The sequence below is a fragment of the Bacillus smithii genome (genome assembly GCF_001050115.1).
Classification (GTDB): Bacteria; Bacillota; Bacilli; order Bacillales; family DSM-4216; genus Bacillus_O; species Bacillus_O smithii.
In genome coordinates this window covers 1825316-1882986 of sequence record NZ_CP012024.1, presented here as the reverse complement: position 1 = coordinate 1882986, position 57671 = coordinate 1825316, and the positions used below count along the sequence as shown (strand labels likewise).

The window sequence follows — 57671 nt, the reverse complement described above, 5'->3', positions numbered from 1 at the left end:
GGGTGCCGCTTCCCCTTATTGGTACAATAATGGCTTTAACTTGCGGGCGTTATCCGCTTTTATGATCGGTTCTACTTTCGCTGCAATTGCCGCGCTAGTTCCAATGCTTTCTTTTTTTGCTCCCTTTTCATGGTTTATTGGTGCTGTGCTATCTGCCGTTGCTTACGGTGTTTTCATGCAGCACAATCAACCAATATCAGAGAACAAAGCTCAATCTTTGTCTTAATCGTGTAAAAAAAGGGGGGGATAGGCGTGAAAGAAAATGGTTACGATCTTATTATACGCAACGGGCAGATGGTTACCGAAGATGGAATATTTCAAGGGGACATCGCCGTGTACGAGCAAAAAATCGTTCAAATAGGATCGATACCGTCAGAGAGAAAAGCGAAGCTCGAGATTAATGCTTTCGGTCTGCATATTTTGCCTGGTTTGATTGATACTCATGTCCACCTTAATGAACCTGGCCGGACGGAATGGGAAGGTTTCTACACTGGATCTCGGAGTTTGGCTGCAGGGGGAGTAACGACTTTTTTTGATATGCCTCTTAACAGCAGTCCACCGACTACATCGACATACGGATTTGAAGTGAAAAAAGAAGCCGCCATGCAAAAATCGATTCTTGATTTTGGTCTTTGGGGAGGACTGGTTCCGGGAAATCTTGATTCCTTGGAACCTCTCAAAGATTTGGGTGTTATCGGATTCAAAGGTTTTATGTCAGATAGTGGCATTGATGAGTTTCTACCCGTAGATGATAGTACTTTATTGAAAGGAATGAAAAAAATAGCTGAGCTGGGTTCCATACTGGCTCTTCATGCCGAAAACGACGTCACGACGAAGCAACTTGCCAATTGGCATCAATCACAAGGGAACTTGACCGCGCGAGATTATGTGTCTTCCCGTCCCGTTATATCGGAAATCGAAGCAGTAAACCGGGCAGCAGCTTATGCACAATTGACGGGATGCAAATTGCATATCGTACACGTAAGCAGCGGGAAAGTGATCAAGTATGTTAGTGAAGCGAAAGAAAAAGGGATTGATATCACGGTTGAAACTTGCCCCCATTATCTGACTCTTACCATTGAAGATCTCGAACGACTCGGCGGCATCGCGAAATGTGCCCCACCTCTAAGAGAACGGGAGGATGTGGAATCGCTGTGGGAGGCTTTGAAGTCTGGTAAGATTGATATGATTGGTTCAGATCATTCTCCTTCTCCCCTTAAGATGAAAATCGCTTCGCCTAACAGTGATTTTTTTCGTTTATGGGGAGGTATATCGGGGGCGCAGACAACCTTAAATGTTTTGCTTGAGGAGGGGTATTGGCGGCGAGGAATCCCCTTGGAAGTCATTGTACGAGTTACGGCGACCAATCCTGCAAAACGGTTTGGTCTGTATCCTCGGAAAGGGACAATTGCCGTTGGAAGTGATGCTGACCTGACATTGGTCGATTTGCGATCTTCTTTTGTCCTAAAAAAATCCGATCTTTTGTATCGGCACCCGCAGAGTCCATATATTGGGAAAAAATTCAGAGGTAAGGTAACATATACCATTCTGAGAGGAAGAGTTGTTTTTCGGAGAGGCGATATAATGGATAACAATATCTCTGGACAAATGGTATAAATAAAGCTTTTGCTCTTCTATTAGGAGCTTTTCACGTTTTGGAAAAATTCCTCAACATAACTCGTGAATGGAAAATTCTTGATCCTTTTCTTTCATCGCTTAATGAATACGAAAAATGGTCTCTTTAGTATGGCCAAGCATGTATATAATCACTTTCGTTTTTCATTAAGATGATTCTACTTTAGTATCGAAATAAAAGGTTGTTTTTATAAACAGTTCGCGAATTCAATAGTGATGGATTTGAAGGTATAGGACTTTATTGTCCTATACCTTATTTTTGCTGAATGGTTCCATTTATTGGCCAAATGGACGATCATCCAATCCACTGGATTGGATCTAAAGCCATATTTTACCCAGTAGATGGCATGTATAGATACATTTTGTCTATACGAGCGTGATATGAGATATTACAACGGTTCCGTATAAAGGCGAGATTGAGCGGACCACTCTGATCCTCCTGATAATTCAATCATTCCGGTTTGTTCAAATGGAAGTGCGATATTAGGTGCGTTCACCATATTTGTTTGTGGTTCCGGGCAAAAAAATCCACTTTTTGCATCTTGATTAAACAGCATCCAAAAGCGAAATTCTGAACTTGTCTCATATATAAGAGAGATTTTTTCGCGTTGATCCGTTAACACCATTCGATTTTTTCCATCTTGGGCCACATAATGATGATCGAGTGGTTGATAGTACGGAGAAAAACCTTCTGTTGCGATTTTTTTCTCTTCTTTATTCAAAGGCAATAGATTTCCGGTTGGTAATGACCGTTCATTCAATTCTACTCGATCTTGTATGGTCAATTGCAACGTATAATCTTCTGCCGTGCTGTTTTTTGAAAAAGGCGCCTTAATGGATGTGTGGAAACCAATCATTAAAGGCATGGATTCTGAACCTTTATTAATGATTTTTACTTGTTGATTTAGTCCTTCTTTCGACAGAGTATATCGCAGATGCACTTTAAAGCGATGCGGGAAATAACGAAAAACTTCGGATTGCTCGTCTATACTTTGTACTAATTCTATAAAACATTCTCGATCTGTAGATCCATGTTTAAATACTTCCCAGACAGCACTGTGAAAAAAACCGTGTAAATGATTATTCTTTGACTTTTCATTAATAGGAAAATGATACACTTTACCCGAAAAGGTAAAAGTACCGTCTTCTAAACGATTAGGTGGAAACAATACTGGAATGCCATATAAAAAAGGCTTTTGTTGAAAATCTTCCATTTCATGAATGGACGGTTCGCGAATAAAGTCATAATCCTTTTCTACATTTCGAAACGCAATCAGGTTTGCTCCAAACTTCGGAAGAATAACCGCTTGATATGGATAACAATTTAATTCATAAGCGTACATTCCATTAAAACTGGTTTGTTTGACATCGTTTTTAGATACACTGTTCATATCCCGATTCTCCCCTATTCATTCATTGGTATGAAAAGTCTCTGAATCCATAAGAAATTGATGAATCATAAAAGAGGCTGCTCCCAAAGCGGTAGCATTTCGATTTAACTGGGAAATATAAATCTGATGACTTTGATGAACATATCTAGAAATTCTGGAGGAAATCGTACTTTGTATAGAATTTAACACAATAGGATTCGCTTCGATTAAATTGCTTCTTAAAACAACCGCTTCCGGATTAAAGGCATTGATAATATTGGTTAAACCGATTCCTAGATAATGTCCGAATGTTTCCAGCGCTTTTAACGCTTCCCCGTCATTTTCTTGAATCATTTTGCTCGCCTGTTCTAAAGTTACTTTTTCCATATTCTTTAATTGGGAAAGATTGTCGTAAAACGCTTTTTCTGATGCATACAGTTCCCAACATCCATAGTTTCCGCAGCCGCATTTTTTTCCATTGAAATCAATCGTCATATGCCCCATTTCACCGGAAAATCCGTCCGTTCCCCGATAAAGTTCATTGTTGACAATGATGCCGAGGCCAATTCCGGTTCCGATACTCACATAGATGCTGTTTGTGCAATGCTTGATGGAACCAAACAATTTCTCGCCGTAAGCCCCGGCGTTTGCTTCGTTATCAATCAGGACTGGACAATGAAAATGGTTTTCCAATACAGTTTTCAAATCAACATCTTTCCACTTAGAGTTCGGAGTAAATAACACCAATTGATCTTTATTCACGAATCCATGAACGCCAACCCCAATCCCGATTATGCCATACGGCGATTTTGGGGCTTTGCTGGCCACCAATTGGATTCTTTCTAATAGAATGGGTTTGACTGCTTCGATCGAATTGTCAGAGATCTCATAGTAATCGCAATAAATGACGTTTCCTTCCAAATCCGTTAATAAAGTTAAAATATAAGTGACTCCTAAATCGACTCCGATGGCATAACCTGCCTCTTTATTAAAAACAAGCAATACAGGTTTTCTCCCTCCGCTTGATGAGCCTGTACCTATCTCAGATACAAGATTTTTTTCAATTAACAATGCGGTTTGAGAAGAAATGGTCGCTTTGTTCAGATTGGTTATTTTGGATAATTTCGCTCTTGAAACTGGATAATGGTTGATGATGTTTTTTAATATAATTTTTTGATTGTGGACCTTTACAAAAGTTTGATCCGCTGTTTTCATGAACATCCTCTTTCTTAGTTTGTATAGTCAATAAACGAACTAAATTTTCATTTTTATCTTTTTCTAGACATTTTTATTGTATCGTATTTTTTATTCAAAAAAAATATTGAATTTTAAAAATGATGGTGCTAGTATGAAGGTGTACTTAGTTTATTGGTTAAACAAAGTACGCATCAATATATTTTTTTGATGTAATATGAATTCGCTTTCATTAACTAAAACATTCAATCGAGGAGGTAATTTAAATGACTTACTTTCCTAATGTCGGCAAAATCAGTTATTCCGGAAATTCATTAAAAAGTGATCTCTCATTTCGTTATTACAATCCCGACGAAGTCATTGCGGGGAAAACGATGAAAGATCATTTACGTTTCTCGGTTGCTTATTGGCACACTTTTACCCAAGATGGATCTGATCCATTTGGTTCGGGAACGATGATTCGTCCTTGGAATCATTTAAAAGGCATGGATTTAGCAAAAGCAAGAGTAGAAGCAGCTTTTGAATTTTTTGAAAAATTAGGCAACCCATATTTCTGCTTCCATGATCGCGACATCGCTCCTGAAGGGGATACGTTAAGAGAAACGAATAAAAATCTTGATGTGATCGTTTCCATGATAAAAGATTACATGAAAACTAGTAATGTAAAACTTCTATGGAACACTGCGAATATGTTTACAAATCCTAGATTTGTACATGGGGCTGCCTCTTCTTGTAACGCCGATGTTTTTGCTTATGCCGCTGCACAAGTGAAAAAAGCGCTTGAAATCGCCAAAGAATTAGGAGCGGAAAACTATGTGTTCTGGGGCGGTCGAGAAGGCTATGAATCATTGCTGAATACCGACATGAAATTTGAACAAGAGAATATGGCCAGATTCTTCCATATGGCGATTGATTATGCGAAAGAAATTGGTTTTGAAGGTCAATTTTTAATTGAACCTAAACCAAAAGAACCTACGAAACACCAATATGATTTTGATGCGGCCACTACGATCGCGTTCTTGAAAACGTATGATTTAGACAAAGACTTTAAATTGAATCTGGAAGCGAACCACGCCACATTAGCGGGACATACATTTGAACATGAAATTCGCGTAGCCAGAATCCACGGACTTCTTGGTTCATTGGATGCCAACCAAGGGGACCCGCTTCTTGGATGGGATACAGACGAATTTCCAACGGACTTGTATGCAACGACTCTTACGATGTATGAAGTTCTTAAAAATGGCGGTCTCGGAAAAGGCGGATTAAACTTCGATGCCAAGCCGCGTAGATCTTCCTTTATGCCTGATGATTTATTCTACTCTCATATCGCCGGAATGGACAGCTATGCTCTAGGTTTAAAAGTAGCGAATCGACTCATTGAAGATCGTGTTTTTGATGATTTCATCGAAGAACGCTACAGCAGTTATAAAGAAGGCATCGGCGCCGAAATTGTTTCCGGTAAAGCTGATTTTAAATCACTAGAAAACTATATTATTGATAAAAAAGAAATTGTCAATGAGTCTGGTAGAATAGAAAAATTAAAAACTACCTTGAATCAGTACATTGTTCAAGAAGCATATGCCGAAAATTTCGCTTAATGACTTTTGATGCTTCATCAATATGAATAAACAAAACAGGTATGAAGAGCGGCTGTCCCTTTTTCGAACAAGGTCATACCCTCTTGTGGACGCTTTTAAGAGACAGCCGTTCGTTTCACCTTTCTAATGAACAGCGAGGAGATTAAAGATGAAATATGTCATTGGTATTGATCTTGGAACAAGTTCTGTAAAAGTGCTGCTGGTCGACCAAAATGGGAAAGTGAAGCATTCGGTGTCAAAAGATTATCCGCTTATTCAACGACAACCTGGTTATAGTGAACAAGATCCTGAAGAATGGGTTCAAAAAACGATATTGGCGTTGAAACAACTGGTTGAGGAATCGAACGTGCATCCGGATGATATTGAAGGAATCAGTTATTCTGGACAAATGCACGGTCTCGTGCTGCTTGATGAACATGGCAATGTGATTCGAAATGCGATTTTATGGAACGATACAAGAACGACGTCGCAATGTAAGAAGATTGATCAGCAATTAGGCGGCAAATTGCTTGAAATCACCAAAAACCCTGCATTAGAAGGATTCACTTTGCCAAAATTGCTTTGGGTAAAAGAACAAGAACCTGAAAATTTAAGCAAAGCGAGCGTCTTTTTACTGCCAAAAGATTATCTGCGTTTTCGTATGACCGGACAATTAAACATGGATTATTCGGATGCTGCCGGCACTCTTATTTTGGATATTCTCAATAAGTCTTGGAGTACGGATATACTCCGCACGTTAGAAATTCCAATCAGCATTTGTCCGCCTTTAGTTGAAACAGAAGATTATGTAGGGAACCTGCTGTCTGAAGTGGCTGAAAAAACAGGCTTATCCCCCTCTACCAAAGTTTTTGCCGGTGGAGCTGACAACGCTTGTGGAGCCATCGGCGCTGGTATTTTGTCAGAGGGAAAAGCACTGTGCAGTATCGGAACATCCGGTGTTTTTCTATCCTATGAGAACGACAAAAATCGAAATTTTGGAGGAAAAGTACATTTTTTTAATCATGGGAAAAAAGATGCCTACTATACGATGGGCGTAACGCTTGCTGCAGGCTACAGTCTAAATTGGTTTAAGGAGACCTTTGCCGCAAATGAATCTTTTTCTCATTTATTGGAAGAAGCGTCTTTATCACCAATCGGTGCGAATGGTTTGATATTCACTCCTTATTTAGTGGGGGAACGGACCCCGTATGCAGATGCCAAAATAAGAGGAACATTTACAGGAATTGATGGTTCTCATCAAAAACGGGATTTTGTCCGAGCTGTTATAGAAGGGATCGTTTTCTCTATCAACGAAAGCGTTGAAATATTCCGTAATTATGGCAAGACGATCGATACGGTTGTCTCGATTGGCGGCGGCGCTAAAAGCGATTTGTGGCTGCAAATCCAAGCCGATGTATTTAATGCAAAAGTGGTGAAATTGCAAAACGAGCAAGGACCAGGCATGGGGGCTGCCATGATTGCCGCAGTCGGATTAGGTTGGTTTTCATCGCTTGAGGAATGTGCGGAGGCGTTTATTTCAACAGCTGAAATATATGAACCCAATCCTGAAAATGTTAAACGATATAAAGCGTTTTATCAAGTTTATAAAGATGTGTATCCACAAACCGTTGCGATCAATCATCAATTATTTGATCTTAGAGCCATGAAAAAGCGTCCATTTCCTTTGCTTTGACTATGTGAATGAACGAAATGAAAAAACAAACTGATCAGTGATGGGAGGGTCAATCGATGAAATTGAAAGTAAGCAATGGACTTATTTATTTCTTTGGTGCATTGGGCGGTCTATTATTTGGTTATGATACCGGGGTTATTTCAGGAGCTATTTTGTTTATCAAAAAAGATTTGAATCTTACCTCGTGGACTGAGGGGATCGTCGTCAGCTCCATTTTATTAGGCTGTATGATCGGAGCGGCTATCAGTGGAGGCTTGTCCGATCGATTAGGCCGTCGTAAAGTGGTGCTCATGGCTGCAACGATTTTTTGTATAGGAGCGTTAGGTACGGCTTTAGCGCCCAATACATCGGTATTGATCTTTTTCAGAATAGTGCTTGGTTTAGCTGTCGGAAGTGCTTCGACCCTTGTACCTATGTATCTTTCCGAAATGGCGCCTACCTCCATTCGCGGAGCCTTGTCTAGTTTGAACCAATTGATGATTATGACAGGTATTTTGCTCGCCTATATCGTAAACTATCTTTTCAGTTCCATAGAAGGATGGAGATGGATGCTCGGAGTCGCCTTCATCCCGGGGTTGCTGCTCTTAATCGGAATGTTCTTTTTACCGGAAAGTCCAAGATGGCTATTAAAACAAGGTCGTGAAAATGAAGCCCGCTCCATTTTAAATCACATGCGCAAAGGAAGAGGAGTCGAAGAAGAAATAGATGAAATTAAATTGGCCAACCAACTTGAACAGGAACAAGGCGGTTGGAAAGAAGTGAAAGAAAGATGGGTAAGACCTGCATTAATCGTCGGAATTGGTCTGGCTGTCTTCCAACAAATTATAGGATGTAATACGGTGCTATACTATGCTCCCACTACATTTACAAATGTTGGGCTTGGAGCGTCTGCCGCGATTCTAGGAACTGTCGGTATCGGGATTGTCAATGTCATCATTACGGCAATTGCTGTTATGATCATTGATAAAGTTGGGAGAAAACCGTTGCTCTTAATTGGAAATGCCGGTATGTCGATTTCTTTGTTTGTACTCGGTATTGTAAACGCTTTATCAGGGCCGACAGCTGCAGCAAGTTGGACCACTGTCATCTGTTTAGCAGTATACATCGCATTCTTCTCTCTTAGTTGGGGACCTGTTGTATGGGTAATGCTTTCAGAAATTTTTCCTTTGAGCATTCGAGGAATTGGTATGGGAATTGGAAGTGTTGCTAACTGGCTATCCAACTTGATTGTTTCTTTAACATTCCCTAAACTCATTGAACAATTTGGCATCAGCACAATGTTTATAGTCTACGGTATTATGGGCGTTCTTGCTTTCCTATTTGTAAGCACAAAAGTTTCAGAAACGAAAGGAAAAAGTCTTGAACAAATTGAGCTGGAACTTAGACAAAAAACTAATAAGGAAAAACATGCAGATTGGTCACAAACCGTAAATAAATAACAGACTTTGATCGAGTTCGCACTAGAATTCAATCAAAACACTATTAAATAAGAATTTATGATGAAGGAACTTTAGATGAAAGACGTGTTCATTTTTGCAAGACTGACAATTCATCGAAAAATCAAGATACAAAAAAGCTGGAATTTTGATCTTGTTTTTTGACTAGTGCATTGACAATTTCGGTTGTAAACGATTCACAGGGAAGGCCTCTTTTTGGGTGTGGCAGCTTCATTCTACAAGAAAAGGTCTTCCTTTTTTATGGATCTATTTACACAAAATATACTCGTTCATCCATGCAAGATTTTTTGTTTATGCTGTCATATCGTTGTTAAGCGTCCTTTTGCTGCCGATATCTTACATTGCTTCGGGATATTTAGCCAAATTTATAGGGATCTGAAAAGTGATTGTATTAGTCGGTTTAATTGAACTTTTGGATGGCGTCTACGCCTTGCTGTTCAGTGATTTAGCGAAAAGGAAAAATACTGCCGATCATAAAATGAATATGTCGATTGGATGATATTATTCATTTTTGCATTACATTCATTTAGAAAAAATTTTTAAACAGTGACCGACTGGCTATTTAAGATAGGATGCATGGTGATTATTTAATGACAAATCAACTATGGCAAGAAAAAATAAACTATGGGGGAAATCCTATTTTTTTAAGTTACATTACATATAAAAGGCAACGATTGGAGAAAATGATGAATAAGTACGAAGGGAGGATATGATTTTGGAGCAGGGAAAACAGGGCAGGCTAACTTCCGGAGAAATATCGCATCTATGGAGTCAATATTTGAACGATAGTGCAAGTATTTGCATGCTAACTTATTTTTTAGAAAAGGTCGAGGACGCGGATATAAAACCAATTATCGAGCATGCGTTGCAATTATCCAAAGATCATATTCAAAAGATTGCTACTATTTTTATAAATGAAAAGAATGTGATTCCTCATGGCTTTAAACTAGAAGAGGATGTTGATTTAAATGCTCCTAGATTGTATTCAGATATCTTTATATTACAATTTATACATCAGATGGCTAAGATAGGACTTATTTCTTATTCCATCAGTTTGTCTGTAGCTGTAAGGCCTGACGTTACAAACTTCTATAGCGATTGCCTCACTGAGTCGCAGAATTTATATAAAACGGCAAAGGATGTACTGCTTTCAAAAGGGCTATACATAAAGGCTCCTTATCTGCCTGAATTGGATCATGTTGAATTTGTGAAAAAGCAAGGCTTTATTTTAGATTTCTTTGGTGAAAAAAGGCCATTAACTGCATTGGAAATAGCAAATCTATATGCAAACTTTCAAAGAAATGCATTGGGAAAAGCGACGCTTGATGGATTCAGTCAAGTGGCCAAGTCTAAAGTTGCCACACAATTTTTTCAAAGAGGTGTAGAAATTTCAAAAAAGCATATTCAATTATTTAGGGAAAAATTAGAAGAAAGCGATCTTTCCGTACCGATCACTTGGGATTCAGAAATTACAGAAAGTACAGCTCACACTTTTTCGGAAAAACTCATGATGTTTTATACAACTTCTTTGATTTCTTTGAGTGTTGGGTACTATGGTTTTAGTGTTGCTTCTAGTCCTAGAATCGATATTGGAATTCTTTATAACAGAGTCATATTGGAAATACAGAAATATGCTGAAGACGGGGCCAATATCATGATAAAAAATAGATGGATGGAACAGCCTCCTATGGCGCCTGACCGAAAAGAACTGGCCAAGAAAAATGCCCAATCATAGGGGAGCGGAAAGCTCCTCTTTTTTGATTTTATCAGAGGGTAAGACAGGAGCGGTTTTTTATTTGAATGACCTGCCAATGTACACCTTTATTGATGTTTCAGGAGGTCTTCGAATTTTTAAGACCATTCTGACTGTTTTTAGAATATGCCCATCAAAGTTATCGTCAAATTCAGAAACTATTTCAAATCCTTTCGCTTTATAGAAGTTTGTTCCGATTTGGTTGTCTTTTTCTACGTCAACGAAAACCGCTTTTGCTCCCGCTAAATTTTTGATTCCCTCTTTTAACAATGCAGTTCCAATTCCTTTACCTTGATATTCCGGAAGTAGATAAATTGCTAGCAGTTCAGTCGTTCCATTTTCTTTTACCGGGGAAAAGTTTGCGAAACCTACAACTTTGCCGTTAGCTTCTGAAACGAATATAAAAGACTGCTCTAAACGTCTAAGCATCATTTCGTCATGATAGGCGGAACGTAAGAAACTTTCCTGAATTTTATGGGGGATGATACCTTCATAGGTATCATCCCAGCTTCTTTTGGCAACTTGTTGTATGTCTTCTTTTTCCATTTTGCGAATGATCCATTTCATTTCTATCACCTTTCATTTATTATTTCATTACAATATTTTTAAAAGAGATGGAACAACTAGATTGAAATCATTTTATGAAGCTTTCCGATCGTTCCTCTTATCATATCTCGATCAACCGCTGTTTCTGGTTGTAAACACCGTATTTCATCCGTGAATACGCAGAAAAAAGCCACCCCTCAATCACCCTTTTCAAACTACTTTCCAATCGGTTTGCTTCTGTTCACCAAAAAACACCGTGAAGTGTGTATTTCTTTTTTCGGTCTACCAGAAAGATTGGATAGAATCCTTTCCGATCGTTCTTCCTTCTGTTTAGCCCTGTTAGAAAAACAACTTTTCGCTATTAAACCTATTAAATACTCCATTCGCTAACGTTTGTTTTTAAGATACCATATACCTGCACGAAGAGGAGCACTTTTCTTGAAATTTCTTACAAAGTGATAGGCAGGTTAAAAGCCGTCAAGGAGAGAACTTGACGGCTTTATTTTTCAAATACTGTTTAGTCATTTGAAGACGGCCATTTTACTTTATTCGGTTAATGTTTTTTGGGGAAAGTGTTGATCACAACAATGAGCTGAATGGATACAATTCCTTAACAATCTCTTAATAAACGGGTCAAGTGTATTAGACAAATCTTTTTATAAATCATAATTTATAGAAAGCGTAATGGCTGATGAATTCCCATGGATGACTTAAAACGCCCAACTTCAGAAAGACAAAATCGAAGATGTCTTGACAAACTTTACACAAGATGGACGATATAGCAATCCCATGAAGATTCATTTTGATTTTATAGGAGGGATATAGTGGAGAAGACTTTCATTGAACCATGGGAAGTGAATGAAACCACTCATGAGTTTTTTGTACCTGACTATATTAACAAGTTGGCAGATAAAGTTTTAAAGCATTATGATTTTTCGGTAAAAAGCATGCAGGTCGTGACAACGAAACCTGATAAAGGGGGATGTATTTGGAAGATTGAAACGAGCAAGGGACCGAAAAGCTTAAAGCTGTTGCACAGAAGACCAACCAGGAGTTTATTTAGCTTGGGAGCTCAAGAATATTTAGTTGATGTTCGGCATGCCAGAGTACCGCCCATTGTCAAGACGAAAGATGGAGCCAATTATGTCGAGGCGGGAGGAAAGCTATGGTTCGTCGCAGAGTGGATTGAGTCGTTAACACCTGTTACAAAAGATTTAGAGGGAGCCAAATTGCTTTGTTCCGCACTAGGTGAATTTCATCGATTAAGTAAAGGCTATGTCCCCCCGCGCCAAGCAGAAACATCTTCAAGATTGCACAAATGGCGAAGCAATTATGAAAACGTCATTATGAAAATGGATTGGTTTCGAAACATTGCTAAAGCTTATAAAGAGCTTCCCGCAAGTTCGTATTTATTAGACGTGGTAGATGAATTTGAAAAGCAAGCTCGAAGAAGTCTGGAAAGACTGGATCAATCTAAGTATTATGAATTAATCAAACATGGCAATTCCCATTGGGGCTTAGTTCATCAGGATTATGGCTGGTCTAATGGCCAAATGGGCAAGAACGGGATGTGGATTATCGACCTTGATGGTGTTGCCTATGATCTCCCGATTCGTGATTTAAGAAAGCTGATTTCGGGAACCATGGCGGACTTATATAAATGGGATGCAAAGTGGATAAGAGAGATGATTAAAGCTTATCATGAATCAAATCCCATCTCTCCTGAATTATATGAGATTCTTATGATTGATTTATCACTTCCGAATGAATTCTATAAAAATATAAAAGAAGTTGTGTATGAACCTGAATTGTTTCTAAATGAACAAACTGTACAATTAATGAAAACCATTATCGAAACGGATAAGACTAAATGGCCGGTCTTGGAGGAAATTCAAAATGATTGGAAGAGAGTGAAATGACATGAAAATTTTGATGATCTGTACGGAAAAGCTCCCTGTGCCTCCCGTACGAGGAGGAGCGATTCAAACTTATATTTCCGGTGTTCTTCCACATTTAAGCAAGCATCATGATATTACCGTTTTAGGGACTGATGATCCTTCTCTTCCTGATCAAGAAACTGTAGACGGCATTCATTATGTACGTGTACCGGGAAAAATCTTCGAAATATATCGAGAAGGTGTGATTCGATATATTGAATCAAACTCATTCGACCTTATCCACATTTTTAACCGTCCACGCCTTGTCATTCCTGTCCGTAAGGCCGCTCCTCATTCTAAGATAACCTTAAGCATGCACAATGATATGTTCAATGCGGAAAAAATCGATTCAGAAGAAGCAACCGCAGCTTTGGAAGAAGTTTCTGGTATTGTAACGGTCAGTGATTATGTTGGGAATGTCATACGTCAACTTTATCCACAAGCATCGTCAAAGATTCGCACGATTTATTCCGGAGTAGATATCGAGAGATTTTTACCCGGAAGTCATCCAAAGATGCAAAAAAAACGCAAGGAAATTCGAAAAGCGAATGGTTTAGAGGGCAAAACGGTGCTTTTATTCGCCGGAAGGCTTTCGCGCAATAAAGGGGTCGATAAATTAGTTAGAGCCTTGCCTGAACTTTCAAGAAAATTCAAAGATTTAGCTCTCGTTATTGTAGGCAGCAATTGGTTTAGCCAAAATAACATAACCGATTATGTGGCTTACGTACGAGCATTAGCCAAAAAGCTGCCAGTGCCGGTTATAACAACAGGCTTTGTGGCACCGGATGAAATACAGAATTGGTTTGCTGCAGCTGATTTATTTGTATGTACTTCGCAATGGCAAGAACCGCTAGCTCGGGTGCATTATGAAGCAATGGCAGCAGGACTTCCGATCGTCACAACCGCACGGGGCGGCAACCCGGAAGTCATTCATTCAGGAGAAAATGGTCTTGTTGTAGAAAACCCGGAAGATCCCAAAGATTTCGTAGCAAAAATCTCCCAAATTTTATCTGACAAATCTTTAATGAAAAAAATGGGAGAAAGAGGAAGAGAACTGGCTGTTTCCCAGTATCAATGGGATCGGGTGGCATCCGAGATACTGGAGGTTTGGAGTCAAGCAAATCATGCGATTCCAACTTCAGACACTGAACAAGAAAATACAGAAAAAACGAGTGCAAATGAAGTGAAACATAAAAAGGATAAAGAATCGGAATATGAAGCGAAACATAAAAAGGATAAAAAATCGGAACCTGAAGATAAGATTAAATACACCATATTGGATGTGGATGGAGAAACCGTCAGAAAAAGCATATGGTATTCCAAGCACTATAAACGCAGCCATGATAATAGGCATACACGCAGACGCCATAAAAGAAGTTCCCACAGCTATAGTAATAGGCGTACACACAGGCGCAAAAAAAGACGCGGACGAGGAGACAGTACGAGCCGAAGACGCAGAGACAGTTAAAACGGCATATGGTTTCCCAAAACTTATGATGGCTGGAAAGAAGCATTATTCGTTTCTATCACTGTTTGTGGATAGTTGACTTACCAAAAGGCAATAAGCAGCTATAAATAATTGAGATACTGAGCAAATCTTTAAATACGTTTTGATATTTAAAATATATAAATCAATAAGTTAGGACTATCAAAAATAAAGATTTGTTTTAGAGAAGAGGTCAGGTTGATGATTCGGAAAGCGATAATACCAGCAGCAGGGCTGGGGACAAGGTTTCTTCCTGCAACAAAGGCATTGCCAAAAGAAATGCTTCCTATTGTGGATAAACCAACCATTCAATATATTGTCGAAGAGGCAATAGCTTCTGGAATAGAGGATATTATTGTCATAAGCGGACGCAGCAAACGTTCGATTGAAGATCACTTTGATAAATCGTATGAGCTAGAAGAAACTCTTTTTAAGAAAAACAAACAAATGTTGCTGAAAGAAGTACAAAAGATTTCAAACATGGCTAATATTCATTATATTCGCCAAAAGGAACCAAAAGGACTTGGCCATGCCATATACTGTGCGAAAAGTTTTGTTGGAAATGAGCCATTTGCTGTATTGCTAGGCGATGACATCGTCGACTCTTCGAAGCCTTGTTTAAAACAATTGATGGAAGTTTATGATCGTTATCATTCCTCCATCGTAGGCGTTCAGCCAGTAGACGAAGATGATGTTTCAAAATACGGAATTATAAAACCAAAAGGAAATGAGATCGAAGAAAATATCTTCAATATTGAAACGCTAGTAGAAAAACCAAAAAAAGATGAAGCTCCTTCCCGATTTGCTATTATGGGTCGGTATATTTTAAGACCGGAGATTTTTGATATTTTGAAAGAGTTGCCGCCGGATTCCAATGGTGAAATTCAATTAACAGATGCCATTAAAATCATGAATCAATCGCAGACAGTATTAGCCTATCAATTTCAAGGTAAGCGCTATGATATCGGGAGCAAGGCCGGGTTTATACGTGCGACGATTGATTTTGCTTTACAGCGACCAGACTTGCAAGAAGACATATTAAAGTATCTGAAAGAAGTGATTGCCCCCAAAAATTTAAACAGTTAGAACAAAGGTCGGTATGAAGGACATGGGGCGATCTTAAAAAGTTTGAACACTTCGATTGACAAGCAGCTAATGAGTATAGTGGAACAGTTTTCACTTAGTCAGAGTGGATACTTTGATCATTAATTTGGAAATGGGTATCATCTCTATCATTAGACATAAAACTGCCGAGTGCAAGATCTTTCGCTAAAAATGGGAGTCAGCCGTATAAAATAAATGATCGAGTTCGTTGCTTTGTGTAAGAGTACGCTTATCTTTTGTCATAACGATTCACTTACATTCCATTCTGTCCAGTTTGATTTCGTGGGTACATGGATATATACCCATTAGCTATATAACCACAGATTGCCCCATTTTGAAGAAAAATAAAAGAATCGAGGTGAATCTTATGAATATAGCCGTTATTGGGGCAGGATATGTCGGAACTACAACCAGTGTAGCGTTTGCCAATTATGGACACAAGGTATATGTCATAGAGAATGACCAAGAAAAATTAAAAAAGTTAAAAAAGTCCATTCTCCCTTTTTATGAAGAGGGAATGGAGGAACTGTTAAAAAAACTTATTGCCGGCGGAAATCTTTTGTTTTTCCAAAATATAGAGGAAGTTATCGATCAAGTCGAAATTTTATTTATTACCGTCGGCACACCTTCCTTACCGAACGGAGAAGCGGATTTATCTTATGTAGAGGAAGCGGCACGACAGATTGGAAAGTTGATGAATGAATATAAAGCAATTGTCATTAAGAGTACCGTTCCAATCGGGACCGGTGATAAAATTCATAAAATCATAAAAGCTGAACTGAAAAAAAGAAACAAAGAAATTTCTTTTGATCTCATTTCGAACCCGGAATTTTTACGAGAAGGAAAAGCATTGCAAGATGCTCTGTATCCTGAGCGAATTGTGATTGGCTGTGAAACGGAGAAAGCCGAAAAGGTCATGAAAGATTTGTATAAAGAGATCAACTCACCCGTTGTGTTTACAACGATCAAAGATGCTGAAATGATCAAGTATGCCTCAAACGCGTTTTTAGCGACTAAAATTTCGTTCATCAATGAGTTGGCGCGACTTTGCGATAAAATTGGGGCCAATGTGATTCAAGTGGCAAAAGGAATGGGGTTAGACAGCAGGATTGGTCCTCATTTTCTCCAGGCAGGAATCGGGTATGGCGGATCTTGTTTTCCGAAAGACATAAAAGCATTGCTAGCATTGGCTTCTGCAAAGAAAACTCCTTTACAAATACTTCAGGCCGTATCAGATGTGAACCAAACCCAAGCACTATGGTTTATGGAAAAAGTAGAAAAAGCGCTGGGCTCGCTGTCAGGAAAGCGCATTGCGGTTTTAGGCCTTACGTTTAAACCTCAAACGGACGATATAAGAGAAGCATCCTCACTAAAAATTATACAATACCTCATCGAAAATCATTCCTACATTTCGGCATTTGATCCACAAGGAACAGAACATGTAAAAAAGATATATCCTAACGTTCATTATACTCAAACCCCATTTGAAGCTTTAAAAGGAGCAGACGCGGTATTAATTGTAACGGAGTGGAAAGAAATCGTAGAAATAGACTGGAAAAAAGCAAAAAACGTTTTATCCCAACCATACGTATTCGACGGAAGAAATTGCCTGAACTCATCTGCATTGAAGAAATTAGGCTACCATTATGAAGGAGTAGGTACGCCTAGTTTTGATGTTTGAAAATGGCTCCGTTGAAAGATGAAAAATCTGGGCTTTATGGCGAAAAGCGCTTAGCTATATACCTTTCATCATATCCGCATCGGGGAAGGAGGTCCAAGAGGTGCAGAAGAATTCGAAATCTATTCTGGTTACTGGCTGTGCGGGCTTCATCGGGTTCCACTTGACGAAACGTTTGTTAGATGAAGGTTTTTATGTAATCGGGATAGACAATATGAATGATTATTACGATACAAGCTTAAAATATGACAGATTAAAAATGATCATGAAGCATCCTCGTTTTCAATTCGTCAAAGGCTCAATTGAGAACACGGAATTACTGGAAAATCTTTTCTATCAGCACGATTTTGATACTGTGGTCAATTTAGCCGCACAACCTGGTGTACGATACAGCTTGAAAAATCCACATAAGTATATCCAATCGAATATTGTTGGTTTTGCCAATATATTAGAATGCTGCAAAAAACATAAAATCCCTCATCTCATATATGCATCATCGAGTTCCGTCTATGGAAATAACAAGAAGATACCGTTCTCTGTAACCGATCGTGTCGACAACCCGATTAGTTTATATGCAGCAACTAAAAAAGCGAATGAGTTAATGGCTTATACGTATAGCCATTTGTATCATCTCCCTACAACAGGGTTGCGCTTTTTTACTGTCTACGGCCCTTGGGGGAGACCCGACATGGCTTTATTTAAATTTGCAAATGCCATTGTAAAACAGCAGCAAATCGAAATTTATAACTACGGAAATATGAAAAGAGACTTTACCTATATTGAAGATATTACGGAATCCATTTTACGTTTAATCAATAAAGGGCCTTCTCCGGAATCTCCTTATAAAATTTATAACATAGGAAATAACCAACCCGTACAACTAAATGATTTTATTCAAGTACTGGAAAAACATTTAGGAAAGAAGGCAATCAAAAAGCTTTTGCCTATACAGCCCGGCGATGTTCCAGAAACATTTGCGGATATTGATGAATTAGTAAAGGATATCGACTATAAACCCCAAGTATCTATTGAGGAAGGAATCGAAAAGTTTGTCGAGTGGTTTAAAGATTATTATAAAATTAGCGAGTAGGTTAATAAAAGTAGAATTTAAGAGCTAAAAACTGCAGAAAAGAATCATTCTGCAGTTTTTCTTTGACCATCTTATTTCAATTGTCCAGAAAGGTTGAATAGCAAACAGCGGAAAAAACGGTTTACTATTTTTTAAACTTTTCGGTTAATTCGTTATTTAAATAACTCAGATCTTCCGCCATTTGAGCGATCTGATGGGACGCTTTTGCAATCTCCCCGAAAGTTTGTTGAAAGTCTTCGATAAATGAAGCTAATCGATCGATTTTTTCCCCGCTGGATTTTACACTTGCAGCTTCGTCTTCAAACACTTGGATGATGCTTTCGTTCGCTTGACGGAATGCACTCGTTTCCTCGACGATACGCTGAAAAGCCGCTTCAAATTTTTGAATCGTTTGTTGAACGATATCGATATGATTCTGAATATAATCGAGAGACTGTTCCGTTTGCATGGCTAGCTTGCGCACTTCATTGGCGACGACTGAAAACCCTTTTCCATGTTCGCCGGCGCGTGCGGCTTCAATATTTGCATTTAGGGATAAAATATTCGTCTGGTTGGAGATGTCTCTAATCGTGGTAACAATTCCATCGATTTTTTTTGAGCTGTCGGCTAGTTCAGTGGTGAGAGCTTTTGTTCCTTCAATTAATTGTGCAATGTTATCAAGTTTCGTTAATGTTTGGGCTACGTCTAATTTTCCGCTTTCTATTTTTGCGATCATTTCGCTTGACTGCGTTTGAATGGCGTTTATTTCATCGAACATTTCTTTGACGTATTTTTCCCGATCCGCGATAGAAGCAGTGGTTTCTTCAGCGTTGGAGGCAAGCATTGTAGACGACTCCGTTAGGCGATATTGGACTTTTTCGATTTCACTAAACTTCATCATGGAAGACGTGTACGCTTCAATATATGTCATTATGGCTATTTGTATATCGAACCAACACAGTTTCATGAAAGAGAGGTATACGTCTGTTGCTTTATGCGGCGGCAGTTCTTGCATCAGCATTCGCAGCACTTCGTTTTGAATGAAGGCATAAGCCCCGAGATACCATTCAGGGAATAGGTTGATACGATTATGAACTTGTCCGATCACTTTCCGTCGCAATACGTATTGTTCGCCAACTTCCCCCGACACCATGTCCAATAAATAGGCACGAAACGTTTGCTTTAAACGGTCAATCGTCGAATAGCTTTGGATAATTTGTACTAAGTTAGGCATGCTGCCGATGCGGTCGTAAAAAGCATCGACAATTTTGGATATGTGTTTCTCTAAAAGAGGACGGATATTAACTAAACGCTGCAAATCTTCAACGGTGAGTCCGACGAAAGACACTAGATTTTTATAATTTCCTTCAATAAGCTGTCGATAGTGCTCTTCGATGGAAGGGGATGACGGTGAAATGGACGAAGAAACGGATGAAACGCTCGGGATATGTTTCTCTTTTTTCCAAAATAGCTGAAAAGTCCCTGTTTCATTTTGTATAAGCCGACATAAGAGATATTTTGACATATAGTTTCCTCCAAAATCATCATTTTCCAAACAAATTATACATTGCCGGATGCGTGTACAGAATAAATGGATAGATGATTCACAAAAATTTAGAAAATTTAAGAAGGTATAGTAAAAAAGTATTATATAATGAGGATGATTAAGGAGGATTTTGTATAAAATGGAGGATTTATGGAATGGAAAGAATACAAGTAACAAGCAAGGAACGATTGCAACAATTGCGCTATACAGGGGTGACGGAAGAAAGGTTGCAATACGTCTATGAATATAGAAATATATTACTCACACTTGTTGATCCAATCGTCGACGAATTATATGAAGAAATATCAAGGATCGATTCCTTGCGAGAGTTCATTCAACGCCATTCAACGTTAGAAAGACTAAAAACCACACAAAAACGGTATTTGCAGCAATGTTTCGAAGCGACCATTGACGATCGTTATATTCAAGCGCGATATAACATAGGACGGGCTCACTCTGAAATTGGACTTCATTTGGAGTGGTATTTAGCCACGTACACAAAATATATAGATATTATTTACTTCCTATTAAATACTTACATACTGTAACGGGGTGAAACATAGGTGATATTCAAAAGAACACAGCAAGAAAACTCTTATTTTCATTTTGAAAATGGGAAAGGGGATATCAGTATCGCAAAAGGCAGTGAAATTGAAAAGCAATTAATCATGATCGACCTGACAGAAAAAGATTTATATATTATTCATGCAATACAGCCATTCGTAATCGAAAAAATAGACTTTATTGTTGACAGATTTTACAAAAACTTGGAAAATGAACCTTCGCTATTGAAAATTATTAATGATTACAGTTCAATAGAGAGATTAAAAAAGACACTAAGACAACATATTATTGAAATGTTTAATGGAAGAATAGATGAGTCTTTTATCGACAAAAGGATTAAAATTGCGCATATGCATGTAAAAATAGGTCTTCAAACGAAATGGTATATGTGTGCTTTTCAAGATCTATTGTTAGCCCTAATAGATATTATCCAACAAAACATTATAGATAAGGAAGAGTGTTTTCTAGCTATAAGAGCCGTCTCAAAAATTTTAAATCTAGAACAACAGTTAGTATTAGAGGCATACGATGCTGAATCAGAAAGATTAAAGGAAGCGGCTGAGGAACAAAAAAGGTCAGCACGTCATAACGTTGCAAGTGCTTCGCAAAATCTAGCCGCCATCTCAGAGCAAACAAATGCTTCTTTCCAACAATTAATCTCGCAATCAAATGAAATCGTTTCACTTGCAAAAAACGGAACTCAGCTGTCTTTGATCGCAAAAGAACGCGCCGAAAAAGGAAAAGAACATATGCAAAAACAGGCATTCATCATGTCTAACATTTATAGTGAGGTTGATGATATATCCAATGATGTCCAAGTATTATTAGAAATATCGAAACAAATGCAAGAAATAGTTGGTATTGTGACTGGCATTGCTGACCAAACCAACTTATTATCGCTAAATGCGACGATAGAGGCCGCAAGAGCAGGAGAATCGGGTCGCGGTTTTGCTGTTGTGGCTGGCGAAGTTCGAAAATTGTCCGAGCAAACAAAGAACTCTGTTTCAAAAGTATCGTCTCTAATTCAAAATACTCAAAAACAAGTGGAGGAACTTAACAATTCGCTTGAAAAAATAAAAACAGAAGTGAATAATGGCAATCAAAACATGAATGAAACAGAGGAACACTTTGAACAAATTTTAGATACGATGGTTGAAACAATGCGACAAAACAATAATATAGAGACGGAATTGGTTTCCTTTGTAAACGTGATAGATGAATTAGGGAAAGCGTTTGAAGAAGTGTCTCTCTCCGCAGATAGATTAAATATGATTACACAAGAAATGAGTTAATATTTGAAAGAAAGAGATCAAAATTTTACGAAATAGTCTATGAAGATTTTTGAATTTAGGAGAAATTGTAATTATAACTGTATTTCTTTATAATCAAGTTTTTTCCTTTACAAAGAGATTGTACTTGTTGTAAATCGACATGGAATAGGGAGCGAAAAGCTGCCTATATGCAAGAATCGAGCGATGTGCCGTTGGTACGTTGTCTCGGTTCTTATTTGTTTGAAGGTAAGGCAGATGCACATCGTATAGTAAAAAAACTGTCAAAAAGGCTGATTATACAGTTAGTGAAGCGATTCAGAAGGTAGGAATCATTCACCTGTGTCTGTTCTGATGGATACTCAGTGATTTAAAAATCTCGAATCAACACTAGATGGTTGAATTCATTGAATAGCAACATATATTTTGTCGTCGACCCCTAATAGCGCACAAAACCCAGAGGATCGACGACAGTTTCTTTTACTCTTTCCTTCTTACAGCCATCAGCTATTCTCTCTATTGACGGAATTTTCGAAATGGAGTATCCTGAACTTGCCCTGCTTTGAAAATTGTTAATGTATCAATGCATTTTGGGGTTTTTATTTTAACTATGAGGAATTGAAACTCACAGCAATGATCGAGAATCCGATAAGCGGTTTAACCGTTTTTATTTTAACTATGAGGAATTGAAACAAGCTGAAATCAACCCAAGCAGGAATCCAGAAGAAGTGTTTTTATTTTAACTATGAGGAATTGAAACTATCCTTCACAATACGGCAGGATTTCTGCCTCCTCGTTTTTATTTTAACTATGAGGAATTGAAACCGCCGACAACGCCTTTCGCTGCATTTTCGATTCCTTGTTTTTATTTTAACTATGAGGAATTGAAACTCCTTTGCCACGCTAGATTTCAATATACCTTCCACAGTTTTTATTTTAACTATGAGGAATTGAAACGGGGGTGCAAAATTTGAAATTCGAGCTCCGTTTTCGTTTTTATTTTAACTATGAGGAATTGAAACTATTGTAAAATGTTTAAATAATGGTGAATGCCCTGTTGTTTTTATTTTAACTATGAGGAATTGAAACAACTACTGTCGTTCTTGCGGAATGAAACATACGAAGTTTTTATTTTAACTGTAAGCGTCAAATCTTGGACACCTTCTTGATGTGCTAATTTCATGAGATAATCTCCTCAAGATGAAATTGAAGGAGGTTTTTTTATGCCTAAGAATCCTGAATTACGAAAGGTTTGGGAACAACGAATCGCTGACTATCGTAAAAGCGGTCAAACTCAAGTAAACTGGTGCAAGGAAAATCAATGGAGTATTCACCAGTTTAAATACTGGTTAAGAAAAATTGAAAATCCAATAAAAAATCAAGGAAAGTCTACAAAATGGGCATCCGTTACCCTAGAAGATCATTCACAAACAGTTGAAAATTCATTACGGATTGAAATTAGTGGGATTTCAATTGAAGTAAAACCTGGTTTCGATCCGGCCTTTCTTTCAGAAGTGGTTAGGACGTTGAAATCAACATGTTAGTTGGTACAAGAGCTGAACGAGTTTACTTGGCAAAAGGAAGTACTGATTTGAGAAAATCCATTGATGGATTAGCTGCTTTGGTGAAAGAGGGATTTGATTTAGATCCCTTTTCATCAAGCTATTTTGTGTTCTGTAATCGAAAGCGAGATAAATTAAAAATTCTTCACTGGGACTATAATGGTTTTTGGCTTTATTATCGTCGATTGGAAAAAGGAAAATTTCAATGGCCAAATGAAAATGACACTGGAACGATACAAATTAGTTATCGGCAATTACGCTGGTTATTGGATGGCCTTGCAATGGAGCAAAAGAAAGCACACCCAGAAGTAAAGGCTAGAACAGTTATATGAATTTTTTACTTTTAACAAAAACCTTGGAGGAAAATAGCTAAAACCGTCGAATTATTACTACATGATGAAAAATTTAAAGAATCCTACCCAAAACCCATTTGAATTAATTGAAAAACTTCAACAGCAAATCGTTGAATTGACGGCGAAATTACGATGGTATGAAGAACAGTATCGTCTTAGTCAAAAACGAAAATTTGGCTCTTCAAGCGAAAAAACAAATCCTAATCAATTAGAACTACCTTTATTCAATGAAGCAGAGGTAGAGTCTAATGTAAAAGCCGAAGAGCCAACTGTTGAAACAATTACATATCGTCGTAAAAAGAAACGTGGTCAACGTCAAGCTACGTTTGAAAACCTGCCTATGGAAACGATTGAATATCGTTTACCCGAAGAAGAGCAGGTCTGTTCGTGTTGCGGTGAAAAAACACACGAAATGAGCACAGAAGTACGACAAGAATTAGTGATTATTCCGGCTCAAGTCAAAGTTTTAAAACACGTTCGATATGTCTATGGATGCCGTCATTGTGAGCGTAATGAAATAGAGACACCAATCGTTACAGCACCTGCCCCAAAATCTGTGTATCCAAAAAGTTTAGCTTCACCGTCAAGCATGGCATATATTATGAATCAAAAATATGTAGAGGGGCTACCTCTATATCGCCAAGAACAACAGTTCAAACGATTAGGTGTGATCTTATCCAGGCAAACCATGGCCAATTGGATGCTTTATGGTGCCGAAAAATGGCTTGCGCCAATTTATCAACGAATGAAAGAGCATCTCCTCTCTAAAGACATTCTACATGCGGATGAAACAACTGTTCAGGTTTTACATGAACCTGGAAGGTCAAGTACATCGAAATCTTACATGTGGCTTTATCGGACTGGAAGAGAGGATCCACCACTTGTCCTTTATGACTATCAGGAAACTAGAGCAGGAGAACATGCCAAAGAATTCCTAAAAGGGTTTAAAGGATACCTGCATGTCGATGGATATGCAGGATACCATAAGGTATCCGGCGTAACATTAGTTGGATGTTGGGCTCATGCCCGCAGAAAGTTCGATGAGGCTTTAAACGTACTTCCTGAATCCAAACGTCATTCAGCAGTCACAGTTCGGGAAGGACTCAATTTCTGTAATCAGCTATTTGCCATCGAGCGTGATTTGAAAGAATGTACACCAGAAGAACGATATAAAAAACGACTTAAACACAGCCAACCATTGTTGGAGGCTTTTTCAGCATGGCTAAAAACAGAGAAAAGCAATGTTTTACCAAAGAGTCTATTAGGTCAAGCCATTACATACTGCCTCAACCAATGGGAAAAACTCGTGGCATTTTTAGAGGATGGACGTTTAGAAATCGATAATAATCGAAGTGAACGATCCATTAAACCATTTGTGATCGGTAGGAAGAACTGGATTTTTAGCAATACTCCGAAAGGAGCTAAGGCCAGCTCAATCATTTACAGTATTGTGGAGACAGCAAAAGAGAATAAATTAAATCCATTTTATTATCTTCGCTACTTATTTGAAAGGCTTCCCAATATGGATATAAGCAATATGGATGAGCTTGATCAACTACTTCCTTGGTCCAAAACAATTCCTTTGAATTGTCGGGTTTTTAATAACTTATCACAATAATAGTATTTAATCCCTATCATTAAAAGGTGGGGATTATTTTACGCTTACTTTTAACTATGAGGAATTGAAACTCATGACGATCATAAAAGCCATTTTGAAACTCTTTAGTTTTTATTTTAACTATGAGGAATTGAAACATTTCACCAGTATCCGTTGTTTCTACTCGAACATCTGTTTTTATTTTAACTATGAGGAATTGAAACCTCCTTATTAACTCATATGATCGCGCATGTTACTGGCGTTTTTATTTTAACTATGAGGAATTGAAATCAAAGTATCATTAAGCCCCTAATGAACTCGGGCACTCTATAAAGTTGTTTTTTGTATTTTTATAATCGAAGTGACTAAACGAAGAATGGAACCTTTTAAGATAAAAATAGGCAGTGAATGTTATTAGAAGCTGTTGGTATAAGAGACCTGTAGGAGAGAAATGTACAAATAAAGGAGTAGAAGAAAGTAAGGTTGTTGAGAAGATACAAGAAATGGTTAGGGAGTACAGGGATGAGTTAGTTACAGCTATAAACAAAGGAGAGGGAGGAGATATTGCTAAGGAAAGAGGCAATATTAAAAGAGATTGCACCTACAGAAAGAGCTACAAAAGGAAAAAACAGATTATCGAGAGCTATGGATGCTTATGATAATGAAGATTATACAAGATGAATATTTGGAAAGGAAAGAGAAATATAAGAATCAGCAAAAAAATATTGAAAGTGAGATAGATCTTTTAAATAAGAACTGAAAAAGTTGGATGCTGTTAATGATATGGATAAGCTTAGGTATCTTGACTATGTGTTGAATTACTTTGACAGGGTTACAAAAGAAGAGGATAGAAACAATATACTTAAAGGCAATAATAAGTCATGTAGACCTTACAAGAGAATCTGATAAAGATGAGGGAGAAATGACTGTAAATTTTCATTAAGCCTTGTTGGATTAGATTGAGACCTTAAAACACAGATAAAGATATATAAAGGAGGTGATTGCCACCATGACTAAGGATAAAAAAGCCAATAGACTTATACAGGAAAAATCACCTTACCTATTGCAGCATGCCTACAATCCTGTAGATTGGTATCCATGGGGAAATGAAGCATTTGAAAAGGCTAAATCTGAAAATAAGCCAGTATTCGTTAGTATCGGCTATTCAACATGTCATTGGTGCCATGTAATGGAGAGGGAGTCGTTTGAGGATCCTGAAGTGGCGGAGTTGTTAAATCAATATTTTGTGGCAATTAAGGTGGATCGGGAGGAGCGGCCGGATATTGATTCGGTTTATATGACCGTGTGCCAGCTGATGACCGGTCAGGGCGGATGGCCGTTGACGGTGTTTTTGACTCCGGACAAAAAGCCGTTTTATGCCGGCACCTATTTTCCAAAAAACAGTCAGTATGGCCGGCCGGGACTGATGGACATTTTGCCGCAATTGCATCAAGCGTATCATCAAGATCCGGAGAGAATCGCTGATATAGGTAGCCGATTAGTGGAAGCATTGAAAGAAGAGGCGGGCCGAAAGAGCGAGGGAGAGGTCACGGAAGAAGCTGTTCATAAAGGGTTTCAGCAGCTTGCCGGAAAATTCGACAGCCTCTACGGCGGATTTGGAGAAGCGCCGAAATTCCCGAGCCCCCATCAACTCCTGTTTTTGTTCCGATATTACCATATGACCGGCAAGGAGTCCGCGCTCAAGATGGCGGAAAAAACGCTTGATACGATGGCTGCGGGCGGTATTTACGACCATATCGGCGGTGGGTTTTCACGCTATTCTACGGATGGAATGTGGCTGGTTCCCCACTTTGAAAAGATGCTGTATGACAACGCACTGCTGATGTACGCTTATACGGAAGCTTATCAAATCACGAAGAACGAACGGTATCGACGGATCGTGTTAGAAATTGCTGATTTCGTCGCCAGAGAGATGACTCATCCGGAAGGCGGATTTTATTCAGCGATTGACGCCGATAGCGAAGGAGAAGAAGGAAAATTTTATGTGTGGAGCAAAGAAGAAATCATGGATGTGTTAGGCGAGGAAACGGGAACGATTTTTTCCGAGCTGTATCATGTCACCGATCAAGGCAACTTTGAAGGAAAAAATATTCTTCATTTGCTTCAAACCGATCTTGAAACAATCGCGGCCAACCACGGGCTAAGTGTAGAAGAATTAGAAAATCTTATGTCAAAGGCGAAACAGCTTCTTTTTCAGGCAAGGGAAAAGAGAGTGAAACCACATGTCGATGATAAGGTTTTAACCTCTTGGAACGGTCTGATGATCGCCGCCTTGGCAAAGGCCGGTTCTGTTTTCGATGATCCCGGCTTGTTATCTCAAGCCCGCAAAGCAATGGCTTTTCATGAAAAATATGTGTGGAAAGAAAAGAGATTAATGGCCCGTTTTAGAGAGGGTGAAGCGAAATACCGCGGTTATTTGGATGATTATGCTTTTTTGCTGTGGGGTTCTTTGGAATTGTTTTTGGCAGAAGATGATCTTCGTATGCTTTCATTTGCGATTGAGTTGAAAAATGCCCTGTTTGAACGGTTTTGGGATGAAAACGGCGGCTTTTTCTTTACAGACCGTGACGGTGAAGAACTGTTGGTACGAGAGAAGCCAGGTTATGATGGAGCTTATCCTTCCGGGAATAGCGTTGCTGCTTATCAGCTTTGGAGATTGGCGAAATTAGCAGGGGATATGGAATTAATGAAGCGTGTAGAAATGTGTGTGCGCTCGTTTTCAAAAGAACTGAACGCTTTTCCTGTATCCATGCTGTATATGTTGGAGGCGGCGATGGCGTTGATTGCCCAAGGCCGAGAAGTGATCGTAATCGGTTCTAACGGTTTAGAAAAGGAAGCTGTATTGCGACGTTGCCGAGAACAATTTCTTCCGTTTGATGTATGGTCTGGGCATCGACCGGAATGGCTGGAAGGAGCTGCAAGGCAAAAAGAGACAGATTTACTTGTTTTTATTTGTGAAAACCAGGCTTGCAAAATGCCAATGGAAGACCTTTCTACCGCTTTAAAAGCAATATCAAGGTCTTAATGTTCTAGTAAACGGTTTTACAGGAAAAATCTAATGGAATCATCATGTACTTAGAAGAGCAACGGCTTACGAAATGCGTTGTTCTTTTTTTTGTACCCATCTCGGGTGCAGATTATCGTTTTGATCCTATTTCGGATTCTGCAGGCAATTTTTACAAGAGTACATTTCTCATATCTTTTTTTAAAAAATGAATTGGTTCTCGACATTTGTATATTTGAGGGCAAAGAATGGCGGGAAAAATCATGATTTCAAAGATAAAAGAAATGGAATAAATAGTGACAATGGAAATATGATTATAGTTAATAGGGCGTCTCCATCAATGGAAGACGAAGACCAATTTTAAAAAACGAAATTCGGAATAATCATAAAAAAGAATATAGCAGAAAAGAGGTTCAACAATTATGAAAATGCTTTCGTTTTAGGACGATGAGGTGGAGCTCATAATAGAGTCGATTCATACAATCGAACACGTTCATGTAATAAAATACCTAAAAGAATAATCGAAATGTCGAAAGAATTAGGGTTATTTGGATAGAGCATTCCGGAAGAATATGGAGGACTTGGTATAAACATGGTTGGCAAGCGTGTTCTTTATGAAAAAATAGGCGGCAACACATTGCGGTTATACGACACTCATTGGAGCCCACACAGGAATTGGAACAGTCGGGATTGTAGAAATAGGAACGGAAGAACAAAAAAGAAAATATTTACCTGATATGGCTAGCGGTGAACGAATCGGAGCTTTTGCACTTACAGAGCCTGAAGCAGGGGTGAATGCAGCGAACTTAAAAACAACGGCGGTAAAAAAAGGCGATAAATATATTTTAAACGGGATAAAACATTATATTACGAATGCAACAGAGGCAGATATTTTTACAGTGATGGCCGTCACCGATCCATCAAAAGGAGCGAAAGGAATCACAAGTTTTATTGTCGAAAAAGACTTCCCAGGGTTTCACGTAGGGGCGGTTGAAAACAAAATGGGATTGCGCGGCTCTCATTCTGCGGAAATTATTTTAGAAGATTGTGAGGTACCTGTACAAAATGTTCTTGGAGAAGAAGGTCAAGGATATGTGAACGCCTTAAAGATTTTAGTGAATGGCGGGCAGGCTTAGCGGCCAGAAATTTTGGATCCTGTCAAAAACGGCTGGATATGTCTATATATCATGCGCCTGAACGAATTCAATTTGGCGTGCCGATTATAGAAAGCGATTGCTCATATGTTAGCAGAAATGGCGATGGAAATCGAAGTGTTAAGATCTTTTACGTATAGAGTCGCTTGGATGGTTGACCAAAAAATGAAAGTCATTAAAGAAGCGGCAATGTTGAAACTATACGGCTCTGAAGTTTCTAACCGTGTTGCTGATAAAGCTGTACAGATTCACGGCGGACTAGGATATATGGCCGACTATCCGATCGAGAGGTTTTATCGAGATGCTCGCATTACACGAATTTATGAAGGAACAAGCGAAATTCAAAAAAATATTATTGCTGGCCAATTAAAAAAAGAATATCAAATAAAGAAAGGAACAACAGCCAATGTTTAAGGAGTCAGTCATTGTCAGTGCAGTACGTACACCGATTGGAAAATATGGTGGATCGTTAAAGTCTATTAACTCGGGTTTCCTAGCATACTATGCCATAAAAGAAGCACTGAATCGTATTTCATTACCTCCTGAATTAGTAGATGAAGTGATTTTGGGAGAAGTAAGGCAAACGACAGAATCATCGAACGTTGCACGTGTTGCCGCTTTACGAGCCGGTATTCCAGTTGAATCCCCTGCTTTTACTATAAATCGTTTATGCGCTTCTGGAATGCAGGCCATTGCTTCAGCTGTACAACAAATTGCGTTCGGCCAAGCAGAAATAATTGTGGCGGGCGGGACAGAAAATATGAGTCGTTCCCCCATTTATTTGCGAAATGCAAGATTTGGAGATGGTACACCACATTTAGTAGATTCAAACTTAGAAGCCGGCCAGCAGCCTGCTGAAATTTATGGAGACCAATTAGGGATGGGGATTACAGCAGAAAATGTTGCGGAACAATTCAAAATTTCAAGAGAAGACCAAGATGCCTTTGCATTAGAAAGTCAACAGAAAGCACAGAAAGCGATTCAAAACGGTACATTCAGAGAAGAAATTGTTCCTGTATTAGTCAAAGAAAAGAAAAAAGAATTTTTATTTGATCAAGATGAACATCCTCGGCCAGATACAACGATAGAGAAACTCGCGTCATTACAGCCAGTTTTTCGTGAAAACGGTACTGTCACAGCTGGCAATGCATGTGGGAGAAATGATGGGGCATGCGCATTAGTGATTATGTCAATAGATAAGGCCAATGAGTTAGGATTCAAACCACTTGCGAAAATAAAAGGTTGGGCTGCTGCAGGAGTGGACCCGCGAGTGATGGGGATAGGGCCTGTCCCGGCTGTTCAAAAGCTTCTAAAAAATGTACAAGTCCCTTTAAAAGAAATCGGTTTAATTGAACTCAACGAAGCCTTTGCGTCACAAGCAATCGCTGTTATACGCGAGCTTCATTTAGACATGAAGAAAGTCAATGTCAACGGAGGGGCTATTGCACTTGGGCACCCGCTGGGAGCGACAGGAGCACGAATTACAACGACATTGCTATATGAAATGAGGCGTCGAAATGAACAATTTGGACTTGCTGCTCTTTGTGTAGGCGGCGGTCAAGGTATGGCCATTTTATTAGAAAACGTGGAGTAATGAAAGAAAGCAGGTTTTTTTCCATTCATTCGTGAGGATAAAGATAAAGGGCAGTGAGCTGTTTTTTGAAGATATAGATAAGAAGCGAGGGAGACAAATGTCTCCTTTTTTTATTTTAAGGCTATTGGCGATGCAGAAGCTTGTACAGAAAGAAAATCGGTTTTTGCCAAACTTACGTAAGAAGCCATTGGTATTCATTGGATTCTTTTTTGGTACGCGGTTCGCAGCGGAGATAATACAAAATTGAATGAAAATTAAATTTTTACAAAATTTTATTGTAAAACAAGAGTGAAAAATGTATAATGTCTATTATACAAAAACAAATGTACACCATAAAAATACACGGGGTGAAAAATAGATGAAAGAGAGTATCTCAATCGGTCTCCTAGGTCTGGGAACAGTTGGATCGGGTGTAGTGAAACTCGTTCAAAACCATCAAGAACAGCTCGTTCATCAACTTGGTTGTTCCTTGACCATCCATAAAGTGCTTGTGCGGGATATAGAAAAAGAAAGAGAAGTTGACATTCGTAGAGAAATTCTGACCACCGATTATAAAGAAGTCGTGCTCAATCCTGAGATTGACATCATTGTAGAAGTGATGGGCGGGATTGAAGACACGAAGAAATATATTTTAGAAGCTTTTCAAGCGAAAAAACATGTAGTAACCGCCAATAAAGACTTAATCGCCCTTTATGGTTCCGAATTGCAAGATGCCGCGACGGCAAATGGTTGTGACTTATATTATGAGGCGAGTGTCGCCGGAGGGATTCCCATTATCCGCGGTTTGGCAGACGGTTTAGCTTCTGACAAAATCGAAAAATTGATGGGGATTGTGAATGGAACGACCAATTATATTTTGACCAAAATGGATAAAGAAGGTCTATCTTATGAAACGGCTTTGCAAAATGCACAGAAACTTGGATATGCCGAAGCAGATCCGACCGCTGACGTAGAAGGACTTGATGCGGCCAGAAAAATGGCCATTTTATCGAGATTGGCGTTTTCCATGAATATCGACCTTGAAGACGTAGAAGTGACCGGCATTTCGAAGGTGACAAAAGAAGACTTAAAATATGGCGATATGCTCGGCTATACGATGAAATTAATCGGATATGCCCATCAAGTAGACGGAAAAGCGGAAGTCAGTGTCCAGCCGACGTTCTTGTCCAAAAACCATCCGCTTTCCTCCGTGAACGATGAATACAATGCGGTTTATGTTTATGGGGAGGCGGTGGGAGAAACGATGTTTTACGGACCGGGTGCCGGAAGTTTGCCAACCGCAACATCGGTCGTCAGCGATATCGTGGCAGTTGTGAAAAATATGCGCCTGGGAGTAAACGGGAAAAACACGTTGTTGCCGCAGTATGAAAAAAACTTAAAGAAAGCGGATGAACGTCTTGCCAAGTATTTTATCCGCCTTCATGTCCGTGATGAAGTGGGAGCTTTTTCTGAACTGACAAAATTATTTTCTGCTTATTCGATCAGTTTTGAAAAAATTCTCCAACTCCCGCTGGAGGAAAAAGGGCTGGCGGAAATTGTGATCGTCACGCATAAAGCAACGATGGAAAATTACCAAAGTGTATTGCAGCATATTCGAGATTTATCGGTCGTGAAAGGAATTCAAAGTTTTTATCGAGTGGAAGGAGACGGTTTAAAATGAAATGGGAAGGATTGTTAAAAAAGTATAAAGAATTTTTGCCGGTTACAGATCAAACCCCTGAATTAACCTTAATGGAAGGCAATACACCGCTTATTCCTTTAAAACGTTTGTCCCACCAATTAGATTGCCAGCTCTTTGTGAAAGTGGAAGGGGCGAATCCAACGGGATCTTTTAAAGATCGGGGAATGGTGGTGGCGGTAGCCAAAGCGAAAGAAGAGGGGAGCCAAACGATTATTTGCGCTTCGACCGGAAATACTTCCGCTTCGGCTGCGGCTTATGCGGCAAGGGCGGGATTAAAAGCGGTGATTGTGATCCCAAATGGAAAAATCGCTCTAGGAAAACTAGCTCAAGCGATGATGTACGGAGCCGAGATTGTGGCCATCGAAGGAAACTTTGATGAAGCGTTGAAAATGGTGCGTTCTATGAGTGAAAACTCTCCTATTACCTTAGTGAATTCGGTGAATCCATACCGGATTGAAGGACAAAAAACCGCAGCGTTTGAAATATGTGAACAATTAGGCAAGGCTCCGGATATATTGGCGATTCCGGTCGGTAATGCCGGAAACATTTCGGCCTATTGGAAAGGCTTTAAAGAATTTCATGAGAAACGGAAAACGGGATTGCCGAAAATGCATGGATTTGAAGCGGAAGGAGCAGCAGCGATTGTGCAAAATAGAGTGATTGAACATCCGGAGACAGTCGCGACCGCTATCCGAATCGGGAATCCTGCGAGCTGGGAAAAAGCAGTGAGGGCTCGCGATGAATCCAACGGGAAAATCGATTTTGTAACGGATCAAGAAATTTTAGAAGCATTTCAACTGTTGGCGAAAGAGGAAGGCCTTTTTGCCGAACCAGCTTCAGCAGCATCGATTGCCGGCATCATAAAACAGCGAAAAACGGGTGAAATTCCGGCCGGAAGCACTATCGTTGCCGTTTTGACAGGCAATGGACTGAAAGATCCTGAAACCGCTATTCAACGCATTCAAAAGAAACCGGTCGTCCTGCCGAATGAGGAAAAGGCCGTATTTGAATACATTGAAGGGGTTGTACATGCATGAGTTCTTCGCTGACGATCACTGTGCCTGCCAGCACGGCGAACTTGGGGCCGGGGTTCGATTCTATCGGCCTCGCTCTTTCTAAATATTTGAAAATTCAAGCGAGTAGAGGAGATCATTGGCATTTTGAGCATTTAAGCCCGGAGTTGAAAGAGCTGCCGAATGATGAATCTCATTTCGTTTGCCAAATGGCTCAAAAAACCGCAGCTATATTTAAAGCTCCTCTTCCCCCTTTAACGATCAAAATGCAAAGTGATATTCCGTTAGCAAGGGGATTAGGCAGCAGTGCGGCGGCGGTTGCAGCCGGCATTGAACTGGCCAATCAATTTTGCGGCTTATCTCTCTCAACCGAAGAAAAAATGCAAATCGGTACTCGAATAGAAGGGCATCCGGATAATATCGGCGCCTCGATTTACGGTGGCCTAGTCATCGGCGTCTATGATGGCGAGAAAACAAAATCGGTTCATATCTCCTCATTAGACGTGGATATTGTCGCTTTGATCCCTTCCTATGAATTGAAGACAGAAGAAGCTAGAAAGGTCTTGCCGAATGTATTGGAAAGAAAAAAAGCGGTTCAAGCGAGCGCGCTTTCCAATGTTTTTTTAGCGGCGTTGTTAACCGGGGATTACGAGTTGGCTGGAAATGTGATGGAAAAAGATCTCTTTCATGAACCATACCGAATCCATTTGATTGACTGCTTTGAAGAAATGAGGAAATGCGCCCGCAATAACGGGGCTTTTGGAACGGTCATAAGCGGGGCGGGGCCGGCGGTTCTTTCTTTTGCGGAAAAAGGAAAAGGCGAGAAATTGGCGCAGTCTCTTCAAGCCCGATTTTGGGACTGTGAAATCGAACTGTTATCCGTTGATCAAAACGGAATTCAAGTATCAGAATCAAGCTTTCATTCTGATCGTTTAAGTTCGTAAAAATGGGGCTCACTCGTTGCAAAAATGAGTGAGCCCCATTTTGGTGCGCATGATTATGGGTTATATTGCCACTGCGGAATCTAGGACAAAAGGAAAAAAGCGGCATAAAAACGGCCTTTGATTTTGTTCGTTGATTTGTCATCGGCTGGTTAAGCGATCCGAAGCTTCGTCCTTTTAGTAGGAAGTCCATCAATAGAATAAATAGGATCCGAAAGGAACGGGAATAAAAAGAAACCAGCCTTTTAAAGGGAAAACTTTCATCGAGGAGGCATTTGTTGTTTTAAATGAATAGCCTTTTGGACAGTCATGATGAAATCACTTTTTTATTTTCTTTTTATTCTTTATAATCTAAATTATTGTAAAATGATGTAGTCCATACTTTTTATTATGGTGAAACAAAATTTGTTTGAAAGAGGGAACAAAGTGAATCAAAATCAATCGTTTCGACTGCTTTGGATTAGCCAATCTATCGCTAACTTAGGGGATTCATTCTATATATTAGCTATTGTGACTTTCATTTATAATCGAACAGGTTCAGCTGCTTTCGCAGGGCTTTTTCCCATATTGCGGGTATGTGCGCAGGCGATAAGCGGCCTGGCAGCACCTTTGCTTATGGATCGCTTGCGGCTTGGCACTCTTTTATGGATGGCTGAAATGGGTCAAACCATTTGTTTCGGATCGATGTGTATTCTCTATTTTTTCTTGCCTTCCCAATGGTTGATTCCAGCGGTTCTGTTTTTAGTATTTGCCATTTCGATGCTGCATGGCTGGGCCATTCCGGTTAGAAATGCACTTGTCCCTCGCCTGGTTCCTTCTCATTTATTAGTGAAGGCCAACAGTTTACTGGCTACCTCGGATCAAATTGTATTGCTGGTTGGCTGGTCATTAAGCGGGATTTTGGTTGCCGAATGGGGAGTCATACGAGTGTTGGAAATAACTGCCATCATGATGTTTTTCTCTACTTTGGCTCTCCTTTTTGTGAAAGATCCTTCCGCGAACGTTTCTGCCCAGCCAGAAAGTCAAAAACGATGGGATCGTATGAAAGAAGGATGGATCACGATCTGGGGGAATCCAATCCTCCGTACTTTATCTTATATGGAAATCATCAGTGGACTTGGAGAAAGTATATGGGCCGGATCCATTATTTTAGTGTTTGTGAAAGAAGTATTACACAAAGGAGAGGATTGGTGGGGTTTTATCAATGCCAGTAATTTTGCCGGAACCATCCTAGGAGGACTGCTCATTTGGAAACTGTCCAAAAAGATTGAAAATCGAATGTTGTTCACTATGTTGATCAGCTCTTTCAGTATCGGCGTTTTGACAATAGCCTTTACCTACTCATCCAATCCATGGTTTGCCTTAGGAGTAGCTTTGATTATGGGGCCGCCCTATCAGGCGCGAAGCATTGCACAAAGAACTCTTTTGCAATTTCATACACCTGAAGTATTATTACCGAAAGTGTTCGCTGCATTTGGAACCATCCTCTTTGTCACATTTGGATTTTCGGTTCTGTTAATGGGCTGGATGGCAGACCAATGGGGGATTCGTTTTGTTTACATGTCGACAGCCGGATTATATGTTTTATCAGCTTTTTTGACTCTGATGATGATGAAAAAAGCATCCAGGTCGATTCAAACGCAGAAAGAAGAAAGATATATGAATAAGATTGAATGATCGGACGGTTCAGTGGAGGTGAATAACATGATTGATTGAAAAAATATAGACAAAAAAGGGTGAAATGGATGATGACAATATGAATTGCCTCTTGACGTTAGGCAAGCCTTGAGATACTCAAGATAAAAGTTTCCCTTGACTAAAATTCTTTCTGTAGTACAATAAACACGAGAAACTTTTTCTGTGTGTTTGCATATATTGGGTTCTAAATGTGGAGTAATTTTTTTTACCTCAAAAGTTTCCTTTGTGCAAAATGTTTAGTACAAACCAAAAACGAGGTGATGATGATGGGTAATGAAGCGAAAAAACTGTCGCTGGCAGTGGATGAAGGCTGGAGAAAGAAAAGGACACAACCGACGTTGCCTGAAGTCTATCGAAGTTTGCGTATTCCAAAAACCGGTTCTTGGATAAAAAAGTTTCTTGCGTTTGCCGGACCAGGATACTTAGTAGCGGTGGGTTATATGGACCCAGGTAACTGGGCGACTGATATTGCGGGTGGTTCCCAGTTTGGATACACGTTGCTTTCTGTGATTTTGCTTTCCAATTTAATGGCTATATTGCTTCAAACATTAGCTGGAAAACTGGGGATTGTAACGGGTAGGGATTTGGCACAAGCGTGTCGAGATCATTATAGTAAGCCTGTGGCCATGATCTTGTGGATTTTATGCGAGTTGGCGATCGCGGCTTGTGATTTAGCGGAAGTGATCGGTTCAGCCATCGCTTTGAATTTATTGTTTGGAATTCCGTTGCTGTATGGTGTCATGATTACGGCCTTGGACGTACTCGTCGTATTGTTATTGCAGAATAAAGGTTTTCGTTATATTGAAACATTGGTGATTATTCTCATTCTAACCATTGGTGCTTGCTTTGCGACTGAATTTTTTCTTTCAAAACCAGATGTGGGGGGCGTATTAAAGGGGTTTGTTCCAAGCAAAGAGATCATAAGCAATCCATCCATGCTCTATATCGCAATCGGTATTTTAGGCGCAACCGTCATGCCTCATAATCTTTATTTGCATTCTTCTATTGTGCAAACAAGACAATACGAACAAACCAAATCGGGGAAACGGCAAGCAATTAAATATGCTACTTGGGATTCAACCATTGCTCTTTTCTTCGCTTTATTTATCAATGCTTCTATCCTGATTGTTTCGGCTGCTACATTTCATAAAGCAGGGATGACGAACGTGGCGGAGATTGGAGATGCTTACCACTTGCTTTCTCCACTGCTTGGAACAACGCTTGGAAGCATTCTGTTTGGGGTTGCCTTATTGGCTTCCGGCCAGAACTCGACGTTGACAGGTACTTTAGCTGGTCAGATTGTAATGGAAGGTTTTCTTAATATCCGACTTCCCGGCTGGTTAAGAAGGCTGATCACTCGATTGATTGCCATTATTCCGGCGGTCATTGTAACGGCCATTTACGGTGAAAGCGGTACGGCTCAATTGCTTATTCTAAGCCAGGTGATTCTTTCTTTGCAGCTCTCTTTTGCAGTCGTTCCTCTTGTTCAATTCACGAGCGACAAAAAGAAAATGGGGGAATTTGCTAACCCATTATGGTTAAAAGTTCTCGCCTGGATCGTTGCGATTGTGATTATCAGCTTAAACGCCTATTTATTGTTTCAAACATTCTTTCATTAAAGACCGGCTTCTAAATTTTCTTTTAAAAGCAAACTGATATACTCTCTTAATATTAAAATCTTTTTTACTAGATAACTCTAGCCATTCTCCTAAACATTTGAATCATCTCGAATTTTGGGGCACAAAAAAATCCGCTTGATGGCAAGCGGCAAAAAGAGAAAAGGATGAGGAAACCTACTACTTACTATAATCATAATCAACATATAGTATGAATGTTATATTCTATACTATATGTTGTGTTGATTGAATTGTAACAAATGAATGACAATATTTCAATCTTTTTTCAGAAAAATATTGAAAAATTTTTCAATTTTTCAATCTAATCATTTTTTCATATTCAAGTGAGCGGAGAATTAGCTTAATAGATTTGAATGGGTCCTGATTATGCGGAAAAGTGGAAATTCAGCCGTTTAAGAGAGAATTTTCTGCTCATATTGGATTTAGGTTCAATTTCTGTTTGACATTTTAAAAGAGTTTTATTAACATATGTCTTAAGAAAAATGAACGGAAATCAGCGATGAGGAAGAAGAGTAACTTATCGTTTCTGCTCAGAGAACCGGTGGTTGGTGTAAACCGGTGAGAAATGATTAGTGAATGGGCTTCCGAGCTCCAAACCGAAATGCAGACAAAGTAGGCTTTGGCGGGTTCCACTCCGTTACAGTGGAGGATGGGTAAGACGACTACCCATCCGGTGAGTGGATTGCGTAAAAGCAATCAACAAAGGTGGCACCGCGGGCTCCTCGTCCTTTGTAGATGAGGGGTCTTTTTGTATTTCTCTTTATAAATTGAATAGAGGATAAATCGATGAGCAAGAAGAGTACGTTCAGCCGATTCGTTACAGAGAACCGGGCAAGGTGAGAGCCGGTGCGATACGCTGTTCGGAATGGCCTTGCGAGAGGCGTCCTGAACTTTTAGTAGGGATGCCCGGGTTTCCGCCGTTAAAAGGATAGAGCATCGGAAAAGTTCCTGTGCTCGAAAAGGGGAAGCTTTTGCTTCAATCGAGGTGGCACCGCGGCGTAGTTCGTCCTCCAACCATACAGGCATTCCTGTGTGATTGGAGGACTTTTTTCTTTTAGAAAAGATGAGGAAGGTGAGTCTAGTTGAGTGTAGTGCGAGAAAAGAATTTTGTTGTGAAAGAAATTGAGGGGGATCTGCTGACCCCAGTGGCCGTGTTTAAAAAGTTAGATGGACAGAAAAAGTTTTTATTGGAAAGTTCTTTTAAACATGAAGAGAGAGGCCGTTATTCTTTTTTAGGCATGAATCCTTATATGGAATTCATTGCGGAAAATGGAAAAATAACGGTTCGTGATCTGATTGCCAAAAAAACGGAACAATCAGAAGGAGATCCTTTTAAAAAGCTGGAAAGCTATTTTCCAAAACAAGATGACGAGAACCTGCCTTTTCCTTTTATTGGAGGAGCTATCGGATACATTGGCTACGATTCCATCCGTTATGTTGAGAACATTGGAAACGTACCTCGAGATACAATTCAAATGCCGGATATGCATTTAATGTTTTATGAAAACGTCGTTGTATTCGATCATCTTCTCCAAAAAGTGTATATTTTGGCAATGAGTTTAAGCCGTAAAAAGAAACCCGAAGAATTGGAGAAAGAAGTCCATCAATTAGAAAAGATGTTGGATCGTCCTGTTTCAGAAGATTCCATTGAAAGCAATGTGAAAGTTTCCTTTACCTCTAATGTGTCCAAAAGTGAATATTGCCGTATGGTGGAACGGGGGAAAGACTTCATTCGAAAAGGAGATATTTTTCAAGTGGTGCTATCCCAGCGCCTAGAGGCTCCATATAAGGGGAATCCTTTCGATTTATACAGAAAGCTTCGAAAGACGAACCCGTCTCCCTATATGTATTATTTGGACTTTTCGGACTATATTGTCATGGGCATCTCTCCGGAAAGCTTAATCAAAGTGTCCGGACGCAAATTGATGACGAATCCGATCGCAGGAACCCGTCCGCGCGGCGCAACGGATGAGGAAGATAGAAGATTGGAAAAAGAGCTGCTTTCGGATGAAAAAGAATTGGCTGAACACCGTATGCTGGTGGATCTCGGTCGAAACGATATTGGAAAAGTAGCGGAAATTGGTTCGGTACGCGTGACGAAGGATCAAGTGGTCGAACGATACAAACATGTGATGCACATTGTTTCAGAAGTGACCGGTACGTTGAAGAATGAGGTTCATAGTTTAGAAGCATTGAAAGCGTGTTTGCCGGCCGGAACCGTTTCCGGAGCTCCCAAGATTCGAGCGATGCAAATCATCAATGATTTAGAGCCGGAAAAACGTGGATTATATTCGGGAGCGATCGGATATTTGTCCGCAAGCGGAGACTTGGATTTTGCCATTGCCATCCGCACGATGATTGTGAAAGACGAAAAAGCTTATGTTCAAGCCGGTGCAGGCATCGTCTATGATTCGGTTCCTGAGAAAGAGTACGAGGAAACGCTTAATAAAGCAAAAGCATTGCTGGAGGTGGAGTAAATGATTTTATTAATCGATAATTATGATTCTTTTACTTATAATCTTTATCAATTAATCTCGGAATTAGGGAAAAATGTTCAAGTTGTTCGTAATGATGAGATAGCTGTCGAAGAGATTGAAAAAATGGAGCCGGAAGCGATTGTGATTTCGCCGGGGCCCGGTACACCGGATAATGCCGGCATATGCCTGGAATTAATCCGCAATTATTACCACAAAATCCCGATTTTGGGCATTTGCCTCGGACATCAAGCGGTCGCTGCCGCTTTTGGAGCGAAGATTATTCAGGCAAAAACGATTAAGCACGGAAAGACGTCGCTTATCCATCATACTGGTCAAAGCATTTTTTCCGGTTTTTCTGAACCTTTGGAAGTCATGCGCTACCATTCTTTAGCTGTTGATGAAAAGACGCTCCCTTCTAAATTCGAGATTTTAGCGGAATCTACGGATGATGGAGAAATCATGGCCATCAAACATAAAGAATATCCCCTTTACGGGCTGCAGTTTCATCCCGAATCCATAGGTACGAAAAAAGGAAAAGAATTGATTCGTCGATTTTTCTTGGAAACAAAAAAGGAGCGGAAGATGAATCATTACTTAAAAAAGCTGTCAGAGCGGCAATCTTTGAATCAAGAAGAAATGAGATCGGCTTCTCGGGAATTGCTGTCAGATGAAATTACAGACAGCGAAGTGGCGGCATTTTTAATGGGGCTAAAAGCGAAAGGAGAAAACGCAGATGAAGTAGCGGCGCTTGTGGAAGTTCTCCGTGAACATGCGCTAGGCATCAAGAAAAAAATTCCGAACGTCATGGATAATTGCGGAACTGGAGGAGACGGAGCCCACAGCTTTAATATTAGTACGACCAGTGCTTTTGTGTTGGCGGGAGGCGGCGTGAAGGTCGCTAAACATGGCAACCGAAGCGTCTCCAGCAAAACGGGCAGCGCCGATGTTTTAGAATATTTAGGAATCTCGCTGGATTTGCATGAAGAGGAAGTCGAAGAGCTGTTGGAAGAAAATCATATTGCTTTCCTGTTTGCGCCGCACGTTCATCCGCGCATGAAAAAAATTATGAAAGTGCGCCGCGATTTAAAAATTCCTACGATTTTTAATTTAATCGGGCCGCTGACCAACCCGGTCGATTTAGATAGCCAGCTTTTGGGAATCTACCGAAGGGATATGCTTGAGATGATGGCAGATGTGCTGAAGCGTCTCGGAAGAAAACGAGCTGTCGTTCTTAACGGCGCCGGCTTTATGGATGAAGCTTCTCTTTCTGGAGAAAATCATTTAGTTCTTTTGGAAAATGGCCATGTAGAAAAAATGACGGTGACTCCGGAAAAGGTAGACCTGCCTTATTATTCGAATGAAGCTATTGTGGGCGGCGAGGCCAAAGAAAATGCTGAAATTTTAATCGGTGTACTCAAAGGAGAAAAAGGCGCTTATCGCGATACGGTCCTGTTAAATGCCGGTTTAGGCTTTTTTGCGAACGGAAAAGCGGATACCATTCAAGAAGGGATTCGACTGGCGAAAGAAAGCATCGACTCCGGAAGGGCATTATCGGCATTGCAATATTTGATCGACTACAGCGAAAAAAGAAAAAGAGTGGTGATCTAAATGAGCGGAACCATTTTAGACAGAATATTAGAAAAAAAGAAGGATGAAGTGAGAAAACTAAAGGAACAATTCGACGCTGGAAATGAAAGCAAATTTCAAAAAATCCCTTTCTATGATGCCTTTATCCATGCAGACAAAATGAATATTATTGCGGAAGTGAAAAGAGCTTCCCCCTCAAAAGGAAATATCAATCTGGATGTAAATCCTGCTAAACAGGCAAAACATTATGAGGCGAGCGGGGCGAATGCCATTTCCGTTTTAACCGACGAACCTTTTTTTAAAGGAACATTAGCAGACTTAAAAGCAGTTCGCGATGTAGTGGGGTTGCCGATTTTGTGCAAAGATTTCATCATCGACCCCATCCAAATAGATGCCGCCAAACAGGCTGGAGCCGATGTGATCTTGTTGATTGCGGCCGCTTTGGATGATGAGAAACTGAAGTCTTTGTACGAGTACGCCTACAAGCAAGATTTAGAAGTTCTACTAGAAGTGCATAACGAGGAAGAAATGGAGCGGGCGCTTGTTTTGAATCCTTCTGTCATTGGCGTCAATAATCGCAATCTAAAAACGTTTGAAGTAGACTTAGGGGTCACGGAACGACTGTTGTCTCGATTTGGAAAGAATCATGACCGCATTTTTATAAGCGAAAGTGGAATCAAGACGGCGAAAGACGTAGAGCGTGTGCAAAAAGCAGGAGCTAAAGCGATTTTGGTCGGGGAAACGTTGATGCTGGCAGATGACATTCAACTAACGATGAATCAACTAAAAGTCCATTTGAGGTGAAACCGATGTTTGTGAAAATTTGCGGAATAACGGATATAGAAACAGCGTTATTTGCCGCTGAATGCGGGGCGGATGCCATTGGCATGGTGTTTGCGAACAGCAAAAGGCGAGTTTCCTTAATGAAGGCGAAAGAAATATCCAAAAGCTTGCCGAAAAGTGTTTGGAAAATCGGTGTCTTCGTCAATGAAGATCCTGAAATTGTTCGAAACATCGCAAAAGAAGCAGATTTGGATTTTGTTCAGCTGCATGGGGAGGAGACTCCGGAATACGCGAGATCTTTAGGTGTTCCTGTCATTAAAGCCTTTGGGTTGAGCAAAGAGGCAAACGAACGTGAGATGGCAGACTTTCCGGCTAGTTATTTGTTGGTAGACAGCCCAAAGGGAGCTTATTACGGAGGAAACGGAAAAACATTTGATTGGAGTTTAATAGAAGAAAAACGATTGAAAAAAGAAAATTTGATCATAGCCGGCGGGTTAAATCCGGAAAATGTTCAGCAAGCCATTCAAGCCATACAGCCATTTGGTGTCGATGTGTCAAGCGGCGTAGAGACGGAGGGGCGCAAAGACCGCCGGAAAATCAAATTGTTTATAGATGAAGCAAAAGGAGTGCAAAAAAGATGAGTACGTATGTTCAACCAGATGAAAAAGGATATTTTGGGCCGTTTGGAGGCCGCTTTGTTCCGGAAACGTTAATGAGAGCTGTCCAGGAATTGGAAATCGCTTATGAAGAAGCGAAAAACGACGAAAACTTTTTGCAAAAGCTGCGCTATTACTTAAAAGAATACGTAGGGCGACAAACGCCGCTCTACTATGCTAAAAATCTAACGGAAAAACTCGGAGGCGCGAAAATCTATTTGAAGCGCGAAGATTTGAACCATACGGGAGCCCATAAAATCAACAATACGATCGGGCAGGCGCTTCTTGCGTTGCGAATGGGAAAAAGAAAGGTGGTAGCAGAAACAGGAGCAGGCCAGCACGGCGTAGCGACGGCGACCGTTAGTGCCCTGCTAAATATGGATTGTATCATCTTTATGGGGGAAGAGGATGTTCGCCGCCAAAAGCTGAATGTGTTCCGAATGGAGCTTCTTGGGGCAAAAGTTGTCAGCGTGCGACAAGGAAGCGGCACATTGAAAGACGCGGTCAATGAAGCGCTCCGCTACTGGGTCGCGAATGTGGAAGATACTCATTATATTATGGGGTCGGTTCTTGGTCCTCATCCGTTTCCAAAAATAGTACGCGATTTTCAAAGTGTAATCGGAAAGGAAACAAAACAACAAATCATCGAAAAAGAAGGAAAGCTTCCGGATGCCATTGTTGCCTGTGTCGGTGGGGGCAGCAATGCGATGGGGATGTTTTACCCATTTTTGGAAGATGAGTCCGTCCGCTTGTTCGGTGTCGAGGCAGCCGGAAGCGGACTAGATACCGGCAAACATGCTGCTACACTCACGAAAGGATCAGTCGGAATTTTACACGGGTCGAAAATGTATTTATTGCAGGATGAAAATGGGCAAATTCAGGAAGCCCACTCCATTTCAGCGGGATTGGATTATCCCGGAGTAGGTCCCGAACATAGCTTGTTAAAAGAAATCAAAAGAGTCCATTATACATCGGTGACCGATCAAGAAGCGCTGGAAGGATTTCAAACGTTGACGAAAACGGAGGGGATTATTCCGGCGTTGGAAAGTTCCCATGCGGTGGCGCATGCATTGAAATTAGCGCCGACGATGAAGCCGGAAGAAGTGTTGGTGGTTTGTTTGTCCGGACGAGGAGATAAAGACGTTGAAACGGTTCAAGCTGTGTTGAAAGGGGAAGAAAAATGACGGCTCTATCGATTGCAGAAGCATTTCATCAATTAAAACAAAACAACGAAAAAGCGTTTGTTGCGTATATCATGGCGGGGGACGGGGGTTTGTCCAGTTTAAAAGACAAGGTGCTCTTTTTGGAAAAAGCCGGTGCCAGCATGGTAGAAATCGGCATTCCTTTTTCTGATCCCGTTGCAGACGGCCCAGTTATCCAAGAAGCGGGAAAACGGGCGCTGAAAGAGGGAGTGTCGCTTGCAAAAGTGCTTGCTGAAATTGCCGCTTTTCGTTCTAGTGTCACTATTCCTTTGATTGTGATGACGTATATAAACCCTGTGTATGCATATGGAATCGAACGCTTTGTCAACGATTGCGCCAAAGCGGGCGTCAACGGAGTGATCCTTCCTGACGTTCCTTTTGAAGAACAGGGAATCCTTTCTCAAGAACTAAAAGAAAAGAATATCGATTTGATTCAACTCGTTACGTTGACGAGTCCAGAAGAGCGGAAAAAGAAGATTGCCCAAGCTTCCAATGGATTTCTATATGCGGTGACGGTGACGGGAATCACAGGGCAAAGAAACAAATTGCCGGAGGAATTGTCCGGGTATTTAGAACACTTGAAAAAGATAAGCCCTGTTCCGGTGCTAGCCGGTTTTGGCATTTCCAATCACCGTCAAGTAAAAGAAGTCGGTTCCTATTGCGACGGGGTCATTGTTGGAAGCAAAATTGTCGATCTGTTTCATCAAGGAAAAGAAGAAGAAATAATCGAACTGATTGGCAAGAAAACGGAATCGATTCTTTAAACGGAGATGCATCGTCTTAAATACATTCAAGCAGCGATTTCGAAAAATGGGGAGCTAATCCGTCAGACGGAAAAAAGACGAAGAAACGGTTTTAAGAGATCTGGGTTTCCAGGTCTCTTTTTTGTGGAAAAGTGGAAAATGGAGGTTTATTTTTCTAAAATAGGGAGAAAGACGAAAAAGGAGCCGGTGGAATCATGGATGAACGAAAAATTCCGTTGCTAGTAGCAAAACGATTTTTTAACGAACGGTATTATGACCAATCCGCCCAAACCGCTTATTATTTCATGTTGTCGTTTATTCCGTTTTTAATGTTTATGTTTTCGCTCATTCGCTTTTTCCCTATCAACCAAAACGACTTTTTGGAGATCATTGAGCCCTATGCTCCGAAAAATACTTATGCATTTATTCGCCAAACGGTCGATCAAATCATGAACCAACAACCATCCCATGTTTTTTCATATAGTTTGATCGCCTCTTTTTGGATTGCCTCCGTGGCCGTTCAGTCGTTAGTCCGTTCATTAAATGATGCCTACCATATACGGAGGCGTAAATCATTTTTAGGAGGCCTTGTCAACGACCTTGTTTTAACATTCGGCCTAATGGTGGTGTTGACTTCTTCCTTGTTCTTGCCCATTTTGGAAAATATCGTTCTGAGGATGTTCGATCAAACGATTTCTTTTCCATTTAATTGGTATCCATGGTGGTATATTTTAAGATGGGGAATAGGAACGGTATTTCTTTTCGGTTTTTTTCTCTTTTTTTATCATGCTGTTCCGAGCAAGCGCGTTTTATGGAAAGAGGCTTTGCCAGGTGCGATTTTTGCAACTATTGGTTGGCAAGGAGCCTCTATTGGTTTCGCTTTCTACGTCAGTTTAGGGGGATATACCAAAATTTACGGTCAATTAGGAAGTATTATCGTTCTTCTTATTTGGTTTTATTTAACGGCGGCCGTCATCTTGATCGGCGGATTATTGAATGCAATCATTTTAGAGCATCCTGTTTCAGAAAAATAAAGATAAAAGGTTCGAACGCTCTGAAAAAAAGTGATAGTAGCTGTTGCCGGGATTCAAGCTTCATTTTTGTGTTTCTTATGAGACCCTAACGAATGTTTATTGATACTGTTTTCGTTTGACCGTGAGCCAAGGACGCTCGTCTTCCCAATGGACGCGAACGGGAATGGAAAAAGCTTCTGACAACACGTCGTCGGTCAGTACATCCTCTTTTGCTCCCGCAGCGATGACACGACCGTTTTCCAGAACAAGGACGTGGCTGATCGTTGGGATGATTTCCTCGATATGGTGGGTTACGTAAATAAGGTGGAGCTTCTTTTCTATGATAGTTTCTTGAACGGCGTTCAGCAATTCTTCGCGAGCACGGATATCCAATCCGCTGCATGGTTCGTCTAAAATGAGGATTTCAGGATTAGCCATAAACGCTCTGGCAATAAGGACACGCATTTTTTCTCCTTGGGAAAGAGATTGGTAAGCGCTCCCTTTTAAATAGCCGATTCGGAATTGTTCCATGAAAGCATCAGCTTGATCCAAGTCTTCATGGCTGACTTGTTCGTACAATCCGATGGAAGCAAATTTTCCGCTCAAAACGATTTCTTCTACTGATTCATTTTTCAAAACATCATCAAAGCGACTAAGCGAATGGCTGACGATTCCGATTTTTTTTCGCAGTTCGGGGATATTCGTTTCGCCAAAACGTTCCCCCAAAACGACAACTTCTCCTTTCGTAGGATACTGGTAGCCGCAAACAATATTCAATAAAGACGTTTTTCCAGAGCCGTTTAACCCGAGCACCGCCCATTGTTCTCCGGATGAGATCTCCCAGTTGATCGAGTCCAAAATGGTTCGGTTTCCTCTTTGCCAACTTACATTTTTAAGCGAGACGAGTTTTTTCATCGTTTTTCCCCTTTTCCAACCTTCATTCAAAAAAATTGTAGCAAAAAAGATTTGTAATTAAAAGAAAATTCCGTTAAATAAAAGGGGTTCCTCCAACGGTAAAGCATATTCAAATACTTTAAGAAACAGGGCCAACTAACTGTTTCACATGATTTGTCATTTACTTTCTAAAGTAAATATATGGGAGAACAATAACAAAAGGTTCAGAAAAACTTTTCAGTGACCGAAAGATGAAGAGATATTGAAGAATACTACGGAGATTCTTCCTTGTTATTTGGCAAATGAATTTCGGAAATTTGCCAATCTTCCATCCGCAAGAAGCAGATTTCTAAAATACCGTCTTGAAATTCAGCTTTAGCTCCTTTGCGTTTGACAAGCGCTGGTAAAACAATTTCTTGTCGTTCCCCCATTTCCGGGACATTATAAATGATCGCTTTTTGGGAAGTATGATGAATTTTCAAATGTTGCAGCCATTCTTCCTTGAGTCGCAGCCGAAGGAATACATAGTCAAACGTTTCAAAAACCTCGATAGGGATTGGAGGAGAGGGAGGAGATGTTTCTTTTTCTGGAGAAGGAGGATCTTGCTTTTCGAATTGTGAAGAGAATGGATGGGTTTGCTGCCAATTAGGAGGGATGGTTTTCTTCATCATTTCTTGTATAAACTGTTCTACGTCGGCTGGGTTGAGTTGTTTCATCCAGTCATTAGGGAGGTTTTCATTCGAAAAAAACCAGTTCCACGGAAACATGCCAATCCCCCTCGAATTCCATATTCGTTCTTCATATCTTATGTCTTGAGCCTAGGAAACGTTCAGATGGTGTTGATTGAGGAGCGGGTAAAAAAGGAAAAAACGGAATAAAGCAGAAAAAAAGATAGCCAATTTTATTTGTTCTATAAAAATTAATAATTTTGTCAAAAAGGATTGATTTTTAAAGAAAGAGTAGTAAGATGGTACATGAAAAAAATTAAACTTATTTCAGAAAAAAGGGAATAGAAGGTGAAAAAATTATTTCAGAATAATCAGGATGTTGTTACGAATTTCACAAATTGATCAATATGAAAATGAGAAGATCATTGGTCAAATCAATGAAGACAATTAGACGAAAAAGAAAGGATATTCTTTCAATTTTTACTTTAGCGTGGTAAAATGGACTTGTAAGCGTTTTTAATTATTTTTGGAATAATTTATGAATGTGGGATGACGAGAAAATCAATAACAGGACGTTACGGTTGGAGGTTTTGCATGATGAACACACAAACATCAAACCAAAGGGGACCGTGGAACCGCTTTTCTGGGCCTAACCTCGGTTATATCATGGAGATGTATGAAAAATATTTAGAAGATCCAGAAAGTATTGACTCGGATCTTAAAGAATTATTCAACCAGTGGGGAGCTCCGGTTGTCGAAGAGGGATGGGAACAATCTGCACCTAGAACGGGAACGTTTCGTCCGGCTCCGCAAGGACAAGTGGATTATCACAAAATTGTTGCTGCTGTGAAGCTGGCCGATAATATCCGCTTTTACGGTCACCTCGCGGCGGATATCAATCCTTTAAATGATCGAAATAAAGATTCACGTCGAATTGAATTAGAAGAATTTCAACTGACGGAAGAGGATTTAAAAAATATTCCGGTTGAATTTATTTGTCCAAACGCACCTTCTCATGTCCAAAACGGACTCGATGCCATCAATCATTTAAAGAAAGTTTATACGGATAAACTTGCTTTTGAATTTGCCCAAGTTCATGAAATGGAAGAAAGAAATTGGCTTCGTCAAAAAGTGGAATCAGGAAGCTTTTATCCATCTTTAAATAAAGAAGAAAAGATACAATTATTAAAGCGCTTAACGGAAGTGGAAGGCTTTGAAAAGTTTTTGCACCGTACGTTTGTTGGTCAAAAACGGTTTTCTATTGAAGGCTTGGATGTGATGGTTCCACTGATTGACGAGTTAATTCGAAAAGCAGTATCAAAAGGGGCAGAAAGCATCAATATTGGCATGGCCCACCGCGGACGTCTGAATGTGCTGGCTCACATTCTCGGTAAACCTTACGAAATGATTTTTGCTGAATTTCAGCATTCTCCTAGCAAAAAATTAATACCTTCTGAAGGATCCATCGGAATTACATACGGTTGGACTGGTGACGTAAAATACCATCTTGGCGCCGATCGCCGTGTAAAAGAAAGCAACCAAGGACAAACACGGATCACGTTAGCCAACAATCCAAGCCACTTAGAAGTGGTAGATCCGGTTGTAGCAGGCTATACAAGAGCTGCGCAAGAAGATCGAACTCAACCTGGCTACCCAAAACAGGATGTAAAAAAATCTTTGACGATTATGATTCATGGAGACGCCGCTTTTCCGGGAGAAGGCATCGTGGCTGAAACATTGAACTTAAGCCGATTGCCTGGTTATCAAACAGGTGGTTCGATTCATGTAATCGCCAACAATATGATCGGATTTACAACAGAAAGCTACGATTCTCGATCCACACGATATGCTTCTGATATTGCGAAAGGCTTTGAAATGCCAATTGTACACGTGAACGCAGACGATCCTGAAGCTTGTCTAGCGGCGGCCATTTTAGCTTTTGAATATCGAAATACGTTCCATAAAGATTTTGTAATCGATTTAGTTGGATACCGGCGTTTTGGACATAATGAAATGGATGAACCGATGGCGACAAACCCAACCTTATATAAAATCATACAAAACCATCCAACAGTCCGAGCCATATATGCCGATCAGTTAGTTAATGAAGGGTTGATTCAAAAAGATCTGGCTTCAAAATTTGAAAAAGAAGTTGTGGATAAACTGAAAGCAGCGTATGAAAAAGTGCCGAAGAAGGATGAAAACCCGGATATTGTGATGAATCCGCCTATACAGGTGGAAAACCTTCTGCCTAATCCACAAGAAGAAATTGACGAAAATATATTGAGAGAAATTAACCAACAATTATTAGAATGGCCGAAAGATTTTCACGTATTCAACAAATTAGAGAAAATTTTAAAACGCCGTGAGGGAGTTTTTGAAGGCAAAGGGAAAATCGACTGGGCCCATGCAGAAACATTGGCGTTCGCAACCATTCTACGAGATGGAACACCTATCCGTCTTACAGGCCAAGATTCTGAGCGCGGTACGTTTGCTCAGCGGCATCTCGTTCTTCATGATATGGAAACAGGTGAAAAATATATCCCGTTGCACCATATTAAAGGTGCGAAAGCTTCATTTGTCGTTCACAACAGTCCTTTGACAGAAGCAGCTGTTGTAGGATTTGAATACGGATATAACGTGTTTGCGCCTGAAACGCTCGTTTTATGGGAAGCTCAATTTGGAGATTTTGCCAATATGGCCCAAGTGATGTTTGATCAATTTATTTCTTCCGGAAGAGCGAAATGGGGGCAAAAATCGGGACTTGTGATGCTTTTGCCGCACGGATATGAGGGCCAAGGCCCTGAGCATTCCAGCGGACGTGTTGAACGTTTCTTGCAGCTGGCTGCCGAAAACAACTGGACGGTTGCAAACTTGACGAGTACAGCTCAATATTTCCATATTTTACGACGTCAGGCAGCCGTTTTGAGAAAAGAAGAAGTAAGACCGTTAGTGATCATGACGCCAAAAAGCTTACTTCGCCATCCTTTGGCTGCATCTACCGTAGAAGAGCTTGCCCATGGCCATTTTAGTCCAATATTGGAGCAAAGCGGCTTAGGTGAAAAACCAAATAAAGTAGAACGTATTGTTCTATGCAGCGGAAAAATTGCGATTGATTTGGCTGAGCAATTGGATAAAGAAGAAAATCTTGATTGGCTTCATATTTTGAGAGTGGAAGAATTATACCCATTCCCTAGAGAAGAAATTAAAGAAGTGTTATCACGTTATCAAAATGTCAAAGAACTTGTATGGGTTCAAGAAGAACCGCAAAACATGGGTGGATGGTCTTATGTGGATCCTCGTTTAAGAGACATAGCTCCAGAAGGAGTGGAAGTTCGCTATATTGGACGGAGAAGACGTTCAAGCCCGTCTGTTGGAGATCCTGTCGTCCATCGAAAAGAACAAGATCATATTATTAAACAAGCGTTAACAAGACCATAAAACACTTTCATGCCGGTCTTTCCCCTATGGCCTATTTACGGGGGAAGATTGCGGATGCCTCCTAGGAATAAAACTTTGACTGGATGGTTTTGTCATAGATCCAGGAGGCATATCGTTTCCATTCTCCTTTTTTAGGATGATGGTGGTTCTTTTGAATAAAAAAGCTTTGGAAGGAAATTAGGAGGAGGACATCACAGTGGCTGAAATTAAAGTTCCCGAATTGGCAGAATCGATTACTGAAGGTACTATCGCACAATGGCTTAAAAAGCCTGGAGATACGGTTGAAAAGGGAGAATATATAGTTGAACTAGAAACAGATAAAGTAAATGTAGAAGTGATCAGCGAAGAATCAGGAGTTATTACAGAATTAAAAGCGAATGAAGGAGATACGGTAGAAGTTGGTCAAGTGATAGCTGTGGTGGAAGAAGGTGCTGCTGCTCCTGCTCCAGCCCCACAAGAACCAAAAGCAGAAGAACCAAAAGAAGCTCCAAAAGCAGAGGCACCAAAACAAGAAGTAAAACAAGAATCTGTAGCGATCAAAGACGATGGTCCAAAAGAACGGCCGATTGCTTCACCAGCCGCTAGGAAATTGGCCCGCGAAAAAGGAATCGACTTGTCTCAAGTCCCTGCTATCGATCCGTTAGGCCGCGTTCGCAAACAAGACGTAGAATATTTTGCCAACCAACCAAAAGCCGAAGCGAAACCTGCGCCTGCGGTTTCGCAAGCAGCGCCTCAACAAAACACAGCAGCAGTTCAGGATGAAAAACCGGTCGTTCGAGAGCGTATGAGCCGCCGTCGACAAACCATTGCGAAACGCCTTGTTGAAGTGACCAATACCGCTGCCATGCTGACAACCTTCAATGAAGTCGACATGACGGCCGTAATGGACCTCCGCAAACGGTATAAAGAAAAATTCATTCAAGAATATGATGTACGTCTAGGATTTATGTCTTTCTTTACAAAAGCCGTAGTGGCGGCATTGAAAAAATATCCTTATGTCAATGCAGAAATTCAAGGCGACGAAATTTTACTCAAAAAATATTATGATATCGGCGTAGCCGTTTCAACAGATGACGGCTTGATCGTTCCGGTTGTCCGCGACTGCGATCGTAAAAACTTCGCAGAAATCGAAAGAGACATTGCAGACTTAGCAGAAAAAGCACGCAATAAAAAATTATCGCTTAACGATCTGCAAGGCGGAACCTTTACGATTACAAACGGCGGAGTATTTGGTTCACTCATGTCCACTCCTATCATTAATGGTAATCAAGTGGGGATTTTAGGAATGCACACGATTCAACTTCGACCAGTTGCCATTGATAAAGATCGGATTGAAAACCGTCCGATGATGTATATTGCCCTTTCATACGACCATCGAATTATTGATGGAAGAGACGCTGTCGGATTCTTGAAAACTGTAAAAGAACTTTTGGAAAATCCAGAATCCCTGCTTTTAGAAGGCTGATCTCTTTTAAAAAATCGATTAAAGCAGAATTTTTATGCGCAGTTTATGAAAGGAAATTCGTTTACTCGATGTTTGTGCAACCAGACATAAGATGCCGCCATGAGAGCGGCATCTTTTTAAATTCGTTCGTATTTGTCTTGCTTTTTGATTTATGTTGTTGCCATTGTGACAATTTGGGGTCACTCCGTAACGTTTTGTTTTCTGGTTCGAAGGCTTGTGCGGCACAAGAACACCATCTTTTTTTGTGAAAAATGGTGAAGGAACAACTTGAGATGTGACAAATAAAAAAGATGGCCCGTGAAAGACCATCTTCTCATTCCGTTTATTCCATATTGCTGCACTAGTATCGTGCAGGATTTAATCCCCTCCGTTTGACTTCCTTCTTTAATAACTCAATCCATTCACGTTCCTGACCTTTTTTTAATGCGTCGCGATAGGCTGCCACCAATTGCTCATTGCTCATGATTTTCAATGACAAAACCCCTCTCGGAAAGGATTTATAATATAGAATCATCTATATTGTCTGATATTTTAACAAATTATGATTTCGTTTGCAAAGGAAAATTCGGGAAAATTTTGAAAAATAAAAGGTGGAGGCTAGTTGTATAATCAAATGCAACAAGCATAAAAAATGAAAAACCATAGATAAACCACGTATGATTAAGTCGACTAAAACAATATCGATACGGAGGATTTATCTATGGCAATTACTAATTCTACCATAGGAGCTCGGCATTTCAAACACTTAACGGCTTATGACCGTGGGAAAATTGCGGCCTTACACGCTGCTGGTAAGACTCAACAGGAGATTGCAGATTATGTTGGTTGTCACAAAAGCACCATCTCCCGTGAGTTAAGAAGAGGTACAGTGCCACAAAGAAAAAGCAACGGGAAAATTGTTCATGTCTATTTTCCAGACACAGGTCAACTTCTCTATGAGAGAAACAGGAAAGCCTGTGGCCGCAAGCTAAAACTAGACGATGCCATCGAGTTTATTAAGTATGCCGAAACTCAGATCCTTGATAAGAAATGGTCTCCTGATGCGGTATGTGGGAGAGCCAAACGTGATGGGAAATTCAAAGACAAAATGGTTTGCACCAAGACCCTTTATAACTATATTGATCTAGGACTTATAGGCGTTAAAAACATTGACCTACCTATGAAAATTACCCTGAACACCAAGAAAAAACGTAACCGGAAGAATAAGAAGATCTTAGGACGCAGTATCGATGAGCGACCAATTGAAGTCAATGAACGCCAAGAGTTTGGTCACTGGGAAATTGATACGGTTATAGGCAAGAAGACTAAAGATCAGGCCTTATTGACTCTTACTGAGCGCAAAACCCGTAAAGAAATAATTTTGAGAGTGACAGCCAAGGATAGTCTATCCGTTTCAGAAGTCATATCTCAGTTGAAAGTGTCTTATGGTAATCGGTTCTCTAAAGTGTTTAAAACCATTACGGCTGATAACGGTTCTGAATTTGCTGACCTCGGCCTTAGTGTTGAAAAAGATCTAACAGAGGTTTATTTTACACACCCTTACACATCCTGTGAACGAGGAACCAACGAGCGTCATAATGGCCTTATTAGGCGCTTCATACCAAAGGGGAGACCCATTTCCTCTGTGGCAGACGAAACCATTACCTATGTTGAAAATTGGTGTAACCATCTTCCAAGGAAGATCCTCAATTATCGTACACCTGAGGAGTGTTTCCAAATAGAGTTAGCTGGCTTAGCTTCTTAACCTTAAGCCAGCTAACCCAAAGGGTTGGTTTTTAGCAACTTGACAAAGAGCCTCTGCGGGCATGGCTACCAGCCATGAAGCCAGGTATACGGTACTGGCTGGGCCAACCAGGCTACCATGCCCGCCACTCCACGTCAAGTTGCGCAGAGTGTCCCGATTCTACTTAATCATGGGTTATCTGGTCTTTCAATACTTGTTGCATTTAATATTGCAATTTAAGGGTGGAAAAAAATCGAAAAAACAAAGAAGTACTAGCGATTTCTATGCCGCTAAGGCGTCTTTTTCAGTCGAACTCCTTGTCTAACAGAAAAAGGAGTCATATGGTAAAATGAGAATATCATGGAACGAGCGGAAAGGAGTGATGAAAATGCATATTTATACAAGCGAAGAGATTCGACGAGTAGACTCATTGGCAGAATCCAACGGCATGTCGCCGTTTACATTAATGGAAAATGCTGGAAGAGAAATATTTCGATTATTGCTTCCACACATTCATAAACAAGATCGAGTTCTGATTTTATCAGGGCGAGGCAACAACGGAGGAGACGGCATCGTCCTTGCACGCTATTTAAAGCTAAATGGAATTAAGGCCGACTTGGTCTTTCCTGTGGGGATGCCTAAAACGGCGCCGGCTATTCAGCATTTTGAATATTTCCGTTCGCTCGGATTTGATCAAAGCCCATTTCAACCTGAATTAAAATATGATATGATCATTGACGGAATCTTAGGCGTCGGGGCCAGGCTTCCGATGAAAGAAGATGTAGGGAAAATTTTAAAATGGATAAATGGACAATCTGGGAAAAAAGTGGCGATCGATATTCCAACCGGAGTCTTGGCGAATGAAGGGAAATGTGATCAAAATGCTTATCGGGCGGACATGACCATCGTTTTGCACGGATATAAGCCATCGTGCTTTTTGTTCCCGTCTTCTGACTACTACGGAAAACTATACATAGCGGATATTGGGCTGCCTCATGAAAGCAAGTGGAAAGTGTGGACAAAAGCGGATGTACTGAAAAGTTGGCCTAAACCGAAGACGAATTCTCATAAAGGGACTTATGGCAACGGTTTATTAATAGCAGGCAGCGATTCGATGCCCGGCAGTGTTGCACTGGCTTCCATCGGAGCGATGAGATTCGGAATCGGAAAACTTTCGGTTGCCACATCGAAACATGCTTCGCTCTTTGTGGGGGCTCAAGTTCCAGAAGCGACTTTTATTTATGAGCCTTTACAAGATATAAAAAAGATGGAAATAGAAAAGAAATTTTCTTGCCTGGCTGTGGGTCCCGGATTAGAACCGGATGATCCATTGGAACAATTGATCACGGAGTTGCTGCCAATGGATATACCTAAAATATTGGATGCCGGTGCCTTGCGTGGTCGCGATTACAGTAAATCCCAAAACCACGTGATTGTGACGCCCCACCCAGGTGAATTTTCACGAATGACCGGTCTGGAAACGAAGATTATTCAGGAGAACCGTCTTCAAGTGGCTTCTCAATATTCAATGAAACACCGGGTAATAGTCGTGCTGAAGGGGCAGTACACGGTTATTGCGTTTCCTGACGGATCAGGATTGATTAATCTTACAGGAAATCGAGCTCTTTCCAAAGGGGGGAGCGGAGATATTTTGACCGGTATGTTGTTAGCCAGCGTAGGAATTCATTCGAACATTCAAGCTGCTGTGGCAAATGCTGTATACCTTCATGGGGCTTGTGCTGATCTTTGGGTTCAATCGAACGGCAGCGCTGCGATGACCGCCCATGATTTTCAGCGGCTGCTCCCTGTTGTTTGCAAGGAAATGGAAAAAGAATTGGAGGAATGAAAACATGATTCATCTGACATGGAGAGAAAGACCAACTTTAAAAAAAGTGAAGTGCACCAATACCAATGCTAAAAAGTATATGGTCAACAATGTGTTGACAGTGGGAAAGATTTATGAAGTGAAAAATGAAACAGAAGAATTTTATTTCGTGGTGGATAATACAAACAAAGTGGCAGGATTTTACAAACATTATTTTGAAGAAGTAGAGGCATAAGGGATTGTCCCCAAATCCATTTTTAAACACGGAAACCCGTCGAGATAAAATCATTTTCTCGTCGGGTTTTCTCTATTTCGGGATTTTTTTGAAGCAAATAGTAGTCCTTTTCCGCCAGTTTCAAATCTGCTGATCGAACAGCCACATTATCAGAAGATATTCACGGAAAGCTTTGACGATTCTCCGTCGCGAATCAATGTTTGTTTTAATCAATAAAAATAGCTACTCAAAAAAATCGCCTCCATTTTTATTGTTAGCAGGACATAATGGAAAAGGCGATATTTTTTCATTTGGCTAAGTTACGTTTTATTGATGATTGCGAAATGGACGAGACTCCTGCGGGAACAGCGAGCAAATCGAGACCCACAGCGAGAAGGCTCATGGATCGCCCGCGGAAAGCGAATGAATTTCGCATCATCAAATAGACTTGTGCAAGCCGTCAATGCCTGCAAGCAGCCCGAATCATGAAGAATCGTTGCAAAACGCCCTTGAACAGGCAGCACGAGCTTGTGATCAAGTAAAAGAAAGCCTCGCAAACCAACAAAATGAAAATACTGCTATGTAACCCGGTGAATAACGGGTTTTTCGCTGCTATAAAATTTATAAAATCCTTAAATTGCAATATTAAATGCAACAAGTATTGAAAGACCAGATAACCCATGATTAAGTAGAATCGGGACACTCTGCGCAACTTGACGTGGAGTGGCGGGCATGGTAGCCTGGTTGGCCCAGCCAGTACCGTATACCTGGCTTCATGGCTGGTAGCCATGCCCGCAGAGGCTCTTTGTCAAGTTGCTAAAAACCAACCCTTTGGGTTAGCTGGC

Annotated in this window: 43 protein-coding genes, 2 pseudogenes, 1 CRISPR repeat array and 2 other annotated features (1 of these 48 cut by a window edge); of the genes and pseudogenes, 38 read left to right on the top strand and 7 right to left on the bottom strand. The window is 40.3% G+C overall.

The features are described 5' to 3' along the window. Both BSM4216_RS08800 and BSM4216_RS08795 read left to right on the top strand, forming a co-directional pair. A protein-coding gene (locus tag BSM4216_RS08800) for an NCS1 family nucleobase:cation symporter-1 (protein ID WP_156179238.1) crosses the window boundary here: on the top strand, positions 1–226 show its 3' portion. The gene continues 1253 nt to the left of window position 1, outside the view; only the last 226 of its 1479 coding nucleotides appear in the window; its start codon lies off the left edge, out of view; its stop codon occupies positions 224–226. Positions 227–252: 26 nt separating this feature from the next. Continuing rightward, on the top strand, positions 253–1617 hold the full coding sequence (locus BSM4216_RS08795; RefSeq protein WP_082142298.1) for an allantoinase: 1365 nt from the start codon (positions 253–255) through the stop codon (positions 1615–1617). A gap of 407 nt (positions 1618–2024) precedes the next feature. Here the strand turns inward: BSM4216_RS08795 and BSM4216_RS08790 are convergent, their stop codons facing one another. Both BSM4216_RS08790 and BSM4216_RS08785 read right to left on the bottom strand, forming a co-directional pair. After that, positions 2025–3026, bottom strand: coding sequence for an aldose 1-epimerase (locus BSM4216_RS08790; protein WP_048623464.1), 1002 nt, complete (start codon positions 3024–3026; stop codon positions 2025–2027). Positions 3027–3044: 18 nt separating this feature from the next. After that, positions 3045–4220, bottom strand: a complete 1176-nt coding sequence (locus tag BSM4216_RS08785) for an ROK family protein (protein ID WP_048623463.1) — start codon at positions 4218–4220, stop codon at positions 3045–3047. Positions 4221–4465: 245 nt separating this feature from the next. Here BSM4216_RS08785 and xylA point away from each other — a divergent pair, with 245 nt between their 5' ends. The 4 genes from xylA to BSM4216_RS08765 all read left to right on the top strand — a co-directional run bounded on the left by xylA (position 4466) and on the right by BSM4216_RS08765 (position 10664). Continuing rightward, entirely contained in the window at positions 4466–5800 is a 1335-nt protein-coding gene (gene xylA / locus BSM4216_RS08780; protein ID WP_048623462.1) for a xylose isomerase, read from the top strand. Positions 5801–5948: 148 nt separating this feature from the next. Beyond that, positions 5949–7472 (top strand): xylulokinase, encoded by a 1524-nt coding sequence (gene xylB, locus BSM4216_RS08775; protein ID WP_048623461.1) that lies wholly within the window; start codon positions 5949–5951, stop codon positions 7470–7472. A 56-nt stretch (positions 7473–7528) separates the two neighbouring features. Next, a complete protein-coding gene (locus BSM4216_RS08770) occupies positions 7529–8911 on the top strand; it encodes a sugar porter family MFS transporter (RefSeq protein ID WP_048623460.1) in 1383 nt (460 codons plus the stop codon). A gap of 727 nt (positions 8912–9638) precedes the next feature. Then, a complete protein-coding gene (locus BSM4216_RS08765; RefSeq protein WP_048623459.1) occupies positions 9639–10664 on the top strand; it encodes a DUF3231 family protein in 1026 nt (341 codons plus the stop codon). A gap of 57 nt (positions 10665–10721) precedes the next feature. Here the strand turns inward: BSM4216_RS08765 and BSM4216_RS08760 are convergent, their stop codons facing one another. Next, positions 10722–11249 (bottom strand): GNAT family N-acetyltransferase, encoded by a 528-nt coding sequence (locus BSM4216_RS08760; RefSeq protein ID WP_048623458.1) that lies wholly within the window; start codon positions 11247–11249, stop codon positions 10722–10724. 803 nt (positions 11250–12052) lie between these two features. Here BSM4216_RS08760 and BSM4216_RS08755 point away from each other — a divergent pair. The 5 genes from BSM4216_RS08755 (at position 12053) to BSM4216_RS08735 (ending at position 18523) form a co-directional block, all read left to right on the top strand. Beyond that, entirely contained in the window at positions 12053–13147 is a 1095-nt protein-coding gene (locus BSM4216_RS08755) for a CotS family spore coat protein (protein ID WP_048623457.1), read from the top strand. A gap of 1 nt (position 13148) precedes the next feature. Then, entirely contained in the window at positions 13149–14633 is a 1485-nt protein-coding gene (locus tag BSM4216_RS08750; protein ID WP_048623456.1) for a glycosyltransferase family 4 protein, read from the top strand. Between the two features lie 216 nt (positions 14634–14849). Next, positions 14850–15737 carry a UTP--glucose-1-phosphate uridylyltransferase GalU gene (gene galU, locus BSM4216_RS08745; RefSeq protein WP_048623455.1) on the top strand — a complete coding sequence of 296 codons (888 nt, stop codon included), beginning with the start codon at positions 14850–14852 and terminating at the stop codon, positions 15735–15737. Between the two features lie 352 nt (positions 15738–16089). Beyond that, positions 16090–17436, top strand: coding sequence for a UDP-glucose dehydrogenase family protein (locus BSM4216_RS08740; RefSeq protein WP_255287958.1), 1347 nt, complete (start codon positions 16090–16092; stop codon positions 17434–17436). A gap of 100 nt (positions 17437–17536) precedes the next feature. Further along, positions 17537–18523 (top strand): NAD-dependent epimerase, encoded by a 987-nt coding sequence (locus BSM4216_RS08735; protein ID WP_048623453.1) that lies wholly within the window; start codon positions 17537–17539, stop codon positions 18521–18523. Positions 18524–18647: 124 nt separating this feature from the next. On the opposite strand, the gene BSM4216_RS08730 is transcribed toward BSM4216_RS08735, so the two are convergent. Beyond that, positions 18648–20027, bottom strand: coding sequence for a globin-coupled sensor protein (locus BSM4216_RS08730; RefSeq protein ID WP_048623452.1), 1380 nt, complete (start codon positions 20025–20027; stop codon positions 18648–18650). Positions 20028–20203: 176 nt separating this feature from the next. Here BSM4216_RS08730 and BSM4216_RS08725 point away from each other — a divergent pair, with 176 nt between their 5' ends. The 22 genes and pseudogenes from BSM4216_RS08725 to BSM4216_RS08620 all read left to right on the top strand — a co-directional run bounded on the left by BSM4216_RS08725 (position 20204) and on the right by BSM4216_RS08620 (position 46617). Further along, the gene (locus tag BSM4216_RS08725) at positions 20204–20596 is read left to right on the top strand and encodes a protoglobin domain-containing protein (protein ID WP_048623451.1); all 393 of its coding nucleotides are present in this window, start codon (positions 20204–20206) and stop codon (positions 20594–20596) included. Positions 20597–20716: 120 nt separating this feature from the next. Further along, positions 20717–21142, top strand: a pseudogene (locus BSM4216_RS17335) (protoglobin domain-containing protein); the annotation flags it as partial. A gap of 219 nt (positions 21143–21361) precedes the next feature. Further along, positions 21362–21904, top strand: coding sequence for a methyl-accepting chemotaxis protein (locus BSM4216_RS17330; protein WP_371836625.1), 543 nt, complete (start codon positions 21362–21364; stop codon positions 21902–21904). Between the two features lie 571 nt (positions 21905–22475). Then, positions 22476–22969: direct repeats of the CRISPR family, unit length 30 nt; unit sequence GTTTTTATTTTAACTATGAGGAATTGAAAC. 134 nt (positions 22970–23103) lie between these two features. Further along, the gene (gene tnpA / locus BSM4216_RS08715) at positions 23104–23424 is read left to right on the top strand and encodes an IS66 family insertion sequence element accessory protein TnpA (protein ID WP_003352856.1); all 321 of its coding nucleotides are present in this window, start codon (positions 23104–23106) and stop codon (positions 23422–23424) included. Beyond that, positions 23418–23774, top strand: a complete 357-nt coding sequence (tnpB, locus tag BSM4216_RS08710; RefSeq protein ID WP_003352857.1) for an IS66 family insertion sequence element accessory protein TnpB — start codon at positions 23418–23420, stop codon at positions 23772–23774. Before tnpA ends, tnpB begins: the two co-directional genes overlap by 7 nt. Before the next feature lie 61 nt (positions 23775–23835). Then, complete coding sequence (gene tnpC / locus BSM4216_RS08705; protein WP_048623352.1) at positions 23836–25413, top strand: IS66 family transposase; 1578 nt, start codon at positions 23836–23838, stop codon at positions 25411–25413. Between the two features lie 383 nt (positions 25414–25796). Then, positions 25797–26051 (top strand): hypothetical protein, encoded by a 255-nt coding sequence (locus BSM4216_RS16740; RefSeq protein ID WP_040342076.1) that lies wholly within the window; start codon positions 25797–25799, stop codon positions 26049–26051. A 350-nt stretch (positions 26052–26401) separates the two neighbouring features. Further along, a complete protein-coding gene (locus BSM4216_RS08700; protein ID WP_048623449.1) occupies positions 26402–28438 on the top strand; it encodes a thioredoxin domain-containing protein in 2037 nt (678 codons plus the stop codon). A gap of 478 nt (positions 28439–28916) precedes the next feature. After that, positions 28917–29985, top strand: a pseudogene (locus BSM4216_RS08695) (acyl-CoA dehydrogenase family protein); the annotation flags it as partial. After that, positions 29978–31165, top strand: a complete 1188-nt coding sequence (locus tag BSM4216_RS08690) for a thiolase family protein (protein ID WP_048623448.1) — start codon at positions 29978–29980, stop codon at positions 31163–31165. The pseudogene BSM4216_RS08695 and the gene BSM4216_RS08690, both read left to right, overlap by 8 nt. Positions 31166–31523: 358 nt before the next feature. Further along, positions 31524–32825, top strand: coding sequence for a homoserine dehydrogenase (locus BSM4216_RS08680; RefSeq protein WP_004439852.1), 1302 nt, complete (start codon positions 31524–31526; stop codon positions 32823–32825). Next, positions 32822–33883 (top strand): threonine synthase, encoded by a 1062-nt coding sequence (thrC, locus tag BSM4216_RS08675; RefSeq protein ID WP_004439851.1) that lies wholly within the window; start codon positions 32822–32824, stop codon positions 33881–33883. The genes BSM4216_RS08680 and thrC overlap by 4 nt, the downstream gene beginning before the upstream one ends. Further along, on the top strand, positions 33880–34803 hold the full coding sequence (gene thrB / locus BSM4216_RS08670; RefSeq protein ID WP_004439849.1) for a homoserine kinase: 924 nt from the start codon (positions 33880–33882) through the stop codon (positions 34801–34803). The genes thrC and thrB overlap by 4 nt, the downstream gene beginning before the upstream one ends. Before the next feature lie 423 nt (positions 34804–35226). Continuing rightward, the gene (locus BSM4216_RS08665; protein WP_169799161.1) at positions 35227–36477 is read left to right on the top strand and encodes an MFS transporter; all 1251 of its coding nucleotides are present in this window, start codon (positions 35227–35229) and stop codon (positions 36475–36477) included. A 287-nt stretch (positions 36478–36764) separates the two neighbouring features. After that, complete coding sequence (locus BSM4216_RS08660) at positions 36765–38117, top strand: Nramp family divalent metal transporter (RefSeq protein WP_174521044.1); 1353 nt, start codon at positions 36765–36767, stop codon at positions 38115–38117. Between the two features lie 508 nt (positions 38118–38625). Then, positions 38626–38868 (top strand) — a binding site (T-box leader). Between the two features lie 44 nt (positions 38869–38912). Then, positions 38913–39149, top strand: a binding site (T-box leader). Positions 39150–39217: 68 nt separating this feature from the next. Next, on the top strand, positions 39218–40612 hold the full coding sequence (gene trpE / locus BSM4216_RS08655; RefSeq protein ID WP_048623445.1) for an anthranilate synthase component I: 1395 nt from the start codon (positions 39218–39220) through the stop codon (positions 40610–40612). Beyond that, positions 40613–42220, top strand: coding sequence for a bifunctional anthranilate synthase component II/anthranilate phosphoribosyltransferase (locus BSM4216_RS16330; RefSeq protein WP_082142296.1), 1608 nt, complete (start codon positions 40613–40615; stop codon positions 42218–42220). It abuts the gene before it with no gap. Further along, the gene (gene trpC, locus BSM4216_RS08645; RefSeq protein ID WP_048623444.1) at positions 42221–43003 is read left to right on the top strand and encodes an indole-3-glycerol phosphate synthase TrpC; all 783 of its coding nucleotides are present in this window, start codon (positions 42221–42223) and stop codon (positions 43001–43003) included. A gap of 5 nt (positions 43004–43008) precedes the next feature. Then, positions 43009–43623 (top strand): phosphoribosylanthranilate isomerase, encoded by a 615-nt coding sequence (locus tag BSM4216_RS08640; protein WP_048623443.1) that lies wholly within the window; start codon positions 43009–43011, stop codon positions 43621–43623. Continuing rightward, positions 43620–44822 (top strand): tryptophan synthase subunit beta, encoded by a 1203-nt coding sequence (trpB, locus tag BSM4216_RS08635; protein WP_048623442.1) that lies wholly within the window; start codon positions 43620–43622, stop codon positions 44820–44822. Before BSM4216_RS08640 ends, trpB begins: the two co-directional genes overlap by 4 nt. Continuing rightward, on the top strand, positions 44819–45604 hold the full coding sequence (trpA, locus tag BSM4216_RS08630) for a tryptophan synthase subunit alpha (RefSeq protein WP_048623441.1): 786 nt from the start codon (positions 44819–44821) through the stop codon (positions 45602–45604). Before trpB ends, trpA begins: the two co-directional genes overlap by 4 nt. A 194-nt stretch (positions 45605–45798) precedes the next feature. Then, positions 45799–46617 carry a YihY/virulence factor BrkB family protein gene (locus BSM4216_RS08620; protein WP_048623439.1) on the top strand — a complete coding sequence of 273 codons (819 nt, stop codon included), beginning with the start codon at positions 45799–45801 and terminating at the stop codon, positions 46615–46617. 96 nt (positions 46618–46713) lie between these two features. On the opposite strand, the gene BSM4216_RS08615 is transcribed toward BSM4216_RS08620, so the two are convergent. Beyond that, complete coding sequence (locus BSM4216_RS08615) at positions 46714–47511, bottom strand: ABC transporter ATP-binding protein (RefSeq protein WP_048623438.1); 798 nt, start codon at positions 47509–47511, stop codon at positions 46714–46716. Positions 47512–47762: 251 nt separating this feature from the next. Next, positions 47763–48257, bottom strand: coding sequence for a hypothetical protein (locus BSM4216_RS08610; protein ID WP_048623437.1), 495 nt, complete (start codon positions 48255–48257; stop codon positions 47763–47765). A gap of 498 nt (positions 48258–48755) precedes the next feature. Between BSM4216_RS08610 and sucA the strand changes: the two genes are divergently transcribed. Together sucA and odhB are read left to right on the top strand one after the other, a co-directional pair. Then, complete coding sequence (gene sucA, locus BSM4216_RS08605) at positions 48756–51599, top strand: 2-oxoglutarate dehydrogenase E1 component (RefSeq protein WP_048624459.1); 2844 nt, start codon at positions 48756–48758, stop codon at positions 51597–51599. Between the two features lie 196 nt (positions 51600–51795). After that, a complete protein-coding gene (gene odhB / locus BSM4216_RS08600; RefSeq protein ID WP_048623436.1) occupies positions 51796–53064 on the top strand; it encodes a 2-oxoglutarate dehydrogenase complex dihydrolipoyllysine-residue succinyltransferase in 1269 nt (422 codons plus the stop codon). A 340-nt stretch (positions 53065–53404) separates the two neighbouring features. Here the strand turns inward: odhB and sda are convergent, their stop codons facing one another. After that, entirely contained in the window at positions 53405–53527 is a 123-nt protein-coding gene (gene sda / locus BSM4216_RS08590; protein ID WP_307190439.1) for a sporulation histidine kinase inhibitor Sda, read from the bottom strand. A gap of 237 nt (positions 53528–53764) precedes the next feature. Here sda and BSM4216_RS08585 point away from each other — a divergent pair, with 237 nt between their 5' ends. The 3 genes from BSM4216_RS08585 (at position 53765) to BSM4216_RS08575 (ending at position 56847) form a co-directional block, all read left to right on the top strand. Beyond that, positions 53765–54808, top strand: coding sequence for an IS30 family transposase (locus BSM4216_RS08585; RefSeq protein WP_048622401.1), 1044 nt, complete (start codon positions 53765–53767; stop codon positions 54806–54808). 367 nt (positions 54809–55175) lie between these two features. Continuing rightward, complete coding sequence (locus tag BSM4216_RS08580; protein WP_048624458.1) at positions 55176–56633, top strand: bifunctional ADP-dependent NAD(P)H-hydrate dehydratase/NAD(P)H-hydrate epimerase; 1458 nt, start codon at positions 55176–55178, stop codon at positions 56631–56633. Positions 56634–56637: 4 nt separating this feature from the next. After that, the gene (locus BSM4216_RS08575) at positions 56638–56847 is read left to right on the top strand and encodes a DUF6501 family protein (protein ID WP_004439805.1); all 210 of its coding nucleotides are present in this window, start codon (positions 56638–56640) and stop codon (positions 56845–56847) included. Positions 56848–57671: the final 824 nt, after the last annotated feature.

Bases quoted from the DNA above. Each gene is read 5' to 3' on its own strand.
- BSM4216_RS08790 (WP_048623464.1), bottom strand. From the start codon at position 3,026: ATGAACAGTGTATCTAAAAACGATGTCAAACAAACCAGTTTTAATGGA.
- BSM4216_RS08785 (WP_048623463.1), bottom strand. From the start codon at position 4,220: ATGAAAACAGCGGATCAAACTTTTGTAAAGGTCCACAATCAAAAAATT.
- xylA (WP_048623462.1), top strand. From the start codon at position 4,466: ATGACTTACTTTCCTAATGTCGGCAAAATCAGTTATTCCGGAAATTCA.
- xylB (WP_048623461.1), top strand. From the start codon at position 5,949: ATGAAATATGTCATTGGTATTGATCTTGGAACAAGTTCTGTAAAAGTG.
- BSM4216_RS08770 (WP_048623460.1), top strand. From the start codon at position 7,529: ATGAAATTGAAAGTAAGCAATGGACTTATTTATTTCTTTGGTGCATTG.
- BSM4216_RS08765 (WP_048623459.1), top strand. From the start codon at position 9,639: ATGATTTTGGAGCAGGGAAAACAGGGCAGGCTAACTTCCGGAGAAATA.
- BSM4216_RS08760 (WP_048623458.1), bottom strand. From the start codon at position 11,249: ATGAAATGGATCATTCGCAAAATGGAAAAAGAAGACATACAACAAGTT.
- BSM4216_RS08750 (WP_048623456.1), top strand. From the start codon at position 13,149: ATGAAAATTTTGATGATCTGTACGGAAAAGCTCCCTGTGCCTCCCGTA.
- BSM4216_RS08730 (WP_048623452.1), bottom strand. From the start codon at position 20,027: ATGTCAAAATATCTCTTATGTCGGCTTATACAAAATGAAACAGGGACT.
- BSM4216_RS08725 (WP_048623451.1), top strand. From the start codon at position 20,204: ATGGAAAGAATACAAGTAACAAGCAAGGAACGATTGCAACAATTGCGC.
- BSM4216_RS17330 (WP_371836625.1), top strand. From the start codon at position 21,362: ATGCAAAAACAGGCATTCATCATGTCTAACATTTATAGTGAGGTTGAT.
- tnpA (WP_003352856.1), top strand. From the start codon at position 23,104: ATGCCTAAGAATCCTGAATTACGAAAGGTTTGGGAACAACGAATCGCT.
- tnpB (WP_003352857.1), top strand. From the start codon at position 23,418: ATGTTAGTTGGTACAAGAGCTGAACGAGTTTACTTGGCAAAAGGAAGT.
- tnpC (WP_048623352.1), top strand. From the start codon at position 23,836: ATGATGAAAAATTTAAAGAATCCTACCCAAAACCCATTTGAATTAATT.
- BSM4216_RS08700 (WP_048623449.1), top strand. From the start codon at position 26,402: ATGACTAAGGATAAAAAAGCCAATAGACTTATACAGGAAAAATCACCT.
- BSM4216_RS08690 (WP_048623448.1), top strand. From the start codon at position 29,978: ATGTTTAAGGAGTCAGTCATTGTCAGTGCAGTACGTACACCGATTGGA.
- BSM4216_RS08680 (WP_004439852.1), top strand. From the start codon at position 31,524: ATGAAAGAGAGTATCTCAATCGGTCTCCTAGGTCTGGGAACAGTTGGA.
- thrC (WP_004439851.1), top strand. From the start codon at position 32,822: ATGAAATGGGAAGGATTGTTAAAAAAGTATAAAGAATTTTTGCCGGTT.
- thrB (WP_004439849.1), top strand. From the start codon at position 33,880: ATGAGTTCTTCGCTGACGATCACTGTGCCTGCCAGCACGGCGAACTTG.
- BSM4216_RS08660 (WP_174521044.1), top strand. From the start codon at position 36,765: ATGGGTAATGAAGCGAAAAAACTGTCGCTGGCAGTGGATGAAGGCTGG.
- BSM4216_RS16330 (WP_082142296.1), top strand. From the start codon at position 40,613: ATGATTTTATTAATCGATAATTATGATTCTTTTACTTATAATCTTTAT.
- trpC (WP_048623444.1), top strand. From the start codon at position 42,221: ATGAGCGGAACCATTTTAGACAGAATATTAGAAAAAAAGAAGGATGAA.
- BSM4216_RS08640 (WP_048623443.1), top strand. From the start codon at position 43,009: ATGTTTGTGAAAATTTGCGGAATAACGGATATAGAAACAGCGTTATTT.
- trpB (WP_048623442.1), top strand. From the start codon at position 43,620: ATGAGTACGTATGTTCAACCAGATGAAAAAGGATATTTTGGGCCGTTT.
- trpA (WP_048623441.1), top strand. From the start codon at position 44,819: ATGACGGCTCTATCGATTGCAGAAGCATTTCATCAATTAAAACAAAAC.
- BSM4216_RS08620 (WP_048623439.1), top strand. From the start codon at position 45,799: ATGGATGAACGAAAAATTCCGTTGCTAGTAGCAAAACGATTTTTTAAC.
- BSM4216_RS08615 (WP_048623438.1), bottom strand. From the start codon at position 47,511: ATGAAAAAACTCGTCTCGCTTAAAAATGTAAGTTGGCAAAGAGGAAAC.
- BSM4216_RS08610 (WP_048623437.1), bottom strand. From the start codon at position 48,257: ATGTTTCCGTGGAACTGGTTTTTTTCGAATGAAAACCTCCCTAATGAC.
- sucA (WP_048624459.1), top strand. From the start codon at position 48,756: ATGAACACACAAACATCAAACCAAAGGGGACCGTGGAACCGCTTTTCT.
- sda (WP_307190439.1), bottom strand. From the start codon at position 53,527: ATGAGCAATGAGCAATTGGTGGCAGCCTATCGCGACGCATTAAAAAAA.
- BSM4216_RS08585 (WP_048622401.1), top strand. From the start codon at position 53,765: ATGGCAATTACTAATTCTACCATAGGAGCTCGGCATTTCAAACACTTA.
- BSM4216_RS08580 (WP_048624458.1), top strand. From the start codon at position 55,176: ATGCATATTTATACAAGCGAAGAGATTCGACGAGTAGACTCATTGGCA.
- BSM4216_RS08575 (WP_004439805.1), top strand. From the start codon at position 56,638: ATGATTCATCTGACATGGAGAGAAAGACCAACTTTAAAAAAAGTGAAG.